The sequence below is a fragment of the Streptomyces sp. NPDC102514 genome (assembly GCF_055584525.1).
The window spans coordinates 282,034-338,257 of the sequence record NZ_JBVJLW010000013.1 but is presented as its reverse complement, the minus strand read 5'-3'; the positions used below and the strand labels follow the sequence as shown (position 1 = coordinate 338,257).

Sequence of the window (56,224 nt, the reverse complement as noted above, 5' to 3'; positions counted from 1 at the left end):
GGGGAGCGAGTACATTGAGCCCCACCACCCTTCCCATCGGCCTCGAACACGGGCACGTCACCTTCCTCGGTGCCGGACCCGGTGATCCGGGACTGCTGACTCTGCGCGCCGTCGAGGCGCTGGGGAACGCTGATGTCCTGGTCGCCGAACCCGAAGTGCTCGACGTCGTCCGCACGCACGCCAGACGAAACGTCACCGTGCTCGACACCGATACGGGCGCGAGCCCGGACACGCCTCAGCTGAAGGTAGTTGACGGCACGTCAGCCACCTCTGGCGTCCCCGCGTCGAAGGACGCGGCCAATATTGTCATGGAGGCCGCGAGGGGCGGCAGGCGGGTCGTCCGTGCGGTCTCGGGCGACCCCGGGCTCGACGCGTACGCGGCCGGCGAGATGCTCGCCTGCGCCGCCGCGGGTGTGCCCTTCGAGGTCGTTCCCGGTGTCGCCGCCGCTGTGGGTGTGCCCGCGTACGCGGGTGTGCCGTTGCGGGACGCCGAGGGTGCGGACGTGCGGTTCGTCGACGCCCGTACCGCGTCCGCGCGGTGCTGGGCCGAGGTCGGGGCGTCCGACGGGACCGTCGTTGTCTCTGCGGCCCTTGATTCCGTGGGTGCTGCTGCGGGGGAGCTTGTCGCTGCCGGGCGTAAGCCTGATACGCCCATGACTGTCACCGTCGCCGGTACCACCACGCGGCAGCGGACCTGGTGCGCCACGCTCGGCACCATCGCGCAGACGCTGAAGCAGGCCAAGGTGCTGCCCTCGCCCGAGGGCGGCCGGCCGGTGATAGCCGTGGTCGGTGAGCGTTCCTCCGCCGCTCAGCGTGAGCAGCTCTCGTGGTTCGAGTCCAAGCCGCTGTTCGGCTGGAAGGTGCTCGTGCCGCGGACGAAGGAGCAGGCGGCGTCGCTCTCCGACCAGCTGCGGTCGTACGGGGCCGTGCCGCACGAGGTGCCCACGATCGCCGTGGAGCCGCCGCGGACGCCTCAGCAGATGGAGCGGGCGGTCAAGGGGCTCGTCACCGGGCGGTACGAGTGGATCGCCTTCACGTCGGTGAACGCGGTCAAGGCCGTGCGGGAGAAGTTCGAGGAGTACGGGCTCGACGCGCGTGCCTTCGCCGGGATCAAGGTCGCCGCTGTGGGTGAGCAGACCGCGAAGGCGTTGATCGCTTTCGGGGTCAAGCCTGATCTGGTGCCCAGTGGGGAGCAGTCCGCTGCGGGGTTGCTGGAGGACTGGCCGCCTTACGATCCCGTTTTTGATCCGATCGATCGGGTGTTTCTGCCTCGGGCCGATATCGCGACCGAGACGTTGGTCGCCGGGTTGATCGAGCTCGGGTGGGAGGTCGATGACGTCACGGCTTATCGGACCGTGCGTGCTTCGCCGCCGCCGGCCGATACCCGTGAGGCGATCAAGGGGGGTGGGTTCGATGCCGTTCTCTTCACGTCGTCCAGCACCGTGCGGAATCTGGTCGGTATTGCCGGGAAGCCTCATAACGTGACCGTTATCGCGTGTATTGGGCCCGCTACGGCGAAAACCGCTGAAGAGCATGGGCTGCGTGTCGATGTCATGTCGCCCGAGCCGTCCGTGCATCGGCTGGCCGAGGCGCTGGCGGAGTTCGGGCTTCGGCGGCGGGCTTCCGCGCTTGAGGCCGGGGATCCTGTCACCCGGCCCAGTGAGCGGCGGCCCGGGTCTCGGCGTCGGCGTACCACCACGTAGTTCGTTCTTGGGCTACTTACCGCCGCGTGGTCCGTTCGTTGTGGGTCGGGGCCGTGCCGGTACGTCGAGTCCGTCGCCTTCCGGGTGTACTGCCGTACGCCTGGAAGTGTGGGGTTTTTTGCAGGAGCCCTATGCGACGGACTTCGACGTACCGGCACGGCCCGCTCCCGTTGTACGGCGGCCGACGGGCTCCGACTGGGCGTCGGCAAAGGCGGTGGGCGGGCGGGCGTAGCGTGGTCTCATGACGACGTACGGATCCTTTCCCGGCAGCCGGCCGCGGCGGCTGCGGACCAGTCCTGTGATGCGGCGCATGGTTGCCGAGACCCGGCTGCATCCCGCTGATTTCATCCTTCCCGCCTTTGTGCGTGAAGGTGTCTCCGAGCCCGTGCCCATCGCCGCGATGCCCGGCGTCGTGCAGCACACCCGGGACAGTCTGAAGAAGGCTGCCGCCGAGGCGGTGGCCGCGGGGATTTCCGGGATCATGCTGTTCGGTGTGCCGGAGGAGTCGAAGAAGGATGCCCTCGGGACGGCCGGGACCGATCCCGACGGGATTCTGCAGGTCGCCCTGCGGGACGTGCGCAGTGAGGTCGGGGACGAGTTGTTGGTGATGTCCGATCTCTGTCTCGACGAGACCACCGATCACGGGCATTGCGGGGTGCTGGATTCCGAAGGGCGTGTTGACAACGACGCCACCCTGGAGCGGTATGCCGAGATGGCCCAGGTGCAGGCCGATGCCGGGGCGCACGTCGTGGGGCCCAGCGGGATGATGGACGGTCAGGTCGGGGTCGTTCGTGACGCTCTCGATCAGATCGGGCGCGAGGACGTGGCGGTGCTCGCCTATACCGTCAAGTACTCGTCCGCCTTCTTCGGGCCTTTCCGGGAGGCCGTCGGGTCCTCGTTGAAGGGGGACCGGAAGACCTATCAGCAGGACCCCGCCAATGCGCGGGAGTCGCTGAAGGAACTGGCGCTCGATCTTGAAGAGGGCGCCGACATGGTGATGGTGAAGCCTGCCGGGCCCTATCTGGACATCCTCGCGCGTGTCGCGGACGCGGTGGATGTGCCCGTCGTCGCCTACCAGATCTCCGGGGAGTACTCGATGGTCGAGGCCGCCGCCGAAAAAGGGTGGATCGATCGGGATGCGGCGATCTTGGAGACCCTGACCGGGATCCGGCGGGCCGGGGCCCGGAACATCCTCACGTACTGGGCTACCGAGGTGGCGCAGAAGCTGCGTTGACGGGGTCAGGTGGCTGTTGTGTTCCGCCGACCATGACAGGCGTCATGGATGTGGTGTCGGCCGCCGATCCTTCGTCTCGTATGCCCTCTCCGTTGTTGCACGCGGTCAGGGGCAGGGCGGTGACCGCGAGCGCGGCGGCCAGTAGGCGTGTGCGGACGGTCCATGCGGACATCGGGTGAACTCCGAGGTGCGGTACGGGTGATGGCACGGGCCGCTCGGCCGGGGGCCGAGGGTGGCGTGCTTGGATGGCCCAAGCTTGTGCGCAGATCCGTCCCGGCCGTGGCATCCGCGAGAACTTTGGGACGCCGGAACGGCCGCAGCAGCTCTGACGTGGGGAAATGACCCGCGCCTGGAATGCGGATCCGGGACGTGGAGAGAGGTGCGGACGGTGGCGGGGGACGAGTTCACGGAGCTGTTGGGGCAGCTGAAGGAGCGGTCCGGGCTCAGTTACGGGGTGTTGGCGAAGCGGCTGCACACGAGTGCGTCCACCCTCCACCGGTACGTCAACGGGGATGCCGTGCCCACGGACTATGCGCCCGTGGAGCGGTTCGCGCGGGTGTGCCGGGCCAACCCCGAGGAACTGGTCGAGCTGCATCGGCGGTGGGTTCTCGCTGATGCGCGGCGGAAGCAGAAGTCGACTGCGATGCCGATGCCCACGCCCACGCCGACTGCGACTGCGACGCCGACTGCGGGGGCGGGGAGTGAGGTCCCGGACGAGGAGAAGGGTGCCGCAGGCGGAGTGGGGGCCGCGACTACCGTCGCTTCCGAGGGTGTGGCGGAGGGCTTGGCGGGTGCTGTCGGTTCCGGTGATCTTCTCGTCTCTTCGGAGGCTGCCCCTTCGGGTTCGCGGCGGCGTACCTTCCTGCTTGCCGGAGCCGCCGTGGTCGCCGCTGTCGTGTCCGTGGCGCTCGTCGTGCGGTTCGTGGCGGGCGGCGACGGTGGGGGGCGTGAGCGGGCCGTCGGGGCCGCCGCGTCCGCCGACGACCGGCCGGATGCTTCCGCTTCCGGTGGTGCGAAGGGCAAGTCCGCCTCGCCTTCCGCCTCCCCGTCCGCCTCTCGCTCGGAAAGTCCCTCCGCGTCCGTCGGCCCCTCCGTCTCGCGGAGTGGCGGGGCGGCGGGGGGTGCCGTTGCGCCCATCGTCGCCGTCGATCCGTACAAGTGGGACAGTCCGTGCAGCCAGCACTATCTCTTCGACCGTGAGCCCGAGAAGGTGCCCCCGCCGCCGAGCGAGCCCGACGCGCGCGGGTGGGTCAACGCGCTCGGCGGGGTCGCCGCCGGGCAGCAGATGCTCGCGCTGACCGTGCAGGGCGCCGGGAAGGCCACGGTCGTCCTGGACGATCTGCATGTGCGGGTGGTGGACAAGAGCGCGCCGCTCGCCTGGAACGACTTCGCGATGGGCGTCGGGTGCGGTGGCGGTGTGGAGACCACGTCGTTCGGTGTGAACCTCGACGCCGGGCGGCCCGACGCCTCGCCCCGGGCCGGGCAGCGCGACTTCCCGTACAAGGTGAGTGAGTCCGACCCCGAGGTGTTCTACATCTTCGCGGACGCGCGGACGTACAACGTGAGCTGGTACCTGGAACTGGAGTGGTCGAGCGGGGGGAAGAAGGGGACCGTACGCGTCGACGACGACGGCAGTCCCTTTCGGACGAGCGGGAACGTGGGGCGGCCCGCCTACGACTATCCGCTCGGTGCCTCCGCCTGGGGGCGCAGCCCGTACGAACCCGATGTGCCGGGCTGAGGCACCATCAAGTCACCGCGGGAGTTAGGTTGTTGCCCGTTGACTGACGCGACTCCCCAGGGAGAGGCCCTATGCCCGGTGATGCTCTCAGCCAGGACCCCGCCGAGCTGAGGAGGAGGATCGACACCACCAAGGCCCACCCGGCCCGTGTCTACGACGTCTTCCTCGGGGGCAAGGACAACTACCCGGTGGACCGGGCCGCGGCGGCCGCCGCGCTCGCCGCCAATCCGCGCGGCTATCTCGACGTCCGGCACAACCGCGACTTCCTGCGCCGGGCCGTGAACACGCTGACGGGCGAAGAGGGCATCCGGCAGTACCTGGACATCGGCACCGGGCTGCCGACCCAGGAGAACGTGCACCAGATCGCCCAGCGCATCGCCCCCGACTCCCGTGTCGTGTACGTCGACAACGACCCGGTCGTCCTCGCGCACGCGCGTGCCCTGCTCACCAGCGGGCCCGAGGGGCGTACCGACTACATCGACGCCGATCTGGAGAACCCGGCCCAGATCCTCGACGCCGCCGCCAAGACCCTGGACTTCGAGCAGCCGATCGCGCTGGCGCTCGTGGCGATCCTGCACTTCGTCGAGGACGAGCGGGCCTACCCGATCGTCCGCGAACTGATCGAGGCGCTGCCCCCGGGCAGCCGGCTCGTGCTCAGCCATCTCACCGAGGACCTCAACGCGGAGAACGTCCGCGCGGTCCAGCGGACGTACACCGAGCGCGGTTTCACCTTCGTGCTGCGTACGAAGGCGGAGGTCGAGCGGTTTCTCACCGACAACGGGCTGGAAGTCGACGAGCCCGGTGTCGTCCCCGCCCATCACTGGCGGCCCGACAACGCGGCGCCCCTGCCCGAGCAGCCCGAGCAGGCCTACCTCGACGGCCTCGACGACATCGAGAAGGTCCGCTACCGCGACATCAACGATGTGACGGACGCGGACATCAACGTGTACGCGGTCACCGGCCGCAAGCCCTGAGCGGGCGCCGGCGGGGACTGCCGGTCAGTCCCACCAGAAGGTCCAGGAGCGTGCGCCGAGCACCTCGCGCTCGGCGTACGCCCGCAGCGAGGCACGGCCGCTCTGCGTGATGTTGTCCGGGCAGAACGCGTAGTGCTCGGCGGCTATCGCCTCCGCCTCGGCCAGGGTCCTGGGCGGGGCCGCGACGGAGACGATCAGCTGGTCGAAGGTGAGGGCCACGACCCGGACGCCGAAGCGGTCCTCCCAGGAACGCAGGACCGCGCACAGCTCCGCCACGTCGTCGGTGTGGTTGACCGGACCGCACCAGCCGAGGGCGGCCGGGACGTCCGCGCTGCGGCGGGCCGGGACGAGCGCGAGGCGCGGCTCCGTCAGCCGGCTCGCGCCGCCGACGAGCGCGTCCGCCACCTCGGCCGCCCAGACGTCCGGATCGACGTCCGGTACGCCCGCCGGGGCGAGGCCCGGCCAGTCGGCGTCCTGCGCCTCGGCCGCGCACTCCTCCCAGAGATCCGCGAGGACCTCCTCGGCGTCGTGGTCGCCCGGATAGGACGCGAGGTCCGGGTCCAACTCCCACTTGTCCGGGTGCGGTTCGCTGTCCGGCCGGCCGCCGACCAGGACCGGGCACAGGCCCGCCGTGCGGCGCGCGGACGCCAGCCGCAGCCAGTCGCCCGGCGCCGCCGCGGCGTCGGCACGCCACAGCAGCGGTTCGTCCCAGGAGCCCTCGACCGTCGTGTCGAGCAGGGCACCGGGCGGGAGGTCGAGACCGAGCGAGCGGCCGGCCGGGTCGGCCGCGAGCGTCGGCAGCTGGTTCGGAAGAGTCGCCATGCCCGTGACTTTAGAGCCCGCCACTGACAACGGCCCCAGGGGGCGCAGCCGTCCCGGTCGCCATGACCCCGGGCGCCGTCAGTCGGCGCCGAACCAGGTCCGCGCGAGCGAGTCCAGCGTCGGCTCCGGCGATTTCGGCAGCATGCGCAGATACGAGGCCAGGTGGCTGTAGACGTGCAGCAGCGTGTACGCCATGACCGTGTTCGGGTCGAACGGCGGGCGCCCGTAGGCCTCGTAGAACCGCTTCAGGAGCCGGGGCTGTCCGCACGAGAGGAACAGGCCGACGCTCACGAAGTCGTAGGCGGGGTGGCCGGCCAGCACCGGCTCGAAGTCGAAGAGACCGGTCAGCCGCCAGCCGTCCGGGTCCACCGTCAGGTGCTCGCGCATGAACTCGGTGTGCAGCAGCACCCGTCGTGAAGGGGCGGGCAGCGGGACCGAGTTCAGGAACCACGGGATCTGTTCGAGCCAGACCTCCGGCAGTCCGGTCCCGCGCTGCTGCTCCACCGCGTTCGCGCGCTGCGCCTCGACGAACAGGCCCCAGTCGGACGGGCCGACGAGACCCGAGAGCGGCCCGGGGCTCAGCGCGTGCAGCGCCGCGAGCGTCTCACCGGCCTCCGAGACGATACGGTCCTGGTCCGCCGCGGGGATCCGCGGCCACGCCTCCGCGAGGCCCTGGCCGGGCAGCCGGGCCATCAGGACGAAGGACCAGCCGTTCTTGTACGCGCCGGCCGAGTGCAACTGCGGTGTCGGGACCGGCAGTTTGCCGTACACATGGCTGAGCATCCGCTCCTCGCGCCGGGCGTCGAGCTTCTCGAAGGCGGGGAACAGCTTCAGTACGTGCGCGGCGCCGATGGAGTACACCGGGAGCGAGCCCTCGATGTAGCGGACCATCTGCTTGGGGACCAGGCCGAGGCGCTCGCACAGGTCCGCCACGGCCGGCCGCAGCAGGGCCTCGTCGCGGACGACCGCGTCGAGCTCCTCGCCGGTCTCAACGAGTGGCAGCATGACTGGCGCACACCCTCCGGCCGGCCGGAGTGGTGGAGAAGGGCAGTGCAGTGCTCATTGCGCTCCCAGCGTGCGGTTCGACGAGGCTCACGTACCCCGGAGTCGGGGTCGGCGGCCCGCAGCATCGCATACTCCGGGGTGCGCCCGAACAGCTCAACCTTTGGCCCTTGCTTGCACGGACAGGCAGGGCCTGAGCAGGTCAGAGGCAGGTCAGAGGCAGGTCCGAGGAAGGTTCGAGGAACGCCGGGGGAGAGGCCGCGGCGGGGAGAGCAGCACGCGTGGGTGCGCCCTCCCCGGCCGCTCACCCGAATGGGTGAACGGCGTCAGAGGCGTTCGGGCGTCCTGATGCCGAGCAGCGCCATACCTTGGTGGAGCGTGCGGGCCGTCAGGTCGACGAGGAACAGCCTGTTCTCGACGACCTCCGGCGGGTTCGCGTCGCTCAGCACCTGGCACTGGTCGTAGAACGTCGTCAGGTGCGACGCCAGCTGGTACAGGTACGCGGCCAGCTTGTGCGGCTCGTACCCCGCGGCCACGTCCAGGAGCAGCTCGCCGAACTGGTCCAGGTGCAGCCCCAGCGCACGCTCCGCCGGAGCCAGCGCCAGCTCCGGGTGGGCCACCGGACGCGCGTCCCCGGCCTTGCGGAGGATCGACTGGATACGGGCGTACGCGTACTGGAGGTACACGCTCGTGTCGCCGTTCAGCGACACCATCTGGTCCAGGTCGAACTTGTAGTCCCGGACGGCGGACGTGGACAGGTCCGCGTACTTCACGGCGCCGACCCCGACGAACCGGCCGTTCTCGACGATCTCCTCCTCGGAGAGGCCCATCTTCGCGGCCTTCTCGCGGACCACCGTCGTGGCACGGTCGATCGCCTCGTCGAGCAGGTCCACCAGCCGGACCGTCTCGCCCTCACGCGTCTTGAACGGCTTGCCGTCCTTGCCGAGGACCGTGCCGAAGGCCAGCTGCTGCGCCTTGGTGTCCCCGTTCAGCCAGCCCGCCCTGCGGGCCGTCTCGAAGACCATCTTGAAGTGCAGGGACTGGCGCGCGTCGACCACGTACAGGAGCGTGTCCGCCTTCAGGTCGAAGACGCGGTTCCTGATCGCGGAGAGGTCGGTCGCCGCGTAGCCGTAGCCGCCGTCCGACTTCTTCACGATCAGCGGGACCGGGTTGCCGTCCGGGCCCTTCACGTCGTCGAAGAACACGCACAGGGCGCCCTCGGAGCGGACCGCCACGCCCGACTCCTCCAGGAGGCGGCACGTCTCGTCCAGCATGTCGTTGTAGCCCGACTCGCCGACGATGTCCGCGTCCCGGATCTCCATGTCCAGCTTCTCGAAGACCGAGAAGAAGTAGACCTTCGACTCGTCCACGAACCGCTGCCAGACGGCGAGGGTGTGCGGGTCGCCCGCCTGCAGGTCGACCACCCTGCGACGGGCCCGCGTCTTGAACTCCTCGTCGGAGTCGAAGTGCGTACGCGCCGCCTTGTAGAGGCGGTTCAGGTTCGACATCGCCTCCTCGCCCGTCTCGGCGGCGTCCGCGGTGTCCCCCGCGGTCTTGCGGTCCAGCTCGTGCGGGTGCTCGTCCAGGTACTGGATGAGCATGCCGAACTGGGTGCCCCAGTCGCCGATGTGGTGCCGCCTGACGACGCTCTCGCCGACGAACTCCAGGATCCGCACGACCGCGTCGCCGATCACCGCGGAGCGGAGGTGGCCTACGTGCATCTCCTTCGCCACGTTCGGCTGGGCGTAGTCGATGACCGTCGTGCCCGGGTGCGCGGCGAGCGGCACGCCGAGACGGTCCGCCGGGTCCGCGGCGCGGGCCGCGAGGGTCTCCGTGATCGCGCGGTCCGTGAGGGTGATGTTCAGGAAGCCGGGGCCCGAGACCTCGATGTCCTCGATCAGGTCACCTGTGACGACCTGGCCGACGACCTGGGTCGCGAGGTCCCTGGGATTGGCCTTCGCCTTCTTCGCCAGGGCGAGGATTCCGTTGGCCTGGAAGTCCGCCCTGTCGCTGCGTCGCAGCAGCGGGTCCGCGTCCGCGGTCTCCGGCAGGGTTGCCGTGAGGGCGGTTGCGAGGCGCTGGTGGACGTGGGCGGTGAGGGACGTGACCGGGGGCATGGGGTGGGTGCCGTTCTCCTCGTGGGCATGGATCAGGCCAGTATCCCACGGGGGGCAAAGGGGTTTTTCGCCCCCGCCGCCCCTACCCTTCCCGTCACTGCATGGGGGCTGCGCCCCCTCGCCCCCCTGATCGCGCTGCGCGCTCGTCCTCAAACGCCGGACGGGCTGAGGGGGGGGGCGGAGCCCCTGAGTACGTGGCGGTGAAAAGGCGTTTTCGTGGATGCGGGCCGAGCTGGGACAATGTCCCGGTCAGCCGTGCGAACCCGTAGGAAAGAAGGACGTGCCGATCGTGGCTCAGAGCACCGAGACCACCGACTGGGTCTCCCGTTTCGCGGATGAGGTCATCGAGGAGTCGGAGCGCCGAGCCCCGGGCAAACCCGTAGTCGTCGCGTCCGGACTGTCTCCGTCCGGCCCCATCCACCTGGGCAACCTGCGCGAGGTCATGACCCCGCACCTCGTCGCCGACGAGATCAGGCGGCGCGGACACGAGGTCAGGCATCTGATCTCGTGGGACGACTACGACCGGTACCGCAAGGTGCCGAACGGCGTCCCGGGCGTCGACGCGTCCTGGGCCGAGCACATCGGCAGGCCCCTGACCGCGGTCCCCGCCCCGGAAGGCTCCGCGCACCCGAACTGGGCCGAGCACTTCAAGGCCGCCATGGTCGCGGCGCTCGCCGAGATGGGCGTCGAGTTCGACGGGATCAGCCAGACCGCGCAGTACACGTCGGGCGTCTACCGCGAGCAGGTCCTGCACGCGATGAAGCACCGGGGTGACATCGACGCGATCCTCGACCAGTACCGCACCAAGAAGGCGCCCCCGAAGAAGCAGCAGTCGCAGAAGCCTCTCGACGAGGCCGAGCTGGAGGCCGCCGAGGGGTCCGGCGCCGCCGCCGAGGACGACGGCACCGGCTCCGCCGGGTACTTCCCGTACAAGCCGTACTGCGGCGGTTGCGGCAAGGACCTCACCACCGTCACGGCGTACGACGACGACACCACCGAGCTGACGTACAGCTGCAGCGAATGCGCCTACTCGGAGACCGTCCGGCTCAGCGAGTTCAACCGCGGCAAGCTCGTCTGGAAGGTCGACTGGCCGATGCGCTGGGCCTACGAGGGCGTCGTCTTCGAGCCGAGCGGTGTCGACCACTCGTCCCCCGGGTCGAGCTTCCAGGTCGGCGGGCAGATCGTCGGCAGCATCTTCGGCGGCAAGCAGCCCATCGGGCCCATGTACGCCTTCGTGGGGATCTCCGGGATGGCGAAGATGTCGTCCAGCAAGGGCGGCGTGCCCACGCCGGGCGACGCGCTGAAGATCATGGAGCCGCAGCTGCTGCGCTGGCTCTACGCCCGCCGCCGGCCCAACCAGTCGTTCAAGATCGCCTTCGACCAGGAGATCCAGCGGCTCTACGACGAGTGGGACAAGCTGGGCGGCAAGGTCGACGACGGGTCCGCCCTGCCGGGAGACGTCGCCGCCTACGCGCGCGCCGTCGGCACCGCGGCCGGGGAGCTCACGAGGACGCCCCGTCCGATGGCCTACCGCACGCTCGCCTCCGTCGCCGACATCACCGCCGGCGCCGAGGACCAGACCCTGCGCATCCTCGGCGAGCTCGACCCCGCGGACCCGATCACCTCGCTCGACGAGGTCCGGCCGCGGCTCGACAAGGCGGAGGCCTGGATCAACACCCAGGTCCCCGCCGACCAGCGGACCGTCGTGCGCAAGGACGCGGACGCCGAACTCCTCGCGTCCCTCGACGACCAGGGCCGCGCCTCACTGCGGCTGCTGCTCGACGGTCTCGGCACGCACTGGTCGCTGGACGGGCTCACCCACCTCGTCTACGGCGTTCCGAAGGTCCAGGCCGGCTTCTCCGCCGACGCCACGCCCAAGGAACTCCCGGCGGAGATCAAGGTCGCCCAGCGCACGTTCTTCGCGCTGCTCTACCACCTGCTGGTGGGCCGCGACACCGGCCCGCGCCTGCCCACCCTGCTGCTCGCGGTGGGCCAGGAGCGGGTGAGGAAGCTGCTCGGCGCGTAGCAGTCGTTCTTGTCCGTACGCGGAAGGGGGCGCCCGGTGAACTCCGGGCGCCCCCTCTCACGTACAGCAGTAAGTACTGGCACACATGCCCCGGCGCTAGGCGATGTGGTCCTCCTGGAGTTCCGCCGTGTGGCGGTTGGTGAAGCGGTTGACCATCCGGTCGGCCTCGCGCTGCGGGAGCGTGGTGCCGAACGTGTCCTCCACGTTGCCCCGGAACTGGCCAGAGGTCGGATAGCTGCCGTCTATCGACTTCTTGAAGACCAGGTAGTAGTCCTCCTCGGTCGGCTCCGTGCCGCCGCCCGCACCCAGCTCGCGGGTACGCCCGGGGCCGGCCGGGATCGGGAAGGTACCGGTGTCCTCCGGAGACGGCTCCTGCTCCGCGTACTGCTGCTGCGGGAAGGCCTCCTGCTGCTGGGCGAACGCCTCCTGCTGCTGCGGGACCGCCTCCTGCTCGAACCGGCGCCGGTCCTGGAACCGCCGCTCGTCCTGGAGCCGTTGCTGCTCCTCGAACTCCTCGGCCTGCTGCTGCTCCGCGTACCACTGGGTGTACGCGGCCTCCGGGTCGTACGTCGGGTCGTAGCCGCCCTGGTACGCGACGGACTGGGGGTCCCGGGCCTGGAGCCACGGGTTCTGCGGCTCGGCCCGGTCCGGCTGCTCAGGGGGCTCGGCGAACTCGTCGCCCTCGGGAGCGGGGCGCCGCGCCCGGTCGGGAGCCGTGTCGTCCCGTACGGGGGCCGCCGCCGCGGGCGTGCGGGCGCCCGCGGACGCCTCGGCCGGTTCCAGTGCGGGCTGCGGCGCCGGAGGCAGCAGCGCGGGCTCGATGCCCGCCGCCGCGAGGCCGGAGGGCGCGGTCTCGGCGAGGGGGACGCCGTAGCGGGCGAGCCGCAGCGGCATGAGGGACTCCACCGGGGCCTTGCGGCGCCAGGCACGGCCGAAGCGGGAGCGCAGCCGCGCCTGGTAGACGAGCCGTTCCTGCTCCAGCTTGATGACCTGCTCGTAGGAGCGCAGCTCCCACAGCTTCATCCTGCGCCACAGGAGGAACGTGGGCAGCGGGGAGAGCAGCCAGCGGGTGAGGCGTACACCCTCCATGTGCTTGTCGGCGGTGATGTCCGCGATCCGGCCGATCGCGTGCCGGGCCGCCTCCACGGAGACCACGAACAGGATCGGGATGACCGCGTGCATGCCCACGCCGAGCGGGTCCGGCCAGGCGGCGGCGCCGTTGAAGGCGATCGTCGCGGCCGTCAGCAGCCATGCCGTCTGCCGCAGCAGCGGGAACGGGATCCTGATCCAGGTGAGGAGCAGGTCGAGCGAGAGCAGGACGCATATGCCCGCGTCGATGCCGATCGGGAACACGTAGCTGAAGTTCCCGAAGCCCTTCTCCAGGGCGAGTTCGCGGACCGCCGCGTAGGAACCGGCGAAGCCGATCGCTGCGATGACGACCGCCCCGAAGACGACCACTCCGATGAGGATCTTGTGCGTCTTGGTGAGCTGCATAGGCGCGGCCACCCGTACTCCCCTCCCCTTACGACCTGTTGCGCGCAACAGAGTGGCACATGTGTACGGGGTGCGGATGCCCGGTACGGGTGGAGCCCGGCCTCCGTGGGGGCCGGGCTCCACCAAATGTCCTGGTAGGGCTGCGAGTGGGAGGGCGGTCGAACTGGACGACGCGCTTCCCGGCTCGGGCCCCGTGTCAGTCCTTCTTGGTGGCGGACCTGCTGGGGCTCGCGTTGTCGTCGGAGTCGCCGCCGAGGTCCGAACCCTTGCCGGAACTCTCGCTCGCGGACTTGCCGGCGGACTTGCCCGGGGACGCGCTCGCGTCGGCGCCGGACCCGGATGTGGCCCCGCTGTTGCCGCCGTTCGCGGTCACGACCGCCTGGACGGCCTCCTTCGCGGCCTTCTCCGCCGACTTCGTCAGATCGGCCGCCTTCGGGGAGTCGTTGCCCGCGAGACCCGCGCCGTTGTAGTCGACCGTCACGACGACGTTCTCCACGCGCGTGACGAGCGTCTGCTGCCGGAAGGTGCCTTCCTTCTTCTTCAGGTCGTACGTCACCAGCGTCGCCTCGTTGCCCGTGCCGGACACCGGCTGCGACTTGGTGTTCTTCGCGTCCTCCACCGCACGCGCGTCCTCGGCGTGCTTCGTGTAGTACTCCGAGGCCAGCTTCTCGCCCGTGCCCCGGCTCTGGTCCGACTCGAAGCGCAGCAGCGACACGTTCAGCCAGCGGAACTGCGAGCCGTCCACACCCTTGTTGTCCAGGCTGTCCCAGGAGCAGTTGCCGCGCGTGCCGATGTCCTCGGACTTGCCCTCCTTGCCGGACTTGGTGCCCTCCGGGACGAGCTCCTTCAGCGTCTTCGACGAGAACACCTTGCACGGCTCGGGAAGCTTCGCGTACGTCGCCTCCTTCACCACCGCGGCCGCCTCCGTGGGGGAGGACGACGCCGAGGAGCCGGACTCCTTCTTCGCGTCGTCGCCGGAGCCGTCGCCGGAGTCCGAGGAGCAGCCGGAGGCGACGAGCATCAGCGGGACGGCGGACGCCCCGACCAGGATGCGGGTGAGTCGCTGACGGGGTCGCTGTACGGATCGGTGCATGGTTCCTTCACTCAAGACGCTCGGGTGTACGTGCGGACGGCCGCGTTCTCCGCCTGACCGCACTCGGTCGGGTCCGAGGGGCCACGGTAGCCCGAACGGGACATGTGCGGCTCAGGTTCCGCCGAGGCCGAAACCCCCGCCGACCGTCCCTAATCGCTGAACGACTCGGCGAGCTGGCCCGCCAGTTTCCGCGCCCTGTCCTGCATGTCCTCGCTGCTCGGGACGTCCGTCGTGGTCGCCGGCTGCTCGTCGTACTGGATCGTCACGACCACGTTGGACGTGCGGAACACCACAGTCACCGTGCGCTGCTTGGAGTCGTTCAGCGCGTCGTCGAGGAACGCCGTGTTGCCCAGACCGTCGAGCGTGCGGGGCTGGAGGGCGCTCGGCGTGGAGCCCGGGACGCCACTGGCGGAGGGGTCAGCGGAGGGGTCCGTGGAGGAGTTCGCGTCAGCGGAGGAGCTGCTGTCGCCGTCACCGCCGGCGTCGTCCGACGCACCGGACTTTCCGGCGCCCGGGGTCGACCCGGATCCGGACTCGGGCGACTCGGACGCGTCGGGGGCCCCGGTCGTGGCGGAGGGCGACGCGGCCGGTGCCGGAAGGTCCGCCGCGACCTCCTTCTTCCCGTAGATCTCCTCCGCGCGGTCGTCGTCGCTCACCGCGTTGTCGTACGAGACCACCCGCTCGAAATCCACCAGCAGGTGGTCCGTCGCGGTCGCCGACTCCGCCTTCCAGCGGCAGCCGACCTTCCGGTCCGTGTCGTACGTGACCGTCGCCGTGCCCTCGTAGGCCTTCTCGCGCTGCTCCTCGTCCGTGAGCTGCTTGATGCCCGGCAGCAGCGAGTCCAGGGTGCTGTGCGACACCGCGCCGCAGGGCTCGGGGAGGGTGCGGTACTTGCCGGGCTGTGCCGCGGCGGCCGTCGACGTCGTGCCGCCCGGCTTCGGGTCGTCCTGGCCGCCGCCGTCCGGCGATCCGCCGGTGCAGCCGGCCAGCAACGCCGCGAGGAGCGCGGCGACGCCGGGTACGTACGCCTTCCGCTGCACGGTGGGGCTCCTCTCGACGGGTCGATCGACTGTGCTCACGACCAGGGTGTCCTGTGGTTATTCGGTTGCCGCACGGGGGTGGGCCCTGGAGACAATGTGTATCGCACGTACTGCCGTGGACGCCGGTCCGTTGTCCCAAACGTTGGCCTTGGCGCCGGTTTTGCGATTTAAGACTTCTGTTGGTTTTACGGGGGAATGAGGACGATATGTCGTACGTGGAGATGCCGGGGGCGAAGGTTCCGATCCGTATGTGGGCGGACCCGGCGTCGGTGGAGGACGTGGCGATGCAGCAGCTCCGCAACGTCTCCACGCTCCCCTGGATCAAGGGCCTGGCGGTGATGCCGGACGTGCACTACGGAAAGGGTGCGACGGTCGGATCGGTCATCGCGATGCAGGGTGCGGTGTGCCCCGCGGCGGTCGGCGTGGACATCGGCTGCGGCATGTCCGCGGTCAGGACGTCCCTGACGGCCAACGACCTGCCGGGCGACCTCTCCCACCTGCGGTCGAAGGTGGAGCAGGCGATTCCGGTCGGGCGTGGCATGCATGACAGCCCGGTCGATCCCGGCGGCTTCCACGGACTCGCCACCCGCGGCTGGGACGACTTCTGGGGGCGGTTCGACGGGGTCGCGGAGGCGGTGAAGTTCCGTCAGGGGCGGGCCACGAAGCAGATGGGCACCCTGGGTGGCGGAAACCACTTCTGGGAGTTCTGCCTCGACTCGGACGACACGGTCTGGATCATGCTGCATTCCGGTTCCCGGAACATCGGCAAGGAACTCGCCGAGCATCACATCGGTATCGCGCAGAAGCTCTCGCACAATCAGGGGCTGATCGACCGCGACCTCGCCGTATTCATCGCGGACACACCGCAGATGGCGGCGTACCGGCACGATCTCTTCTGGGCGCAGGAGTACGCGAAGCACAATCGCGCGATCATGATGGCGATCTCCAAGGACGTCGTCCGCCGGGAGTTCAAGAAGGCGAAGGTGACCTTCGAGCCGGAGATCTCGTGCCATCACAACTACGTGAGCGAGGAGCGGTACGAGGGCATGGACCTGCTGGTCACCCGCAAGGGCGCGATCCGTGCGGGCTCCGGCGAGTACGGCATCATCCCGGGCTCGATGGGCGCCGGTTCGTACATCGTGAAGGGTCTCGGCAACGAGAAGGCGTTCAACTCCGCCTCGCACGGCGCGGGCCGGCGCATGAGCCGTAACGCTGCCAAGCGCCGTTTCACGACCAAGGACCTGGAGGAGCAGACACGGGGCGTGGAGTGCCGTAAGGACTCCGGTGTCGTGGACGAGATCCCGGCCGCGTACAAGCCGATCGAGCAGGTCATCGACCAGCAGCGCGATCTGGTCGAGGTGGTGGCGAAGCTGAAGCAGGTCGTGTGCGTGAAGGGCTGACGAAGCCGTGCCGCGTGGATTCACGCGGCACGAAATCCCCGCCGGATCCATGCCGTATGAATTCATGCGGCATGGATTTCGCGCTGTCTCGCGGCCGGTCGTCGTATTTCGTCATCACTTCGCGTGCATGACCGCGTAGATCATGACGAACGCCACGATGTGGATGCCGAAGAGGAAGTACGCCAGGTACCACCAGACGTAGCGTTCGTCCTTCTTCTCCTGGGCCAGGCGGCGTTGCTCCCGGTCCCGGGCGGGCTCGGGGGCGGGATCGGCGTCCGGCACTACAGCTCCCTGTGGACCTTCGTGTTGGAGGCCTGGGCCCGGGGGCGTACGACCAGCAGGTCGATGTTGACGTGCGAGGGGCGCGTGACCGTCCAGGCGATCGTCTCGGCGACGTCCTCGGCGGTGAGGGGCTCGGCCACCCCGGCGTAGACCTTCGCCGCCTTCTCGGTGTCGCCGCCGAAACGGGTCAGGGCGAACTCGTCGGTCCGCACCATGCCCGGCGCGATCTCGACGACCCGGACCGGCGTCCCGACGATCTCCAGACGGAGGGTCTCGGCGAGGACGTGCTCGGCGTGCTTGGCGGCCACATAACCGCCGCCGCCCTCGTAGGTGCCGTGGCCCGCGGTCGAGGAGACGACGACCACCGTGCCGTCGCCGGACGCGGTCAGCGCCGGGAGGAGGGCCTGGGTGACGTTCAGTGTGCCGATGACGTTCGTCTCGTACATCTGGCGCCACTCCGCGGGGTCGCCGGACGCGACCGGGTCCGCGCCGAGCGCGCCGCCCGCGTTGTTGATCAGGACGCCGATCTTCTTGAAGGCCGTCGCGAACTCGTCGACCGCCGCACGGTCGGTGACGTCCAGCGCGTACGCCACCGCCTCGCCGCCCGCCGCGCCGATCTCCTCCGCGAGCGCCTCGATACGGTCCTTGCGGCGGGCCGTGAGGACCACCCGGTAGCCCGCGGACGCCAGCTGCCGGGCCGTCGCGGCACCGATTCCACTGCTCGCGCCGGTCACGACGGCGATACGGGACGCGGCGGCGGGCGCGGTGGGTGCGGCGGATGCGGCGGCGGTCATGGGTGCTCCTCGGCGGAGGGGTGCGGGCGGGGCGAACTGCCGCCGCCGCTCGCTCGTACGGTCGATTGCTCTCCCGGCCAGGATAGGCGGGCCCGGCGGGCGGACGGGCGTCTCACCTGATGGGCGGCGCCTGGGGGGCGGCCGGGGTGGCATACATGCGTTGACCCGGGTACGGGACCCGGCGGGCCGACGTGGAGGACATGGGACATGCGGAACTTTTCTGCGCGGGACCTTTCTGTGCGGGATCTTTGTGCGCGGGGGGTGGTGGTCGCCGTGGCGGCGGCTGCTGTCGTGGGGGCGGCGGGGGTTTCGGGGGCGGCGGGGGCCGTAGGGGGTGAGCGGCTCGGTGGTGTGCCCGAGGCCGATCTCGCCTTTCACGGGCGGCTGTGGATGGACGACGGGCGGGTCGAGCTGCGGATGACCCCGCAGAACCACGGGCCCTTCGGGGTCGACGACGCGACCGTACGGCTGCGGTGGTCGGCGCCGCTCGCGGACGAACAGCGGCTGCCCGCCGGCTGCGCGCGGTCCGGGGCGCGGGCCGTGCTGTGCCGGACGGGGGCGTTGCCGGCGGACGGGTGGGGGCGGACGGTCACCTTGGCGGTACGGCTTCGGGGGGAGCCTTCGGAAGTGACGTTGGGGATCGATGCGGTGTGGGGTGGTGGGGCGGTGGATCGGAACCATCGGAATGACCGGCAGGAGGTTCTGGTGCTGGACACGGGGGACAGCTACGTCTTCTAGGCCGCGTGGTCCTGCTTCACCTGCTCAAGGATTGCGCCGTTCCCCGCGCCCCTGAGGGGGTGGGGCGGGGGTTGAGTTCGACTGCGGGTCGGTGGGGGGCTTGTCGCGCCGTTCCCCGCGCCCCTGTGTTTCGGCTGCGGGGCGGTGGGGGCCGTTCGCGCAGTTCCTCGCGCCCCTGAGGGGGTGGGGTGGGGGGCGAGTTCGACTGCGGGACGGTGGGGGTTGGCCGCGCCGTTCCCCGCGCCCCTAGGTAGGTGGGGGTGGGGGTGTGAGTTTGGCTGCGGGGCTGTGGGGGGCTTGGCTCGGGGCCGGCCCCGGCCCCGTCAGGGGCGCGGGGAACTGCGCGGCCAACCCCCACCGAACCCGCACCCACCCGCCCGGGGGCCAGGCCCACCCCCTAGGGGCGCGGGGAACTGCGCGAACAGCCCCCACCGGGGCCGCAGCCGGCCATCCGGGGGCAGGACCCACCCCCTCAGGGCCGCGGGAATAGACCCGGTAGGGGCATCGTTTGGGGGTATAGTTGAATCGTCAACAACCTGGAGGATGAGGTAGCCATGCAGTTCGGGATCTTCACCGTCGGCGATGTCACGCCGGACCCCACCACGGGCCGGACCCCGTCCGAGCATGAGCGGATCAAGGCCATGGTCGCCATCGCGCAGAAGGCCGAGGAAGTAGGGCTCGACGTCTTCGCGACCGGTGAGCACCACAACCCGCCGTTCGTGCCGTCGTCGCCGACCACCATGCTCGGCTGGGTCGCCGCCCGCACCGAGAACCTCATCCTCTCCACCTCCACCACCCTCATCACCACCAACGACCCGGTGAAGATCGCCGAGGACTTCGCGATGCTCCAGCACCTCGCGGACGGGCGCGTGGACCTGATGATGGGCCGCGGCAACACCGGCCCGGTCTACCCCTGGTTCGGCAAGGACATCCGCCAGGGCATCAACCTCGCTGTCGAGAACTACGCCCTGCTGTACCGGCTGTGGCGCGAGGAGACGGTGACCTGGGAGGGCAAGTTCCGTACGCCGCTGCAGTCGTTCACCTCGACGCCGCGGCCGTTGGACGGCGTGCCGCCGTTCGTCTGGCACGGCTCGATCCGCTCGCCGGAGATCGCCGAACAGGCCGCGTACTACGGCGACGGGTTCTTCCACAACAACATCTTCTGGCCGGCCGACCACACCAAGCAGATGGTCGAGCTGTACCGGTCGAGGTACGCGCACTACGGGCACGGCACGCCCGAGCAGGCGATCGTCGGGCTCGGCGGACAGATCTTCATGCGGCGCAACTCGCAGGACGCGGTACGGGAGTTCCGGCCGTACTTCGACAACGCGCCGGTGTACGGGCACGGGCCGTCGCTGGAGGAGTTCACCGAGCAGACGCCGCTCACCGTCGGCTCGCCCGAACAGGTCATCGAAAAGACGCTGGCCTTCCGGGACTACGCCGGTGACTACCAGCGGCAGTTGTTCCTCGTGGACCACGCGGGGCTGCCGCTGAAGACCGTCCTGGAACAGATCGACATGCTGGGCGAGGAGGTCGTGCCGGTGCTGCGCGAGGAGTTCGCGAAGCGGCGGGCGGCCGGGGTGCCGGACGCGCCCACGCATGCGGCTCGCGTCGCTGCGGCCGCTGCGGCCGAGGCGGGCCAGGAGGTGACCGCGTCATGAAGCTGGTCGTCGTCTCGGCGGGACTGAGCGTCCCGTCGTCCACGCGGTTGCTGGGGGACCGGCTTGCCGCGGCGGCCTCCGCCGGGGGTGGGGTCGAGGTCCAGGTGGTCGAGCTGCGGGATCTCGCGGTCGAGATCGCGCACAACCTGACCACCGGGTTTCCGGGGCCGGCGCTCGACGCGGCGTTGTCCGCGGTGGCGGGTGCGGACGGGCTGATCGTGGTGACGCCGGTCTTCTCCGCGTCGTACAGCGGACTGTTCAAGTCGTTCTTCGACGTGCTGGACCGTGACGCGCTGGCCGGGAAGCCGGTGCTCGTCGCGGCGACCGGGGGGTCGGCTCGGCACTCGCTGGTGCTGGAGCACGCGATGCGGCCGCTGTTCGCGTATCTGCGGGCGGTGGTCGTCCCTACCGGGGTCTACGCGGCATCGGAGGACTGGGGGGCGGAAGGGCTGGCCGAGCGGATCGGGCGGGCTGCGGGGGAGTTGGTTGCGCTGATGGGTGGCGCGGCTGCTGGGGCTGGGCGGGGGGAGGGGGTTGCTGTGCGGGTCGGTGAGTTCGAGGTGGTTCCGTTCGCGGAGCAACTCGCTGCGTTGCGGTCCCCGTAAGGGGGCGGGTCCTCCGGTGGGGGCCGCCGCGCCCCTGTGTCTCGGCCGCGGGCCGGTGGGGCCGTTTGCGCAGTTCCCCGCGCCCCTAGGGGGTGGGCCTGGCCCCCGGGCGGGTGGGTGCGGGTTCGGTGGGGGCTTGTCGCGCCGTTCCTCGCGCCCCTGAGGGGGGTGGGGCCTGGCGCCGGAGGGTTGGGTGCGGGTTCGGTGGGGGTTGGCCGCGCAGTTCCCCGCGCCCCTGAGGGGGCGGGGCCTGAGGCGAGCCCACACGGACCCGCAGTCGAACTCACACCCGCACCCCCACCCCCCTAGGGGCGCGGGGAACTGCGCGACCGGCCCCCACCGCCCCGCAGCCGAAACTCAAACTCCCGCCCCCATCCCCCTCAGGGGCGCGGGGAACTGCGCGACCGGCCCCCACCGCCCCGCAGGCGGAACTCAAACCCTCGCCCCCATCCCGCAGCGGGCCCAGGCTCAGGGCCCCGTCGTTCGGGGGTCGGGGACCCGGGGGCCCGGTAGGGGGCGGCGGAGTTTGCGGGAGTGGCGGCGGGTCCAGGACGCCGCTCGGGAGCGGGCGCGGGTCCATGCCCGGCGGCCCCGCGTCGAGGAAAGGGACGCGAACAGATCCTCGTAGCGATCCACGATCGGCTCCGCGTCGTACCGGCGCGAACTCGCCAGCGCCGCCTCGCCCATCGCGAGCCGCAGCGGCTCGTCCCTGATCAGGTCGAGCATCGCCTCGGCCAGCGCGCGCGAGTCGCCCATGGGCACGAGCCGCCCGTCGACCCCCTCGGTGATGATCTCCGCCGGCCCCAGCGGGCAGTCCGTGCTGATCACCGGTACCCCGCAGCGCATCGCCTCGACCAGTGTCATCCCGAACGACTCCGCGTCCGAGGCCGAGACGACCATCGCCGCCTTCGCGAACTCCGCCTCGATGGGCGTGCGCGGACCCATGAGGCGTACGTGCCCCGCGAGTCCGAGGCCGTCGACGAGGTCCTGGAGATGGTCGCGCTGCGCGCCGCCGCCGTAGATCCGCAGCCGCCAGTCAGGCTCCTTGGAGGCGACCGCGGAGAACGCCTCTATCAGCAGGTCGAAGCGTTTGCCGGCGACCAGCCGGCCCGCCGCGGCCACCACCTTCGTCGTTCCGTCGCGGGTGATGCCCTCGGGCGCCGGCACGATGTTCGGCACGGCCGCGATTCGCACGCCCGGCAGGGTCATCCGCTGCCGGTACACCTCCGCGTCCGCCTCGGTGGTCGTGACCACCGCGTCCAGCCGGCGGTAGTGGCGCGCGAGCACGGCCCGCAGCCGCTTGGTGTGCTGGTCGTGCCGCAGGTGTTCCTGGGCGATGCGCAGGGCCCGGCGCGGCGCGAAGAGGGAGACGTAGACGTTGATACCGGGGCGGGTGCCGATGATCACGTCGGCGTCGCTGTCGGTCAGGTACGCGGCGGCCCGCCGGTCGGTGAGGCGCGTGTACTGGTCGTGCCGTTTGTCGGAGTTCGGGAAGTCCGTCGCCGGGAGCGCGTACTCGGGGTCGGTGAGGTCGGCGCTGTCGTCCCGTTCGTCGACCAGCGGTACGACCGTGATCCGCGGGTCGATGGTGAAGCGCGGCTCGGTCCGGTGCCGCCGCATCGACACGATCTCCACGTCATGGCGGTCGGCGAGTGCCGCCGCGAGGTTGAGCGTCGTCCGCACGGTCCCCCCGATGGCGTACGTGTTGTGCAGCAGGAACACGATCTTCCTGCGGCCCGTACGGCTGCGTCCCCTACGGTTCATTCGCTTCGCGGCCTCCTCGCCTGCCGTACGCTCCGTGCGTTCCGTACGCTCCGTGCGTCCAGTGCGCTTCATCGGTGCGTGGCCCTCCCCGTCGCGGCGCTCGCCCCCGGCACAGGGGACACAGTGGCTGGGCGAGGTAAGCCACCGGTCCCGGCGGGGTGAGAGCCGGGTAAGAGGCCCGGCCGTAACCCCCCTTCATCAGGTAGTACGTACAGAAGTGCTTGGCAGACTGGTCCCGTGCCCCACAATCTGCTGCTCGCCGAGGACGACCGCGCGATCCGCCACGCCCTGGAACGGGCCCTGAGCCTGGAGGGATACGAGGTCACCGCCGTCGCCGACGGTGTCCAGGCGCTCGCGCAGGCCCACCGCACCCCTCCTGACGTGCTCGTTCTCGATGTGATGATGCCCGGCATCGACGGCCTCCAGGTCTGTCGCGTCCTGCGCGCCGAAGGCAACCGCACCCCCATCCTGATGCTCACCGCGCTCGTCGAGACCGCGGACCGCATCGCGGGCCTGGATGCCGGCGCCGACGACTACGTGGTCAAGCCCTTCGACGTCGAGGAGGTCTTCGCCCGGCTCCGGGCCCTGCTCCGGCGCACGGGCGCCCCCGACGACGTACCCAGCGAACAGCAGCGCGCGCCCGACGGCCAGATCGCCGCCGCGGGGCTGCGCCTCGATCCGCAGGCCCGGAGGGTCTGGCGGGGCCCGCGCGAGATCGAGCTGACGCGCACCGAGTTCGACCTGCTGGAACTGCTCGTCCGCAACGCGGGCATCGTCCTGGACCACACCACCATCTACGACCGCATCTGGGGATACGACTTCGGGCCAGGTTCCAAGAACCTCGCCGTGTACGTCGGCTATCTGCGGCGCAAGCTCGACGGGCCGGGCGCGGCCGGCGCGCCCGGTTCGGCCGCCGTGCCGTCGGTGATCCACACCGTGCGGGGCGTGGGGTACGTGCTGAGGGAGGACTGAGTGCGGCCCACGGGCGTGCGGACCGGCCGGCCGGGCCGGTTCGGGCGGTGGGTGGCGCGGGCCCGGCTGTCGTCGCTGCGGACCACCTTCACGGTGTCGTTCGCGGCCGTCGCGGCGGCCGTCACCGTCCTCGTCGGGTTCCTGTCGTACGACGCCGCCGCCCGGCTCGTGCGCGTGGACCAGCAGACCGTGTTCGAGGGCGTCGTACAGGATCTGCTCGACGAGGTGCGCCGCAATCCGCTGGGGCCCGCGGACTTCGCCACCGCCGGCGCGGGCGGCGGCCCGCGCGGCGAACTCGTCCGGCCCAGCGGCACGGTCGTCCAGGTCCTGAGGCCGGACGGATCCGTCGTCTACCGGGGCCGCACACCGCTGCCCGTGGACGCCGCCGACCGTCCGATCGCCGCCGCGCAGGCCGCCGGGCGGCTGGTGGAGCACCGGGACGTCGACGTCGGCGACGACGTCTACCGCGTCGCGACCGTCTCGCTCGGCGGCGGGCGGGGCGCGGTGCAGGTGGCGCAGGAGTTCAGCGGTACGGAGGATCTGCTGCGCGACCTGCAGCAGCGGACCGTGCTGCTGGTGGGCGCCGTGGTGATCGCCGCGGGGCTCTTCGGCTGGTGGCTGGCCCGGCGCATCACCTCGCGGCTGGTGCGGCTCGCCGGGGCCGCCGAGGACGTGGCGCGTACCGGGCGGCTCGGCATCCAGGTGCCGGTCGCCGGGTACGACGAGGTGGCCCGGCTCGGCCGGTCCTTCGACCGCATGCTGGGCCGTCTCGCCCAGTCCGAGGACGACCAGCGGCGCCTCGTCCAGGACGCGGGACACGAGCTGCGTACGCCCCTGACCTCGCTGCGCACGAACATCTCGATCCTGCGCCGGATCGACGAACTGCCGCCCGCCGCCCGCGAGGAACTGGTCGACGACCTCGCGCAGGAGTCACGTGAGCTGACCGACCTGGTCAACGAGCTGGTCGCGCTGGCGGCCGGCCAGTCCGACACCGAGCCGCCGCGGCGGGTGGCCCTCGGCGACCTCGCGGACGACGTGGCGGTGGCGGCGCGCCGGCGCACGGCGCGGGCGGTGACCGTACGGGTCTCGGGGGACACGGTGGTCGACGGGCGGCCCGCGGCGCTGCAGCGGGCGATGTCCAACCTGGTGGACAACGCGGCGAAGTTCGACCGGGGCGGGAGCGGGCCGATCGAGCTCGCCGTGACGCGCGTCGACCGTGACACCGTCCGGGTCGAGGTCCTGGACCGGGGGCCCGGTATCGCCCAGGAGGATCTCGACCGGGTCTTCGACCGCTTCTACCGCGCGCCGGACGCGCGGAGCCTGCCCGGCTCCGGGCTCGGCCTCTCGATCGTCCGCGAGGTCGCGGCGGCGCACGGCGGAGAACCGTTCGCCGGCCGCCGGGAGGGCGGCGGCTCGGTGACGGGCTTCACCGTCGCGGGCCGGGCGGGGTAGAGGGGGCCGACCTGTTTCATGGCCGTCGGTCGGCAGGGCGGTGGACGCTGAGAGCGGTGGCCGCTGTACCGCCGAGGGCGGTGGACGCTGTCACCAGCCCTCCAGCAGGTCGTCGTCCTCGCCCTCCTCCAGGAGCGTCGCCGCCTCGCCCACGACCCTCGGGTCCGGCTCCCCGACCACCTCGTGGTCCTTGTCCGTGTAGTCGAAGCGGGCCAGCACACTGCGCATGGCCTCGACGCGGGCCCGCTTCTTGTCGTTGCTCTTCACCACGGTCCACGGGGCCTGCTCGGTGTCCGTCTCGCGGAACATGGAGACCTTCGCGGCGGTGTAGTCGTCCCACAGGTCCAGCGAGGCGAGATCCATCGGGCTGAGCTTCCACTGCCGTACGGGATCGACCTGGCGGATCGTGAAACGTGTGCGCTGCTCGCCCTGCGACACCGAGAACCAGAACTTCACCAGGTCCACGCCGTCGTCGACGAGCATCCGCTCGAACCCGGGCGCCTGCCGCATGAACCGGCGGTACTCGTCGTCCGAGCAGAACCCCATGACCCGCTCGACACCCGCGCGGTTGTACCAGGAGCGGTCGAAGAGCACGATCTCCCCGGCGGTCGGCAGATGCTCCACATAGCGCTGGAAGTACCACTGCCCGCGCTCGCGCTCGGTCGGCTTCTCCAGGGCCACCACCCGGGCGCCGCGCGGGTTGAGGTGCTCGGTGAAGCGTTTGATCGTGCCGCCCTTGCCGGCCGCGTCCCGCCCCTCGAAGACGACGACGAGCCGGCGCCCCGTCTCCTTGATCCAGCCCTGCAGCTTCAGCAGCTCGATCTGCTGCAGCCGCTTGTGCAGGTCGTACTCCGCGCGCTCCATGCGCTGCGCGTACGGGTAGTTCTCGCGCCAGGTGTCCACCGAGGTGCCGTCGGGGCGGATCAGCACCGGGTCGTCGTGGTCGCTGTAGTCGACGCTCATGCCACTCAGCAGTTCGGTCATGTCTCTCCTCAGGAGGGCCGGTAAGGAGTGGGCATGTGTGCGATGGAAGCAAGCGGAGGCGTACGGACGGCGAAGTCCAGGTAAACGACCCGCGAGATTGCGGCAAGGGTGGTGGGGGAGCGGCGGTCGGTGCGAGGAGGCGGGCGCACCGCGGGGGTGTCGCTGGGTACACCCCCCGATACGGGTTCTGCGCCCAATGTGCCCGCGCCCCCTTGTCCGTAGCGTCTTTCGCGGGGCACAGGAAGTGTCCGGCAGCGGGGGCACCGGCGGTGCCCGACACGGGGCGCGGACCGTGCCCGACGGAGGCTGATGACGATGTTTCGCCGAACCGGCACCGACCGACGCACGCACAGTACGGGCGACCACGGCACGGGCGCCGCCGACATGGCCCTGCGGCTGGTCAAGGTCAGCAAGACGTACGGGAGCGACGACAGCGCCGTGACCGCGCTGGACGAGGTGACGCTCAGCCTGGCGAGCGGCACCTTCACCGCCGTGATGGGCCCCTCGGGCTCCGGCAAGTCCACGCTGCTGCAGTGCGCGGCGGGGCTCGACCGGCCCGACAGCGGCATCGTGATGGTCGACGGCGCGGAGATGACCGGCGGCACCGAGGCCGAGCTGACGAAGTTCCGCCGCAACCGGATCGGCTTCGTCTTCCAGCAGTACAACCTGCTCGACACGCTCACCGTCGCGCAGAACACGATCCTGCCGCTGAAGCTCGCCCGGCGCAGGGTGAACCGGGACCGGGTGCGGGAGACTCTGACCGCCGTCGGCCTCGGCGACCGCCTGGGCCACCGGCCCGACCAGCTCTCCGGCGGCCAGCGCCAGCGCGTCGCCATCGCCCGCGCCCTGGTGACCGAACCGAGCGTGATCTTCGCGGACGAGCCGACCGGCGCCCTGGACACCCGCAGCGCGCGGGACGTCCTGCGGCTCCTCCAGGACGCGGTACGCCGCCACGGCCGTACGGTCGTCATGGTGACCCACGACCCGGTCGCGGCCTCGTACGCCGACTCGGTGCTGTTCCTCGCGGACGGCCGGCTCGCGGGCGAGATGCGCCGGCCGACCGTGGACGCGGTGGCCGAGCGCCTCGCGCACCTCGGCGACGACGTGATGGCGGGGGCGTGAGCGCGATGTTCACCATGTTCACCCTTGCCATGCGCTCCGTACGGCAGCGCCCCGGGCGCTTCGCCGCCACCCTGCTGTCCGCCTTCCTGGGCGCGGCGATCATCATGACCTTCAACTCGATGCACGACACGGCCGGGGCGTCGGGCGTCGACCCCGTCAGCGCGGACACCCTGTCCAGCGCGGCGGGTGTCGTCGGCGGCTACGGCACCCTCCTGGTGTTCTTCGCCGTCGCCTCCACCCTCACGGTGAACGTGCGCCAGCGCTCCGCCGAGATCGACCTGCTGCGCTGCTCGGGGGCCACGCCCGCGCAGCTCAAGCGGATGGTCGTCGGGGAGGCGGTGGCCGTCGCCCTGGTGGGCGCGCTGCTCGCCATCGGTCCCGCGATGCTCGGCGGACGGGTCCTGCTGGACGTCTTCAAGGACACCGGGCAGGTCGCCGAGTCCGTCGACTACACCTTCGGACCCATCGCCCAGTACTCGGGCCCCGGCATCACGGTGCTCGCGGCGGCGGGGGCGGCGTTCCTCGCGGTGCGCCGGGCGACCGGCGGCCGGCGCCGGTCCCGGGGCAGGGGGCGCGCGTTCCTCGTCGGCGGGTCCCTGATCCTCGGCGGCCTGTCGATCGGCAGCACCTTCGCCCTGTCGTCGACGGACGCCGCGCTGATGGCACCGCCCGCGTACGGCGCGATCCTGCTCTCGGTCGGCCTCGCGCTCCTGTCGCCGGGGCTGCTGCGGGCGCTGCTCCGCCGGCTGCCGCTGACGGGACCGAGCGGCTATCCCGCCGTACACGGCCTGCGGGCGCGCGCGGCGCAACTGTCCGGTGTCATGGTGCCGTTGATCGTCTTCATCGGCATGGCCACCGCGACCCTCTACATGCAGGCTGCCGAGAACGACGCGATCGACGCGGCGGGTGTACCCAAGTCGGTCGACGCGAAGAACCTCGAAACGCTCAACCTGACGGTCGTCGGCATCATCGTGGTCTTCTCCTGCATCATGCTGGTCAACTCCCTGTACGCGGCCACCACCTACCGGCGCAAGGAGTTCGGGCAGCAGCGGCTCGCGGGGGCGACTCCGGGGCAGGTCCTCGGCATGGTGGGCATCGAGTCCCTGGTCCTCACGGTGATGGGCGTCGTCCTCGGTACGGGGGGCGCGCTCGCCGGGATCGTCGCGTTCACCACGGTCCGCACGGACTCGGTCCTGCCGGACCAGGGGCTGGGGATCTGGTTCGGGGTCATGGCGGTGGCCGTGGCGGTGACGATGGGGACGAGCCTGGTCACGGCGTGGCGGGTGCTGCGGGTGCCGGCGATCGACGCGGTGGCGCTGGCCGCTTAGGGTGCGTTTCAAGAGTGCGGGTTCGTGGGGGCCGGTCGCGCCGTTCCCCGCGCCCCTTGAAGGATTGCGCCGTTCCCCGCGCCCCTGAATGGGCGCGGGGAACGGCGCAATCCTTTTGGTGTCAGGTGCGGCGGGCGTGCAGGACCGTGCCGTCCAGGAGCAGCGGGGTGCGGTCCAGGAGCGTGAGGCCCGCCTCGGTGAACAGCCGGGCGTAGTGGTCGGCCCGGCGCTCACGGCCGCCGACGTTGCACATCATGTGCAGATCCCACGCCGTGGCCAGCGAGGCCGAACCGTCGGCGGGCAGGACGCGTTCGACGACGAGCAGATCCGCGGCGGAGGACATCGCGCGGGCACAGTGGCGCAGGATCTCCCGGCTGCGGTCGTCGTCCCAGTCGTGCAGCACCCGGGACAGGACGTAGACGTCACAGCCCGCGGGCACGTCCGCGAAGTCGCCGGGCAGGAAGGTGCACCGCTCCGCGTGCCCGGCCCGGCCGAGGACGCGGCGGGCGGTCTCGACGGTCTGCGGGCGCTCCAGCAGGAGGCCGTGCAGCCGGGGGTGCGCGGACAGGATCCGGCCGAGCAGTTCCCCGTTGCCCCCGGCGATGTCGACCACGGTGGCGCCCACGGGCGCCGAGGCGAGGACCGGGTGCGCGGGCAGCGGGTCGAACATCCGGGCACCGGCGGCCATCGACAGGTCGAAGAGTTCGGCGAGTTCGGGGTCGCGGGCGAAGTGGTCGAAGTGGTTCTCGCCGAAGCGCTGCTCGAAGGCGACCTGTCCGGTGCGCACGGTGTGCCCGAGCCCGGCGAAGGACTCGTAGAACGGTCCCCCGTACATCAGCGCCAGCGGCCGCATCGACCCTTCGGCGTCCGCGCGCAGCAGCGCCCCGGTGTCCGTGAGGCGGAACCCGTCGCGGTCCTCGCTCACCACGCCGAGCATGGTGAGGTAGCGCAGCAGGGTGGCCAGGTTCGGCGCGAGGGCACCGACGTCCCGCGCCAGTTCGGCCAGGCCGACGGCGCGCTCCCGGTCCATCGCGTCGGCCACCTCCAGGCGGGCGAACGCGGTGAGCGCCTGGGTCGTCCACGCCCCGGTCAGCAGCCGCAGCAGGGTCTCGGCGTGCTGCTGCCCCCGGTGTACGTCGTCGAGGTGGGCGGCGAGGACGTCACGGTGGTCGCCGGGCACGTACAGCTCCACGCGCCGGTAGCCGGACTTGGCCTCGGCGGGCGCGGCGAAGTAGAACACCGTGCCGTCCTCGTGCGGGTTGTAGCCGCCGCCGTCGGGGGTGGCGCCGTACTGCCCGAAGGCCGCGCACAGGCCGCGCAGCACCAACGGGTCCGGTGCCTCGACCTCGAAGGCGACATGCGCCTCGCGCTGCCCCTCCCGCTCGTGCGCGGCGACCGTTTCGAGGTCCGAGCCCGGCGGCACGGTCAGCGCGAACACCTCGACCGTGCGCCGCGTCCCGTCCCGGCCGCGCACCGCGGGGCGCAGGATGCCGACGTCCAGCTCCGCCGCGGAACGCCGGTGGCGTACGGCCAGCCGCTCGCGTACGACGACGCTGGGCCGTGGCGGCGCGTCCGCGGCGAGCCCGCAGTCGGCGAGCGCGGCGTACAGCGCGGCCTCGTCGGGCGGGAAGACGAGCAGAGCCGCGTGCGAGAAGGCGCAGCGCTCCGCCAGGGCGCGCAGCTCCGGGCCGTCGAGCCCGGGGAGCAGCAGCGGGAGGAGGGTGGCGGTGTCCTGTTCCTTGACGAATTCGACCGTCTCGCGCAGACGGGACATGTCGCCCGACAATGCCGTGATCACTACGGGTGGATCCTCATTCCGGGGTTCGGCTGACTGCGTACGGATGACTGCGTGGGAAGGGCTGCGCAGGGACGGCTGCGTACGGGCGGGACGGGCTAGATGCCGACGTAGTGCTCGGCGAACCAGTCCTGCTGACTGCGGGACGTGCGCAGCGAGGTGAGGCGGGCGCGGCGCAGGGAGTTGTGGAACAGCGACTCGCCGTCCGCGCCGGACGGGCCGTGCAGCAGCCCGATCATCCAGTGCGAGAACTCCTGCGCACGCCAGATGTGGGTCAGACAGCGCGCGGAGTAGGCGTCGAGGCCCGCGGGGTCGCCGCGCGTGAGGGCGTCGGCCAGGGCGTCGGCCAGGGCCGCGGCTTCGAGGACCGCGAGGTTGGCGCCCTTCGCGGCGGACGGGCTGATCAGCCCGGCGGCGTCACCGGCGAGGAACAGGGCGCCGTGACGCAGCGGTTCGAGCACGTCGGACTCCAGGTCGACGACGGCCCGCTGTACGACGCGCCCGCGGCGCAGCGGGCCGTACTCCCGTGCCCGCATCCGCAGTTCCAGCTCGTCCCAGATCCGCTCCTCGGACCAGGACGCGGCCGGGGTGCCGCGCTCGCACTGCAGGTAGTAACGGGTGATGTCGCTGGTGCGGGCCATGTGTCCGGCGAAGCCGCGCTCGTGGACGGCGTAGCCGACGGCGTCCAGGCTGGGCGGCGCCTCGGCGAGCAGACCGAGCCAGGTCACGCCGTGGTCGCGGTGGTGGCGGACCGTGCCGGCCGGCAGGGAACGGCGGGCCGCGCCGTGCCGGCCGTCGCAGCCGGCCACGTACCGGGCCCGCCACCGCAGGGGCCGTCCGTCGGCCTCGCGCGCGACCACCTCGGGCCGCTCGCTGTCGGCGTCGTGCACGGCCACGGCCTCGGTGCCGAACCGGATCTGTCCGCCGCGCTCCAGGAACCGGCTCAACAGGTCCGATACCAGGTCCTGTTGGGGATAGACGGTGTGCCGTTCCCGCTGCCCGAGCCCGCCGTAGTCCAGCCGGAACCGGCCGTCCCCGGTACGGAACTCGCAGACGCCGTGCGGTTGTCCGCGTCGATGCAGCCCGTCGGCGAGACCGTGCCGGTCCAGGGTCCGTACGGTGCCGGGCGCGAGGAATCCGGCACGTGCGCGGGTCCGTACGTGCGCGGGCTCGGCCCGTTCCAGGACCACGCAGTCGATGCCCCGGTCCACAAGGATGTTGCCGAGCACGAGCCCGGCCGGCCCGGCCCCGAGGACGGCCACGTCGGTGGTGTGGCCGGCTGGTTCTGGTCGGCGCTTCCCGTCTGTCACGAAACCAGATAGTAAACACCCCAAAACCGGTCAGTGAACCTGATTCACCCGAATGCGCCGTTCGAACGACAAAGCGGGCGGGGGGTGTTGTTTTTGGAGTGGGGGTGGGGGTGGCTTCGGTGCGCTCAGGGGTGCGGGCCCGGTGGGGGCTGGCCGCGCCCACGCGGCGAAGCCGCATATCGACACAGCCCCGCGCCCCTGAAGGCAAAAGACTGCGCCGTTCCCCGCGCCCCTGAAAGCAGGGGCGGCGCCCCCTGAAAGCGAACGGATTGCGCCGTTCCCCGCGCCCCTTGGGGGCTGCGCCCGTGGGTCGGATTGGGGGGCTCGGGGGTGGCCTGGGTGGGGGGCTGTGCGGCTTCGGTGGGGGGTTGGGGGCGCTTCGGGGGTGGTGGGCGGCCGTGGGGTCGACTTGCTTTCGGCAGGGCCTCACCGGCCCGTCCGCGGCCTCGATGAAACCGCTCTGACCTGGTGTTTTGCCGGGATTGGCCTAGGCTGAAGAGGTCTGCCGGACGTCGAGGGAGGGGCTCCATGACTGGAGACGGCACGGGGTACGACGCTGCCCGGATCGAGGTGCTGGACGGGCGGGAAGCCATTCGTAAGAGGCCCGGGATGTACGTCGGTTCGATCGGCGAACGCGGCCTGCACCACCTGGTGTTCGACGTCGTCGGCCGGGCGGTGGATCAGTTCCTGGCCGGCCGGTGCGGCTCCGTCGATGTGACGCTCACGGCCGACGGCGGCGTGCGGGTGGCCGACGACGGGCCGCAGGACCCCTTCGAGGTCGACGAGGACACCGGAGGTCCGGGCCTCGAAGCGCTGCTGACCGGCTTCCTCACCGACTACTGGCCCAGCGGTCGGCGCAGCGTGACGGTGAGCCACTTCAATGTCGGGCTCTTCGTCGTCAACGCGCTGTCGAGCCGGCTGACGGCGGAGGTGCGGTGCGAGGGCGTCCACCGGCTGCGGGAGTACGCGTGCGGCGCCGAGGTCGGCCCGACCGTCGCCGCCGTGGAGCCGACGGCGGGACGCGGGACGACCATCGCGTTCTGGCCCGACACCGGGATCTTCGAGACGATGCAGTGTTCGTTCGCCGTGCTGGCGGAGCGGTTCCGGCAGTTGGCCTTCCTCAACCGCGGCCTGCGCATCTCGCTGACCGACGAACGCCCGGCGGGCGGGACCCGGGCGGTCTCGTTCCGATACCCGGACGGAGTACGGGACTTCGTGGCCGCCCTCGACGCGGAGACCGGAATGTCCTTGGGCTGGGACGTCATCGGATTCGAGCGGGAGGACCCACGGATGGCGGGGACGATGGAGGTGGCCCTCCTGTGGAGCGGCTCGGGCGAGGAGCGCACGCTCGGCTTCGCCAACAGCGGCGCCACTGCCGAGGGCGGCGCGCACCTGGACGGCTTCCGTGACGGAGTGACGGTCGCGGTCACCGCGTACGCGCGTGGGCGGGGGCTGCCGGCGGCGACGGACGCCGGTCCCTGCGCGCACCGGATCGGCGCGGGACTCAAGGCGGTCGTGTCGGTGAAGCTCGACCGCCCCGAGTTCCTCGGATCCACCCGTGGGCTGCTGGGCAACCCCGACGTACGGATGTGCGTCGGGGAGGCCGTCCGGGAGTACCTGACCAACTGGTTCGAGGAGCGGCCGGAGCAGGCCACGGAGATCGTCGGTCACCTCGTCCGGGACGCCCGCGGGCTCTGACTGCCGGTGGACGCCCCGGTCAGGGCCAGACCAGGCAGTACGGCTGGTGGCCTGCCTCGTGGAGGCGGTGGCTGAAGTCCTGCCATTCGTGGAGGAGTTGGTAGACGTTGTACGCGTCGCGGGGGCCGCCGCGGTCCGGGACCGTCGACCAGATGAAGGCTGCCGCGCCCACGGCCTCCTCGCCTATGCCGCGGAGCGGGTCGACGACCGTCATGGGGAGCCTGACGACGGCGTAGTCCGGGTGGAGGACGACCAGTTCGAGCGGGGGCACCTTGTGCAGGGGTATGCCCTCGATGCCGGTCAGCACCATCGCGGCCATCGTCTCCGGCTTGATCTTCGTGAACATGCCGTTCATACCGAGCTCGTCGCCGCCGAGCTCCTCCGGGCGCATGGAGATGGGGACCCGGGCGGCGGTCGCGCCGTCCGGAGCCCCGAAGTATTTGTAGGTCACCCCCACCCGGCCACCATTCCCGCTGCTTCCTGGCCTGAGCTGGTCTGCCCCGCGGTCCGTGTAGTCCATACCGTCCATACGCGCGGACGGGTCGATCCGCTCAGGTTCGCTCTGCGAGCCTTGAGTCTGCCGTGCCTCGGCCGCTTCCGCCTCGCGCCGGTGCTTCCCCCGCCGGGCACGCCGAGGACCGAGGTCATCGGTCCCCTCGCCCAGTCCGCCACCGCGATGCATATCTCCACCCGACTGCTTTTCCAGGGCGCGCGACCCCCGCCACGCAACCCGATCATCGTGACAGTGACCTCCCCCACGGCCGCACGCCGAAACGTGCGTTGAAACACCTGTCCGCAGGATCTTCGCAGCCTCTGACACCATGGTCCGTGTGAGCTATCCGTACGAAGCCCCAGTTTCGCAGACTCTTTTCGACCGTGCGGCGGCCGTGACGCCCGGCGGCGTGAACTCTCCCGTCCGCGCGTTCCGCGCCGTGGGCGGTACGCCCCGGTTCATGGTGTCCGGTAACGGTCCATACCTGACCGATGCCGACGGGAGGGAGTATGTCGACCTCGTTTGTTCCTGGGGGCCGATGATCCTCGGCCACTCCCACCCCGAGGTGATCGCGGCCGTCCAGGCCGCCGTCTCCCGCGGCACCTCCTTCGGTACGCCGGGCGAGGGCGAGGTCGCGCTCGCCGAGGAGATCGTCGCCCGCGTCGAGCCCGTCGAGCAGGTCCGGCTGGTGTCCAGCGGCACCGAGGCGACCATGTCCGCCATCCGTCTCGCGCGCGGGTTCACCGGACGCGCCAAGGTCGTGAAGTTCGCCGGCTGCTACCACGGGCACGTCGACGCCCTGCTGGCCGCGGCGGGCAGTGGCCTGGCCACGTTCGCGCTCCCCGACACCCCGGGCGTCACCGGCGCCCAGGCCGGCGACACCATCGTCCTGCCGTACAACGACCTCGACGCCGTACGGGAGGCCTTCCGCGCGCACCCCGGCGAGATCGCCTGTGTGATCACCGAGGCCTCGCCCGGCAACATGGGTGTCGTGCCGCCGCTGCCCGGCTTCAACCAGGGACTCAAGGACGCCTGCGCGGCGGACGGCGCCCTGTACATCTCCGACGAGGTCATGACCGGCTTCCGTACGAGCCGGGCCGGCTGGTACGGGGTCGACGGCGTCGCGCCCGACCTCATGACCTTCGGCAAGGTCATGGGCGGCGGCTTCCCCGCCGCGGCCTTCGGCGGGCGGGCGGACGTGATGGGGCACCTCGCGCCCGTCGGCCCCGTCTACCAGGCCGGCACGCTGTCCGGGAACCCGGTCGCGACGGCCGCGGGCCTCGCGCAGCTGCGGTTGCTCGACGACGCCGCGTACACCCGGCTCGACGCGGTCTCCGGGCAGATCCGTACGCTCGTCACGGACGCCCTCACCAAGGAAGGTGTGGTGCACACACTGCAGAACGCGTCCAACATGTTCTCCGTCTTCTTCACGGGGGAGGACGTACGTCATTACGAGGACGCGAAGACGCAGGAGTCGTACCGCTTCAACGCCTTCTTCCACTCGATGCTGGCGCAGGGCGTCTACCTGCCGCCGTCCTCGTTCGAGTCCTGGTTCGTGTCGACGGCGCACGACGACCGGGCGGTACAGCGGATCGCCGACGCCCTTCCGGCGGCGGCACGGGCAGCAGCGGAGGCCACGGCAGTATGAGTGACATCACCGTCGTACACGTGATGCGGCACGGCGAGGTCGAGAACCCGGACGGGCTGCTCTACGGGCGGCTGCCCGGGTATCACCTGTCCGAGCTGGGACAGCGGATGGCCGAGCGGGTCGCCGAGCACCTCGCTCCGCGGGACATCACGCATGTCGTCTCCTCCCCGCTGGAGCGGGCCCGGGAGACGGCCACGCCGGTCGCCGAGACGCACGGTCTCGATCTCGCGACCGACGCGCGGCTGATCGAGGCGGAGAACGTCTTCCAGGGGAAGACCTTCGGGGTCGGGGACGGGGCGCTGCGCAATCCCGAGAACTGGAAGCACCTGGTCAACCCGTTCAAGCCGTCCTGGGGCGAACCGTATCTGGAGCAGGTCGTCCGGATGATGGGGGCGCTGGACGCTGCGCGGGACGCGGCTCGCGGGCATGAGGCGGTGTGTGTCAGCCACCAGCTGCCGATCTGGATCGTGCGGTCCTTCGTGGAGCGGCGGCGGTTGTGGCACGACCCGCGCAAGCGGCAGTGCACGTTGGCGTCTTTGACCACGTTCACGTATCAGGGCGACAAGATCGTGTCCGTGGGCTACACGGAGCCTGCGCGTGATCTTGTGCCCGCGCATCTGTTGGCCGGGGCGAAGCCGGCGAAGGGCAAGTCGAAGGCGTTCGGAGCGTAGCTTTTCGCGCCTCTGAAGGCCCGGGCTGCGCCCGGCGTGCTTGTTCTCACAGTGCGGGACCGGTGGGGGCCGGCCGCGCAGTTCCCCGCGCCCCTGAAAGGCGGGCCTGCGCCCCAGCCCCCACCGACCCGCAGCCGAATCTCAGGGGCGCGATGAACCACACGCCCAGCCCCCACCGACCCACCCTCAAGGGGCGCGGGGAACTGCGCGCTCAGCCCCCACGGGCCCGCAGCCGAATATCCGCCCCCGCCACCTCCCCCCAGGGGCGCGGGGAACGGCGCGGTCAACCCCCACCGGCCCGCAGGTGAACAACGCGTCCCGTCGCGGAGCGAGCCGCCCGGTTCCCCCGTCGTCGTCACAACTTCGCCATCGGACAGTCACCGAAATATCTAAGTGTGCGGGGGAACCCCCCTCTTCGTCGTGCCCTCTCACTACGTGTCCAGATTGCTTGGGCGCCGAGCACGACGAATGGGGACGGAAATGCGCGACATCAGCCGAAGGGGAATGCTGGGCCTCGGAGCCGGGGCCACAGCCGCGGCGGCCATGGGGATCGCGGGCTGCGGCACCGCTCTCGGCGGCGGCTCCCACCACGTCGGCGGTTCCGGAAAGCCTGGTGACAGCGGCAGCGCCCGCCCCGCCCGCCCCCTCGGCGACGGCTCCACCTCCTTCACCGGCAAGCAGCCCAAGCAGCCCGAGAAGCCCGTGCCCCTCCAACCCGGTGAAACCCCGCCGCAGTTCGTCGTCTTTTCCTGGGACGGCGCGGGAGATGTCGGCAACGGTCTCTTCGAGCGCTTTTTGAAGCTCTCCGAAGAGCACGACGCGCGAATGACGTTCTTTCTCTCCGGGCTCTATCTCCTGCCCGAGTCGAAAAAGCGCAAGTACCTTCCGCCGAACAACGCGCCGGGCGCTTCCGACATCGGTTATCTGACGGACGACCACATCAAGTCGACGCTGAAGAACGTCCGGCGGGCCTGGCTCGACGGCCATGAGATCGGCACCCACTTCAACGGCCACTTCTGCGGCGGCTCCGGCACGGTGGAGAACTGGACGCCGGCGCAGTGGCGCAGCGAGATCGACCAGGCGAAGGCGTTCGTCAAGGAGTGGCGTACGAACACGGGCTGGAGCGAGAAGGACGTGCCCTCGCTGCCCTTCGACTACGAGAAGGAACTCGTCGGCGGCCGCACCCCCTGCCTGAAGGGCCAGGACAACCTGCTGCCCACCGCCCGCGAGCTGGGCTGGCGCTACGACGCCTCCTCGCCCGGTGGCACCCAGGTCTGGCCCGGCAAGAAGGAGGGCGTCTGGGACCTGCCGCTCCAGGCGATGCCCTTCCCCGGGCACACCTTCGAGGTCCTCTCCATGGACTACAACATCCTCGCGAACCAGTCCGTGAACTCGACCCAGGCCCCGCCCGCCAACTACCCGGCCTGGCGCAAGCAGGCGACCGAATCGTACATAGCGGGCTTCACGCGTACATACGAGACGAATCGCGCACCCTTCTTCATAGGCAACCACTTCGAGGAATGGAACGGCGGCATCTACATGGACGCCGTCGAGAACACGCTGAAGCACATCGCGGGCAAGAAGGACGTACGCCTGGTGTCGTTCCGCCAGTTCGTGGACTGGCTCGACGCGCAGGACGCGGCCGTCCTGGAGAAGCTGCGGACCCTGGGCGTGGGGGAGGAACCGACCGGTGGCTGGAAGGCCTTCCTCGGTCAGGACCAGGCCGCCTGAACCCCGCGAGGGGGGTGCGCAAGATCCTCGGAACGGACATGCGAAACTTTTCACATGAGTGCCGCCAGCCGTGCCGTCCAGCGCACCGACCGGACCCGTAGCCGCGCCGCCGTAGCCACCGGAGCGGCCGTCGCCGCGGCGCTGCTCCTGTCCGCGTGCGGATCCGGAGGCAAGTCCGGCGGGTCGGGTGACACCGGTTTCGTCACCGGCTCCGACGGCATCGCCACGGTCGGCAAGGGCAGCCGCGCACAGGCCCCCGAGCTGTCCGGCAAGACCATCGACGGCAAGCAGCTCGACGTCGCCGACTACAAGGGCAAGATCGTCGTCCTGAACGTCTGGGGCTCCTGGTGCGGCCCCTGCCGCCTGGAGGCCAAGAACTTCGTCAAGGTCTCCGAGGATCTCAAGGACCAGGGCGTGCAGTTCGTCGGCATCAACACCCGGGACACCAGCACCACCCCGGCCCTCGCCTTCGAGAAGGCGCACGGCGTCGAGTACCCGAGTCTGTACGACCCGACGGGCAAGCTGATGCTCCGCTTCAAGAAGGGCACGCTCAACCCGCAGACGATCCCCTCCACGCTCGTCCTCGACCGGGACGGCAAGGTCGCCTCCCGGTCGCTGTCCGCGCTCAGCGAGGACAACCTGCGCAAGATGCTCAAGCCGATCCTCGCGGAGAAGTGACCGCTCGTGTCTCTTCTCGTGGCCGCGGGTACCGACCTCAACCGGACCGTCCTCGACGGGGCGCTGGTGCTCGCCATTCCGATCGCCCTGCTCGGCGGACTCGTCTCCTTCTTCTCCCCGTGCGTACTGCCGCTCGTACCCGGCTACCTCTCGTACGTCACCGGCGTCAGCGGCACCGACCTGGCCGACGCGCGACGCGGCCGGATGGTCGCCGGGGCCTCGCTGTTCGTCCTCGGCTTCACCCTCGTGTTCGTCTCCGGCGGGGCGCTCTTCGGCTACTTCGGCTCGACCCTGCAGGAGCACAAGGACACGATGTCCCAGGTGCTCGGCGTCCTCATGGTCCTCATGGGTGTGTTCTTCCTGGGGATGATGCCCTGGCTGACCCAACGCGAGTTCCGCTTCCACAAGCGGCCGGTCGCCGGTCTGGTCGGGGCACCGCTGCTCGGCGCGCTCTTCGGGATCGGCTGGACACCCTGCATCGGACCGACGCTCGCCTCCGTGCTGGCGCTCTCCTCCGACCAGGCGAGCGCCGGTCGCGGGGCCATACTGACGGTCGCGTACTGCGTCGGTCTGGGCGTGCCCTTCGTCGTCGCCGCCGTCGCCTTCCGCAAGGCGCTCGGCGCCTTCGGCTGGGTCAAGCGCCACTACGTGTGGGTCATGCGGATCGGCGGCGGAATGATGATCGCGACCGGTCTGCTCCTGCTGACCGGCGCCTGGGACGGCATCGTGCAGCAGATGCAGGTCTGGTCCAACGGCTTCACGGTAGGGATCTGAACGCATGAGCGCGACACGGGACACCGACGCGAGGACTGACGCGACGAGCGACGGCCGGACCGACGAGAACGGTACGAGCGGTACGGCTGACACCGCGACGCGCGACGCGGGCGATCTCGGTGCCGCCGGGGCCCAGTTGTCCACCGCGCCCAGGGAGACGGTCATGCCCGGCTCCTTCGGCGGCGCGCGCACGCCGGGCGCCCTGGGGTGGCTCGCCTGGACCGGCCGCGAGGTCATCGGCTGGGCCCGCTGGATCTGGCGGCAGCTGACCTCGATGCGGGTCGCGCTGATCCTGCTCTTCCTGTTGTCGCTCGGCGCGATCCCCGGCTCGCTGATCCCGCAGTCCGGGACCGACGAGACGAAGGTCGCCGACTTCCTGGCCCGGCACACCACGATCGGGCCGGTCTACGAGAAGCTCGGGCTGTTCCACGTCTACAGCTCCGCCTGGTTCTCGGCGATCTACATCCTGCTCTTCATCTCGCTCATCGGCTGCATCGTGCCCCGCACCTGGCAGTTCGTCGGCCAGCTGCGCGGCCGGCCGCCGCGCGCCCCGCGCCTGCTGACCCGGCTGCCCGCGTACACGACCTGGCGGACCGCGGCCACGCCCGAGGAGGTCAGGGACGAGGCGCTGAAGCTCCTGAAGAAGCGGCGCTTCCGCGCGCACCTCGAGGGGAACGCGGTCGCCGCCGAGAAGGGCTACCTCCGCGAGGTCGGCAACCTCGCCTTCCACATCGCGCTCATCGTGATGCTGGTCGCCTTCGCCTGGGGCCAGCTCTTCAAGTCCGAGGGCAACAAACTGATCGTCGAGGGCGACGGTTTCGCCAACACCCTCACGCAGTACGACGACTTCAAGTCCGGCAGCCTCTTCGACACGAACGACCTGGAGCCCTTCAGCTTCGTACTGGAGGACTTCGAGGGCACGTACGAGGAGACGGGACCCAACAAGGGCACGCCGCGCACGTACCAGGCGAAGGTCGACTACAGCGTCGGCGCGGACGGCAAGGAGCAGAAGAAGACCGTCAAGGTCAACGAGCCGCTCGACATCGACGACTCGAAGGTCTACCTCACCGCCCACGGCTACGCGCCCGTCGTCACCGTCCGGGACGGCAAGGGCGAGATCGTCTACCAGCAGGCCGTACCGCTGCTGCCGCTCGACTCGAACGTCACCTCGACCGGCGCGATCAAGGTCATGGACGGCTACAAGGACGCCAAGGGCAAGCAGGAGCAGCTCGGCTTCCAGGCGTTCTTCCTCCCGGCGTACGGGGGCGACGGCACCGCGGTGGTCTCGCAGTTCCCGGCGCTGCTGAACCCGGTGCTCAACCTCGCGGCGTACCACGGCGACCTCGGCGTCGACGCGGGCCTGCCGCAGAGCGTGTACCAGCTCGAAAAGAAGAACATGAAGGAGTTCAAGGACTCCAAGGGCAAGCAGCTGCGGGAGAACCTGAAGCCGGGCGAGACCATGCAGCTCCCGAACGGCGCCGGCTCGATCACCTTCGAGAAGGGGGTCAAGGAGTGGGCGAACTTCCAGGTCACCCGGCAGCCCGGGGCCGGCTGGGCCCTCGCCGGTGCCTTCGGCGCCATCTTCGGCCTCGCCGCCTCCCTCTTCATCCAGCGCCGCCGGGTGTGGGTGCGGGCTGTGACCGGCCCCGACGGGGTCACGGTCGTCGAGATGGCGGGCCTCGGCCGCAGCGAGTCCGCCAAGGTCCCCGAGGAACTGGGCGCCCTGGCGGGCCATCTGTACGACCTGGCGCCGGGCACACCCGACACCCCGGACCCCGACCCGGACCCCGGCCCCGAGACCAACCCCGAGACCGGCCCGGACACCGCAGCCTCCGCTCCCGCCTCCGCCTCCGCCTCCGAGAACGAGACCCCCACCCCCGAACCTCCCGCCGTACCTGCCGAAGGGGCTGAGACTAAGTGACTCTCGCCGCCGCAACCGACCTCGCCGCAACCGACTTCGCCGCCGCGACCGACCTGGCCGCCGCGACCAACGAGCACCTCGCGAACGTCAGCAACACGCTGATCTACTCCGCGATGGCCGTCTACACGCTGGCCTTCTTCGCGTACATCGCCGAATGGCTGCTCGGCAGCCGCAGCAAGGTCGGCCGGACGGCCGCCGCGCTGACCGCCGACCGGACCGGCAAGAAGGCGGCCGCCCCGGCGGTCACCGTGCAGAACGCGGGCGGCACCGCCGTACTGGAGCGGCCCCAGGTCGTCACGCGGGCCGCGGCCGGTGCGCGGGACGTGCCGGACGGGCCCGGCGCGCACGGCGGTGACGAGCAGGGCGACCTGTACGGCCGGATCGCCATCTCCCTCACCGTGCTCGCCTTCCTCATCGCGTTCGGCGGTGTGCTCGCCCGCGCCCTGTCGGTGCAGCGGGCGCCGTGGGGCAACATGTACGAGTTCAACATCACCTTCTCCACCGTCGCCGTCGGCGTGTATCTCGCGCTGCTCGCGATGAAGAAGAACGTCCGCTGGATGGGCCTCTTCCTGGTGACCACGGTCCTCCTGGACCTCGGTCTCGCCGTCACCGTCCTGTACACGGCGAGCGACCAGCTGGTGCCCGCGCTCCACTCGTACTGGCTGTACATCCACGTCTCCACGGCGATCTTCTGCGGCGCGGTCTTCTACGTGGGCGCGGTCGGCACGATCCTGTACCTCTTCAAGGACTCGTACGAGAACAAGCTCGCGACCGGCGGCAGGCCCGGCCGGTTCGCGACCTCGGTGCTGGAGCGGCTGCCCGCCTCGGCGTCGCTCGACAAGTTCTCGTACCGCGTGAACGCCGCCGTCTTCCCGCTGTGGACGTTCACGATCATCGCCGGCGCGATCTGGGCGGGCGACGCGTGGGGCCGCTACTGGGGCTGGGACCCCAAGGAGACCTGGTCGTTCATCACCTGGGTCGCCTACGCCTGCTATCTGCACGCCCGTGCCACCGCCGGCTGGAAGGGCCGCAAGGCCGCGTACATCGCGCTCGCCGCCTTCGCCTGCTGGCTGTTCAACTACTACGGAGTGAACATCTTCGTCACCGGCAAGCACTCCTACGCCGGGGTCTAAGGTCTGACGACAGGTCCTAGGTCCTGTCGTCAGGTCCGGCCGAGGCGCAGGGCGCGGCCGGACAGGGCGTCCTCGGGCCAGTGCACGGAGGCCCGCAGCAGCGGCTCCACGTCCGTCGGCCGGAGCCTCGACAGATGCTCCAGCTCGGACCGCAGCCGCTCGGCGACGACCGGGTCCGGCAGCGCCAGCGGGTCGGTCACCTGCCAGACCCCGTACAGGAGTCGGCGTATCCGCAGGTGCAGGGCGGTGTCCGCGCCCTGTGGCGGGGGCGGGCCGGTGCCGACGCGGCCGAGCGCGACCCGGGTGCGGGCGTCGGACGCGGCGCCGCCGAAGCCGTCCGGGACGGGCACGGGGTGGTACGGCGCCGACGCGAGGAAGACCAGCGCCCGCAGCCACGCCTTCGTGTCGAGACGGGGGAAGGCGTCGCGCAGATACGTGACGGCCGGTTCGGCGGCGCCCAGGGCGAGTTCGTGGTGGAGCCGGTAGAGGACCCGCTGCTCCTTCGACCCCGGGCCGTGCCCTGAACCGTCCTTCGGACCGTCCACCGGGCCGTCCGGCGCGGCCGGGATGTCCGTGTAGTGGGCGACGAGCGTGCGGTGGGCGGCCTCCCAGGTGCCGTGGTCCGGATCCCTGCGGTGCAGGCCGAGCAGCAGCAGCGCCCGCAGGAACGGATCGCCGACGAACTGGCCGGGGACCGTGGGCAGACCCTCCTCGGCGAGCCGCGCCTCCAGCGCCAGCACCCCCACCGCGCCGAAGTCGCCGGGCAGCCGGGCCGCGGCCAGAGCGCACGCCGACTCCCGGTCGTGGGCCACGGCCAGCAGCGCCAGCTCGTCCCGGTGGCCGTCCGGCGTGAGCCGGTCGAGGAGTTCGCGGTAGGCGGGCCGTCCGTCCCGCGCCCCACGCTTCTCGTGAGCCCCGTACACCCCGTGTGCCCCGTAAGCCTCGTGCGCCTCCTGCGGTACGAGGTCCGCGGTGAGCAGTTCGCCGGGTGTCCCGGCGCCCCGGGGGAGGTTCTGCCGGGCGGACTCGGCGAACAGCGTCGTACCGAGCGGGCTGCCGCGCGTCAGCCGGTGGGCGGCGCCCGGCAGCCGGGACGGTACGGCGAGGCCCCGGCAGGCCGCCTCGACGACGCGCGGGGTGTCGTCGGGTGACAGCGGTGACAGCGGGACGAGCAGCGCCCGCGACGAGGCCGTGCCGCCGGGCTCCCAGCCGCTCGCACGAACCAGCTCGGACAGGGTGCTGCGGGTCGCGTTGCGCAGGGCCGGATGACCGTGGCCGCGCAGACCGGCGAAGAACACCACCCGGTCGGCGATGCCGTCGGCCCGGTCCCGCAGCACCGCTGCGATCAGCCCGATGCCCGGCGCGCTCTGCGCGTTGTCGATGAGGACCACCGGACGTCCGGGCCGGTTCCCGCGCGGCAGCGCACCGCCGTACGCGTCGTCGAGATCGGCCAGCAGGGCCCGTACGAGATGGCCCTCGGCGTGGGTGCGCGGGTCGCCGCCCGCCCTGAAGCGGCCGGACAGCAGAAGCAGTCCGAGCTTGGGGTTGCCGTCGGCGTTCGGGTGGTCGCGGTACCAGGCGGCGGCCTTCCGCAGTCGGCGGTGCGTGGGCGAGACCCCCTCGGAGAACGTCTCCAGAGCGGCCTCGACGACCGGCTCGACCACCGGACCCGTACCCGGCAGGGGGCCGGTGAGCGGGTCGGTGAGGCGGGCCGAGACCCGGCCGACCCAGCGGCTCGTGGGTGCGCCGACCCAGGACCCCGTGTCGTTCAGCAGCAGGATCCGTTCGGCCTCCCGGCGGATGCGGGGCACGTCCCGGTCGTTCCAGCCGCCCGCCGCCACGGCCAGCAGGCCCGCCGCGAGCCGCGGGAACGGGATCCGCCCCGCGTCGGCCACCGGCTCCGCGAGCTGCTCGGCGATCGTCACCAGCGCCTGTGCCACGGGCGACCAGACCTCGTGCGGCCGTCCCGCGGGAGGCCTCGCGAACCGGTCGGTCTCGCAGTCGATCAGCGCGAGGGGCGTGTGGCCCTCGTACGCGGCCCGCAGCTCCGCCAGCACCGCGCTCTTGCCGAGCCCGCGGGCCCCGGCGAACACCACGAAGGGGATGTCCTTCGGATGTTCGCAGGGACTGGGCCCGTGCTGGAACGGCCGCAGGCCGACGAGCCGTGGAGCGAGGCCGGGCGGCTCCGTGTCGAACAACGCCCCTCGGCCGTGCAGCCCTCTGCGCACCGCATCTCCCCCTGGGACCCCTCGGGTCCGGTTCTCGTAGAGGTGAGGTGTATCAACCGTGCGGCGGCCAGGGGGCGTTGCTTCGGAGTGGATCGATTGATGTCCGCGGGCTTACGCAAATGTCGGCGCCGTCGGCGGAGTCCGACCGGGCACGGTTCAGTTCACGGTGATCGAGTCGAGTTTCGACCGCAGGTACACATGGGAGTCGACGGGTTCGTACGCCACCCGGCCGACCGGGGCCGGAACCGACTCGACGCGGGTCCCCGGGGTGCACTCACCGAAGTAGACGAGGGACATCAGCTCCTCCGTGGGCTCGTCGGCGGGCGGCGGCAGTACACGATGGCGGCCGGAGCGCCAGCGGTCGCCGGTCCAACGGGCCATCAGATCACCGATGTTGATGGTGAACGCCGCTGGGTCGAAGGGCGCGTCCTCCCAGCCGCCGTCGTCCGTCCAGACCTGCAGCCCGCCCTTGCCGGCCTGCCGGTCGAGGATGGTGACCGTGCCGAAGTCGGTGTGCGGGCCGATACGGAACTGGCCCTCCTCGGGCTCGCCGACGACCTCCCTGCCCGGATACCAGTTGATGTTGAAGCCGTAGGTCGGGTGGTCCATGTGCCGGGTGAAGAAGTCGGGCTCCAGGCCCAGCGCCTCACCGAGCAGGGCGAGGAGATGGTTCTCCAGTTCGGCCATCCGTGCCAGGTACTCCTCGCACACGGCCCGGAGCCCGGGAGCCTCGGCCGGCCAGACGTTCGGCGCGCACCACTCCGCGTCGGTCTCCGGGTCGTCGAAGGGCTCGTGCGTCGCGAAGCTCAGCGACTCCTTCAGGTCGGGCGGGGTCGGGGTGCCCTCCGCGTAACCGTTGGCCTCGGCGCCCGGACCGAGCCAGCCCCGGCCGCCGACCTTCACCGCGTACGGCTCCTTGGCCTCGGCGGGCAGCACGAAGAAGGCGCGGGCCGCCTCGCGGACGCGTACCCGCAGGCCGGGGTCGACGCCGTGACCGGTCACCAGCAGGAATCCGGCGCTCCGGAGCGCGCTGTCGACGGTCCGGGCGATCCGGGTACGGGCCTCGGGGTCGCCGGAGAGCCACGGCCCGAGATCGACGGTCGGCACCCGGGGCCTGCCGCGGGCGGCGGTGTCACTCACCGATGTCCTCGTTCCACAGTGCGGGGTTCTTCGCGACGAAGTCGCGCATCAGGGTGACGCACTCGGCGTCGTCGAGGAGCACGATCTCCACGCCGTGCTCCGCCAGCCAGTCGTGTCCGCCGTGGAAGGTCCCGGCCTCCCCGACGACCACCCGGGAGATCCCGAACTGCCGGACAAGACCACTGCAGTACCAGCACGGCGAGAGGGTGGTCACCATCGTCGTACCGCGGTAGGAGCGCTGCCGTCCCGCGTCGCGGAAGGCGGCCGTCTCGGCGTGCGTGGACGGGTCGCCGTCCTGGACGCGACGGTTGTGGCCCCTGCCGAGCAGGGTGCCGTCCGCCGCGTACAGCGCGGCGCCGATCGGGATGCCGCCCTCGGCGAGACCGGCCCTGGCCTCCTCGACGGCAGCCACGAGCCAGGCGCGGGCCCGCGTCCTGTCGAGGCGCTCCACATGTTCCAAGCCGTCGCTCATGACATCCACTCTCCCCGATCGGCCCCCGGGTCACTCCTCACGCCGGCCCCCGTTCGCCCGCGGCCCGGTGGGGGCGGGCCGCGCAGTTCCCCGCGCCCCTCAAGGACGAAAAGACTGCGCAGTTCCCCGCGCCCCCAAAAAACCAAAGGCAAACGACTGCGCCGTTCCCCGCGCCCCTGAAGACAAAGGCAAAAGACTGCGCCGTTCCCCGCGCCTCTGGGTGGGACGGGGCGCAGCCCCTCCCCGAGGGGCGCGGGGAACTGCGCGCTCAGCCCCCACTCAGCCGCAGGTCGATCCAGAGGTCGTTCCCGCCCGGCAGGGTGTAGCGGTCGAACTCGACGTACCCGTGCGTCAGCGCGAACCGCAGGCCCGCGGCGTTGGCGGCCAGCACGACGGTCTCGACGGTCGTGGCACCCAGTTCGAGGGCCAGCGCCAAGGCCCGTTCGTGGAGCCGCCCGCCGACCCCCCGACGGCGGTGGCCGGGGAGCACGCGGGCGATCACGGTGGCCGTCGCCCCCTCACCCTCCGGCGGCCGGACCGTCGTGCAGCCCACCAGCACGTCGTCGAGGTACGCCACCTCCAGCCGGTACCGCCCGGCCCGGTCGCGGACCTCGGCCGGGGACAGCGCGGCCGGCGGGACGATCACGTTGTGGACGTGCCGCCAGTCCTCCAGCGAAACCTCGGAGACGGCGTCGACGCGCTCGATACGGAGATCGCTCATCACAGCAGGCAAGCGCGCGGGCAGACGACCCGTCAACCGGGTAAATACCGTTGTCCCTCCTCCGGGGGCCCGACGAGGATGAGGCCATGGCTGACTTCCAGGCTTACGACGGCACCCGGCTCGCCTACCGCGAGGAGGGCGTGGCGGGCGAGCGCGAGCCGTTGCTCTGTCTGCCGGGCGGGGCGATGCGGGCGTCGGCGTATCTCGGGGACCTGGGCGGGCTGTCGGCGCACCGACGGCTGGTGCTGCTCGATCTGCGGGGCACCGGCGACTCCCAGGTGCCGGCAGACCCGGCGACGTACCGCTGCGACCGGCAGGTCGACGACGTGGAGGCCCTGCGCGAACACCTCGGCCTCGACCGGATCGACCTGCTTGCGCACTCGGCGGGCGGCGACCTCGCGATCCTGTACGCGGCCCGGTGTCCCCGGCGCGTCCGCACGCTCACGCTCGTCGCCGCGCGGGCCCGAGCGCTCGGGGTGGACTTCACCGCGGAGCAGCGGCGGGAGGCGGCGGCCCTGCGCGGGGGCGAGCCGTGGTTCGAGGACGCCCACGCGGCGTATCTGAGGATCTGGGACGGGTCCGCCACCGACGCCGACTTCGACGCCGGAACCCCCTTCTTCTACGGGAGTTGGACCACCACCGCCCGGGCGCACGCGGCGGCCGAGGCGGCGCAGATCAACGACGCGGCGGCGGACGTGTACGCGTCCGAGGGAGCGTTCGCCGATCCCGCCGGGGTACGGGCCGCCGTCGCGGGGCTCGACGCGCGCGTCCTCGTCCTCGCGGGGGAACTGGACGGCGGCCCGCTGCCACGCGTCGCCGCCGGGGTCGCCGGCCTGTTCCCCCGCGGTGAGGCGGCGGTCCAGCCGGGCGCCGGACACTTCCCGTGGGTGGACGATCCGGCCCTCTTCGCGGGGACCGTGACCAAGTTCCTGTCCGGAGTTCCTGTCCGGACGGGCGAGTCTTCTGCCGATGCCGTCGGCTCAGGCGGTGGTTGTGGGTAGGTGTAGGCGTACTCCGTAGCCGCCGTTGGGTGTGGGGCCGGATTCGAAGGTGCCCGCGAGGTTTTCCGCTCGTTCGGCGAGGCCTATCAAGCCGACCCGGGAGCCGGGCAGTTCGAGTACGGGGCGGGTCGGTGGGGTGTTGACGACTGTGACGCCCAGTCCGTCGCCGCCGTGCCACAGGCATACCGTCGTGGTGGCGCCGGGTGCGTGTTTGCGTACGTTCGTCAGGGCCTCCTGCACGGTGCGGTAGACCGCGCGTTCGGCCGGTGCCCCGATGCCGGACGGCAGTTCGCCCGTCAGCGTCACCTCGATCCCGCTGGTGTCGAGCAGGTGCCGCAGATCGGCCAGGGTCGGCTGCGGCGCCGCCTCGGCCGTACGGCCGCCCGAGGCGCGTAACAGCGCGACCATGTGCCGCAGTTCGTCGAGGGTGGTCACGCTGAGCCCGCGGATCGCGCGGGCGGCCTCGCGCGTCTCGGCGTCCTTCGCGCCGACCTGGAGGGCCCCGGCCCGTACGGCGATGAGGCTCACCTGGTGGGAGACGACGTCGTGCATCTCCCGTGCCAGCTGGGCCCGTTCGCGGGCCACGACGCTCTGGGCGTGCAGCCGGCGCTCGTGCTCGCGTGCCTCCTCGACCTCGGCCAGCCGGTCGGCGGCATCACGGCTGGCCTGCACCAACTGGCCCAGGAAGACCGGCGCGGCGGCCGTGGCCAGCAGATAGACGAAGTCCACGAACGTCCAGAAGCGGTCGTCCTCGGCGTACTCCGACAGCGGCCACGGCAGCGCGGAGGCCAGCGCCGACGCGATGGCGCAGGCGACGAGCAGCCGCCGGTCCCGGCTGCGTTCGGCCAGGGTGTAGAGGGCGGCCAGGGGCACCACGACGACCGAAGAGAAGAGCGCGGCGGGCAGCGACAGCAGGAACACCGCCAGCGGGAAGCGCCGCCGCACGACGAGCGCCGCGCAGGCGGCGGCCGAGAGGGCGAGTTCCAGCGGCGTGTAGTGGTCGAGCTGGAGCCCGACGTCCACGGCCGCGAGGGCGGCGAGCAGCGCGTCGGCCGGTATGGCTCGCACGGATGCGGCTCTGGCGGACAGGGCCTTCACGGGGTGCCGGACCGGTGCCTCGTCGTCCCCTGCTGCCTGAACCCGGATCACGCGCGTTCCGCTCCTCCCCGCCCGGCCGCCCGGCCGCCCTGCCGCCCTGTCCCCGGGGCGCCCCCGGCCAGACCTGCCGAATGCCGGTCAAGCCTAGGGCGAGGCGGTACGCGGTGGGGCCGGTGTTTGCCGGTGCCGTACCCGTTCGAGGACTTTGCCTTCTCTTTGCAACCCGGTCCGCCGCTGCCTCGTCTCTCCGCTCGCCATCCGCAACGCAGCCGTCCGCCGTACCACCGTGCGGACGGACCGATGAGAGAGAGCACACATGCGCCGAACTGTCCTCAGCGCCCTGGCACTCGCGTGCACCGCCGTGCTGGCGAGCACGGTGCCCGCGTTCGCCGACGCGACGGCCCCGACCCCCGTCCCCGCCTCGGAGAAGCCGAGCACCGAACCGACCAAGGCCCCGGCCCCGGCCGAGAGCAAGCCCCCGACCACCGCGCCGAGCGCCGAACCGAGCGCCGCGCCGACCCAGGCGCCGTCCAAGGTGCCCTCGGACGCCGAGGTCTCCGTCGTACCGAGCGGAGCTCCCGACACCGGTGAGGTGTCGACCGGTTCGCAGTCCGGCGGCGAGCGCGGTCTGATCGGCGGGGGCGCCGCCGCGGCGGTCGCGCTGGGCGGCGCGGGGATCTACGTCGTACGCCGCCGACGGGCGACCGGGGCGTGACCCTGCCGTCCAGGCGCGCCTTCGTCACCGCGGCGATGGCCACCCTGCTCGTGGGCTGCGGCGGGGGAGGGGGCGGCGTGCGCGACGGGGCCGTCACCGACCTCGGCCGCGAGAGTTCGTCACCGCCCCCGAAGTCCGCCGGGAAGAACGTGCGCGCCCTCGCGCGCTCGGTGCCCGTCGCGCTGCGCATCCCGGCCATCGAGGTCGACACGCCGGTCATGAAGCTGGGGCTGGCCCCTGACGGCAGCGTGGAGGTCCCTCCGATCGAGGCCGGCGACCGTGCGGGCTGGTACCGCCACTCGCCGACGCCCGGCGAGAAGGGCCCGTCGGTGATCCTCGGCCATGTCACGGTCGGCAAGTACGGGGACGGCGTCTTCCTCGGTCTCAAGCGGCTGCGGCGGGGCGACCTGATCGAGGCGCGGCTGGAGAACGGCACGGCGGCGGAGTTCACCGTCAGCGCCGTACGGACGGTCGCGCAGGCGGAGTTCCCGACGGAGGACGTGTACGGGGACGTGGGCCGGCCGGAGCTGCGGCTCATCACGTGCGGCGGGCCGCGCAGCGGTGACGGCTACCGCGACAGCGTGATCGTCTTCGCGGAGCTGAGTTCGAGCGGCCCCGGGAGCTCCTGACCCGGCGCGCCGCACGCCGTGGATCCCGGGCCGTCGGAACCGTACGCCGACGGTCCGGGATCCTTCCGGGGGAGCCCCACGAGCCCCCACCATGAGCGTCACGACCTGGAGAGCGTTGAAACGGTCCCGCGAGGAGGCAGCGTCCGAGCTGTTCGCCGCCCTCTACCCGCGTCTGGCCGGCTGGTGCCGCCGGCTGGTCGACGACGACGAGACGGCCCACGAGATCGCCTCGGAAGCGTTCACCCGGCTGTGGGCCCGCTGGACCTCCGTCGCCGAACCCCGCGGCTTCCTCTACGTGACCGCGGCGAACATCGTCCGGGACCACTGGCGCAAACTGGAGCGCGAACGCCGGGCGGTGCGCCGTGCGACGGCCGAGGCCGCCGTCCGCCCGGAGACCGAACAGGCCGATCCGTCGGTGCGCCTGCTCGTGCAGTCCCTGCCGGAACGGCTGCGCGTCCCGATCCTGCTGCACTACTACGCTGACATGCCGATCCGGGAGGTGTCCGTGCTGACCGGGCGCAAGGAAGGAACCGTCAAGGCCGATCTCCACGCGGCCCGCGAACTGCTCCGCGCCCATCTGAGGAGAAGCGTTGATCACACACTCTGACGACGGCCCGGACTTCGAACCCGACGACCCCCTCGCCGTCATCCTGCGGCCCGCGTCCGACTACCTCGGCCCGCCCCCCGGCCGGTACGAGGCGATCCGCCGCGGCGCGGCCCGCCGCCGGCTGCTCCGCGCGGCGGCCGGGGCCGGACTGCTGTGCGCGGTGACGGCTCTCGTCGCGCTGCCGGTCCGGCTGGCGGCGCCCGACCGGCCCGTGTCCCCGACGGTCCCCCTCGCTCCGCCGTCCACGAGCGGCCTTCCGGCCTCGCCCACCCCGTCGCCGTCGACCGGGCCCACCGAGTCCGACGCGGGCCGGCCCACCCAGGCGCCCGAGGTCTCCAAGAAGCCCCCGGCCGCGAGCCCCGACGCGTCGACAGGGCCCTCCGCGGCGGCCCCCAGCAAGCCGCCTGCGGACTCGGTGGCACCCAGCGCGGCGCCGACCGAGAAGCCGTCGACGATCCCGACTCCGTCCGCGAAGTCACCCTTCAACTCCCCGTCGGAGGAACCGTGATGACGAGGTGTCAGGCGGTGGGCCGTATGCCTGGGGTGGGGCTGCCCCCACCCCGGGTCTGGTAGGTCGCTTCATGGCGGCGGCGGGCGGACGGCGGCAAAGTTGAAGTCGGAAAGTCCAAGGGGAGGTCCGGTCCGAACTCGAACCAAGAACCTTCGCCGAGGACTTCAGCCGAGGACTTCAACCGAAGACTTCAGCCGAGAACGTCGACCGAGGACATCAACCAGCAGCCGCTCCGCCGCCCGGAAGGAACCGCCATGAACATCTCCACGACCTCCGGCCCGATCACCGACCGGACCGCGGGCGGGACCGCCGTCCTCGCGACCCCCGAGAGCGAGCTCGCCCCGCTGCTCGCCGCCTGGGACGAAGCGCACTCCGGTGCCTGCGACGATCACGATCCGGAATGGCGGCACCTGCTGGACGAGATGGCCCACCCACGTACCACGCAGGCGTTCTACCGGCTGGCCGCGTCCGCCGGGAGCTGATCCCGGCGCCGCCCGGCGCCGGCCACCGGTCAGGACTTCGCTCAGAACTTCGGTCAGGACTTCGGCGGAGCGGCGTCCTCGGGCCCCTCGCCGCCGGTGTCGTCCTTGCCGCCGCCCGTTCCGCCGGGCTCGCCCTTGTCCTTACCGCCGTCCCTGCCGCTGTCCTTGCCGTCGTCCTTGTTCTCGTCCCTGAGGGACTTGAGGAAGTCGGGGTTGTCGTCGGGCGCGACCCAGCCGCCCCGGCGGGACGAGGCGGCGTCGCGCGGGGTGCGGACCCGGCCGACGATCAGCCACGAGATCGAGCCGACGAGCGGGAACAGCAGCACGAGAATCGCCCAGAGGGGCTTCGGGATGTAGCGGACGTCCTTCTCATCGGTCGTGATGCAGTCGATGAAGGCGTAGATGCTGAGTGCCAGCGGCACCAGGATCATCAGCACCCGAAGCATGCGGTGGTTCCCCCTGCTGTGGAGACGCGTACGGAGACGGGTCAAGAAGAACCCATGACCGTCGGGGCCGGTCGAGCGGCCCCCCTTACGGAGCCAGCGTAGCGAGTAGCCGATACTGGGACGCATGGCTTACGACGATCTTCGCTCGCTGCTCCGGGCGCTGGAGCGCGAGGGCGACCTCCAGCGCATCAAGGCCGAGGTGGACCCGTACCTGGAGGTCGGGGAGATCGTCGACCGCGTCCAGAAGGCGGGTGGCCCCGCGCTGCTCTTCGAGAACGTGCGCGGATCGGCGATGCCGCTCGCGATGAACGTCTTCGGGACGGACCGCCGCCTGCTCAAGGCGCTCGGCCTGAAGTCGTACGCCGAGATCAGCGAGAAGATCGGCGGGCTGCTGAAACCCGAGCTGCCGCAGGGCTTCATGGGGGTGCGCGAGGCCTTCGGGAAGCTCGGCGCCATGACGCACGTACCGCCGAAGAAGGTGAAGTCGGACAACGCCCCCGTTCAGGAGGTCGTGCTCACCGGCGACGACGTCGACCTGGACGCCCTGCCCGCGCTCTTCACCTGGCCGCAGGACGGCGGGTCCTTCTTCAACCTCGGGCTCACCCACACCAAGGACCCCGAGTCCGGCATCCGCAACCTCGGCCTCTACCGCCTCCAGCGCCACGACAAGCGCACCATCGGCATGCACTGGCAGATCCACAAGGACAGCCGCAACCACTACGCGGTGGCCGCGCGCCGCGGCGAGCGGCTGCCGGTCGCGATCGCCTTCGGCTGCCCGCCCGCCGTGACGTACGCCTCCACCGCGCCGCTGCCCGGCGACATCGACGAGTACCTCTTCGCCGGGTTCCTCCAGGGCAAGCGGATCGAGATGGTCGACTGCAAGACGGTGCCGCTCCAGGTGCCCGCGCAGGCCGAGGTCGTCATCGAGGGCTGGCTGGAGCCGGGCGAGATGCTCCCCGAGGGCCCCTTCGGCGACCACACCGGCTTCTACACGCCGCAGGAACCCTTCCCGGCGCTGACCATCGACTGCGTCACCATGCGCAAGCGCCCGCTGATCCAGTCGATCGTGGTGGGCCGGCCGCCGACGGAGGACGGCCCGCTGGGCCGCGCGACGGAGAGGTTCTTCCTCCCCCTCCTCAAGATCATCGTGCCGGACATCGTGGACTACCACCTGCCCGAGGCGGGCGGCTTCCACAACTGCGCGATCGTCGCGATCGACAAGAAGTACCCGAAGCACGCCCAGAAGGTGATGCACGCCGTCTGGGGCGCCCACATGATGTCCCTGACCAAGCTGATCGTGATCGTCGACTCCGACTGCGACGTCCACGACCTGCACGAGGTGGCGTGGCGGGCGCTGGGCAACACGGACTACTCCCGTGACCTCACCGTGGTCGAGGGCCCGGTCGACCACCTCGACCACGCCTCGTACCAGCAGTTCTGGGGCGGCAAGGCGGGCATCGACGCCACGCGGAAGTGGCCCGAGGAGGGCTACACGCGCGACGGCGGCTGGCCCGAGATGGTCCTCTCGGACCCGGATACGGCGGCGAAGGTCGACCGCCGCTGGAAGGAGTACGGACTCTCGTGAGCAGCGCATCAGCGGCGATCCCGCAGCCCGGACGCACCAAGGCGTTCCTGCGGCTCGTCATGATCGAGCACTCCGTCTTCGCGCTGCCGTTCGCGTACATCGCGGCGCTGACGGCGATGTTCCTGACGGACGGCAACATCCAGTGGGGCCGGCTGCTCCTCGTCACCGTCGCGATGGTCGGGCTGCGGACCTTCGCGATGGCCGTGAACCGGATCATCGACCGGGAGATCGACGCCCGCAATCCCCGTACGGCCCACCGTGAGCTGGTCACCGGCGCGATGTCGGTGAAGCACGCCTGGACGGGTGCGCTGGTGGCCCTGGTGTTCTTCCTGGGCGCGGCGGCCCTCCTGAACCCCCTCTGCCTGGCGCTGGCGCCCATCGCGGTGATCCCGATGGTGGTCTACCCGTACGGCAAGCGGTTCACGAACTTCCCGCAGGCCATCCTCGGCCTCGCCCAGGCGATGGGCCCGATCGGCGGCTGGCTGGCGATCACCGGCGAGTGGTCGTGGGACGCCGTGATCCTGGGCCTGGCGGTCGGCATCTGGATCGGCGGCTTCGACCTGATCTACGCCTGCCAGGACGTACGGACGGACCGCGAGGTCGGCGTGAAGTCGGTACCGGCGCGCTTCGGCGTCCCGGCCGCGATCTGGGGCGCGCGCGGCTGCCACGCGGTGACGACCGGCCTCCTGGTCTGGTACGCGCTGGCCACCGACGCGGAGGCCTTCTTCTGGCTGGGCCTGCTGATCGTGGCGGGCGCGTTCCTTTACGAGCACACCCTCGTCCGCCCGACGGACCTGTCCCGCCTGAACCGGGCGTTCTTCCAGGTCAACGGTTTCATCGGCATCGCGCTGTTCGCCTGCGCACTGCTGGACCTGCTGGTGCGGGGACTCACGGTCTGACGGACGGCACGCTTCGACCCGGCCCGCGTCGGCCCGGCCGGCGCGGGCTTTCCCGACGGGGGCGGGGGCGTCGGCGCACCGCCCGGCCGCCCGTTGACCCGAAGGCGTGCCACCGGTCCTGAGTCAGTGGCGTCGCGCCGGTAGGCTCAAGGTGTGAACGCAGGAGAAACAGAGCGTCGGCCTTGGATCGTGGGGGTCTCCGGCGCGTCCGGAACGCCGTATGCCGCTGCCGTGCTGCGTGCTCTCCTCGCGGCCGGTGAGAGCGTCGACCTCGTCGTCTCACGGGCCTCGCGGCTCACCCTGCTCGACGAGACCGGGATCAGCTTCCGGGACGCCCACTGGCAGGACGACCTGCGGGAGTGGCTCGGCCGGGGGGCCGACGGCAAGCCCGGCACGTTCGCGGTGGACGTCGACCCCGTACGGCACTGGAGCGCGGGGGACCTGGCGGCGGGGCCGTCCTCCGGCTCGTACCCCTCCAAGGGCATGCTCATCGTGCCCGCCTCCACCGCCTGTGTCGCCGGAGTCGCGCTCGGCCTCTCGAAGGATCTGCTCCAGCGCGCCGCGAGCGTCGTCCTCAAGGAGAGGCGGAAGCTGGTCGTCGCCGTCAGGGAGACCCCGCTGAACGGGCAGACCCTGCGGCACCTGGTGACCCTCGACGACGCGGGCGCGACCGTACTGCCGGCCTCCCCGGCGTTCTACGCGGGGGCCACGCACATCCAGGACCTGGTGGACTTCGTCGCCGGGCGCGTGCTGGACGCGGCGGGCGTCGGGCACACGCTCTACCGCCGCTGGGAGGGCGAACTCGGCGGCGGCTCCCGCACCACCTGAGCACGGCACCACCCGAGCACAGAGCAACGCGGCAGTACTCACCCATCACTTCAGGAACTTTCAGCGGAAGGCTATCGATCGCATGGACGCGGTGGACAGGCAGCTCATCCAGGCTCTCAGGGAGAACGGCCGGGCCTCCTACGCGGAGCTGGGACGCCTCGTCGGACTGTCGGGGCCCAGCGTCACCGACCGCATCAACCGCCTGGAGGCGGCCGGTGTCATCACCGGCTACCGCGCGACGGTCGACTCGGCCTCGCTCGGACTCGGCGTCATCGCCCTCATCGGCATCTCCCTCTCCGACGCCGCCGACCACGAGGACGTGGCACGCCGGATGAAGGACCTCGGCGAGATCGAGGACTGCTGGTTCATCGCCGGCGACGACTCCTACATGCTCAAGGTGCGGGCGTCGGACGTGGACGGCCTGGAGCGGACCATCCGCCGGCTGTCCGGGACCAAGGGCGTCTCCAGGACCCGTACCACCATCGTGCTCTCCACCAAGTGGGAGAACAGGGTGGGCGAGCTGCCCGAGGAGGAGCAGTAGGGGCGCGGGAGTACGGTTGAGCGGTTGACACGAATAGGCGCAGGTCACAGGGAGAGGTACACGCATGGACGTCGGGCTCAAGCGCGAGCTGGAGGACAAGGTCCGGGCCGGTGAGCGGCTGACC

52 protein-coding genes (2 of these 52 running past the window's edge) are annotated in these 56,224 nt (G+C 71.2%); 33 read left to right on the top strand and 19 right to left on the bottom strand.

Going from position 1 to position 56,224, the window contains the following annotated elements; translation table 11 throughout:
* The 5 genes from hemC to ACZ60E_RS30645 all read left to right on the top strand — a co-directional run.
* Positions 1–18, top strand: partial view of a hydroxymethylbilane synthase gene (gene hemC / locus ACZ60E_RS30665; RefSeq protein ID WP_384806219.1) — the 3' portion only. 942 nt of this gene lie to the left of the window's left edge; 18 of the gene's 960 nt are visible here — the last part of the coding sequence; its start codon lies beyond the left edge, outside the window; the stop codon is at positions 16–18.
* Positions 15–1,703 (top strand): bifunctional uroporphyrinogen-III C-methyltransferase/uroporphyrinogen-III synthase, encoded by a 1,689-nt coding sequence (locus ACZ60E_RS30660; protein ID WP_107020828.1) that lies wholly within the window; start codon positions 15–17, stop codon positions 1,701–1,703. Before hemC ends, ACZ60E_RS30660 begins: the two co-directional genes overlap by 4 nt.
* A gap of 241 nt (positions 1,704–1,944) precedes the next feature.
* A complete protein-coding gene (gene hemB, locus ACZ60E_RS30655) occupies positions 1,945–2,937 on the top strand; it encodes a porphobilinogen synthase (RefSeq protein ID WP_469444619.1) in 993 nt (330 codons plus the stop codon).
* 388 nt (positions 2,938–3,325) lie between these two features.
* Positions 3,326–4,675 carry a helix-turn-helix domain-containing protein gene (locus tag ACZ60E_RS30650; protein WP_469444618.1) on the top strand — a complete coding sequence of 450 codons (1,350 nt, stop codon included), beginning with the start codon at positions 3,326–3,328 and terminating at the stop codon, positions 4,673–4,675.
* Between the two features lie 71 nt (positions 4,676–4,746).
* A complete protein-coding gene (locus ACZ60E_RS30645) occupies positions 4,747–5,649 on the top strand; it encodes an SAM-dependent methyltransferase (RefSeq protein WP_384806213.1) in 903 nt (300 codons plus the stop codon).
* 24 nt (positions 5,650–5,673) lie between these two features.
* Here the strand turns inward: ACZ60E_RS30645 and ACZ60E_RS30640 are convergent, their stop codons facing one another.
* The 3 genes from ACZ60E_RS30640 to argS form a co-directional block, all read right to left on the bottom strand.
* Positions 5,674–6,471 carry a DUF4253 domain-containing protein gene (locus tag ACZ60E_RS30640; protein ID WP_469444616.1) on the bottom strand — a complete coding sequence of 266 codons (798 nt, stop codon included), beginning with the start codon at positions 6,469–6,471 and terminating at the stop codon, positions 5,674–5,676.
* A 78-nt stretch (positions 6,472–6,549) separates the two neighbouring features.
* On the bottom strand, positions 6,550–7,476 hold the full coding sequence (locus tag ACZ60E_RS30635; protein ID WP_469444614.1) for a phosphotransferase family protein: 927 nt from the start codon (positions 7,474–7,476) through the stop codon (positions 6,550–6,552).
* A 323-nt stretch (positions 7,477–7,799) separates the two neighbouring features.
* Positions 7,800–9,590 (bottom strand): arginine--tRNA ligase, encoded by a 1,791-nt coding sequence (gene argS, locus ACZ60E_RS30630; protein ID WP_384806207.1) that lies wholly within the window; start codon positions 9,588–9,590, stop codon positions 7,800–7,802.
* A gap of 280 nt (positions 9,591–9,870) precedes the next feature.
* Between argS and lysS the strand changes: the two genes are divergently transcribed.
* Positions 9,871–11,616 (top strand): lysine--tRNA ligase, encoded by a 1,746-nt coding sequence (gene lysS / locus ACZ60E_RS30625; protein ID WP_469444612.1) that lies wholly within the window; start codon positions 9,871–9,873, stop codon positions 11,614–11,616.
* 96 nt (positions 11,617–11,712) lie between these two features.
* Here the strand turns inward: lysS and ACZ60E_RS30620 are convergent, their stop codons facing one another.
* From ACZ60E_RS30620 to ACZ60E_RS30610, 3 genes are all read right to left on the bottom strand, one after another.
* A complete protein-coding gene (locus ACZ60E_RS30620; protein ID WP_469444610.1) occupies positions 11,713–13,122 on the bottom strand; it encodes a DUF2637 domain-containing protein in 1,410 nt (469 codons plus the stop codon).
* Positions 13,123–13,306: 184 nt separating this feature from the next.
* On the bottom strand, positions 13,307–14,203 hold the full coding sequence (locus ACZ60E_RS30615; RefSeq protein WP_469444609.1) for a DUF3558 family protein: 897 nt from the start codon (positions 14,201–14,203) through the stop codon (positions 13,307–13,309).
* Between the two features lie 149 nt (positions 14,204–14,352).
* Positions 14,353–15,243: a DUF3558 domain-containing protein gene (locus tag ACZ60E_RS30610; protein ID WP_469444661.1), complete on the bottom strand. Its 891-nt coding sequence runs from the start codon at positions 15,241–15,243 to the stop codon at positions 14,353–14,355.
* 206 nt (positions 15,244–15,449) lie between these two features.
* Between ACZ60E_RS30610 and ACZ60E_RS30605 the strand changes: the two genes are divergently transcribed.
* Positions 15,450–16,643, top strand: coding sequence for an RtcB family protein (locus ACZ60E_RS30605; RefSeq protein ID WP_469444607.1), 1,194 nt, complete (start codon positions 15,450–15,452; stop codon positions 16,641–16,643).
* Positions 16,644–16,757: 114 nt separating this feature from the next.
* Here the strand turns inward: ACZ60E_RS30605 and ACZ60E_RS30600 are convergent, their stop codons facing one another.
* Together ACZ60E_RS30600 and ACZ60E_RS30595 are read right to left on the bottom strand one after the other, a co-directional pair.
* A complete protein-coding gene (locus tag ACZ60E_RS30600; protein WP_385838591.1) occupies positions 16,758–16,925 on the bottom strand; it encodes a hypothetical protein in 168 nt (55 codons plus the stop codon).
* Entirely contained in the window at positions 16,925–17,719 is a 795-nt protein-coding gene (locus tag ACZ60E_RS30595) for an SDR family NAD(P)-dependent oxidoreductase (RefSeq protein ID WP_385838592.1), read from the bottom strand. Before ACZ60E_RS30595 ends, ACZ60E_RS30600 begins: the two co-directional genes overlap by 1 nt.
* Before the next feature lie 207 nt (positions 17,720–17,926).
* On the opposite strand from ACZ60E_RS30595, the gene ACZ60E_RS30590 reads away from it, so the two are divergent.
* The 3 genes from ACZ60E_RS30590 to ACZ60E_RS30580 all read left to right on the top strand — a co-directional run bounded on the left by ACZ60E_RS30590 (position 17,927) and on the right by ACZ60E_RS30580 (position 20,723).
* The gene (locus ACZ60E_RS30590; RefSeq protein WP_469444605.1) at positions 17,927–18,457 is read left to right on the top strand and encodes a hypothetical protein; all 531 of its coding nucleotides are present in this window, start codon (positions 17,927–17,929) and stop codon (positions 18,455–18,457) included.
* 554 nt (positions 18,458–19,011) lie between these two features.
* Positions 19,012–20,118 (top strand): LLM class flavin-dependent oxidoreductase, encoded by a 1,107-nt coding sequence (locus ACZ60E_RS30585; protein WP_453795337.1) that lies wholly within the window; start codon positions 19,012–19,014, stop codon positions 20,116–20,118.
* Positions 20,115–20,723, top strand: a complete 609-nt coding sequence (locus ACZ60E_RS30580) for an FMN reductase (protein ID WP_384806191.1) — start codon at positions 20,115–20,117, stop codon at positions 20,721–20,723. Before ACZ60E_RS30585 ends, ACZ60E_RS30580 begins: the two co-directional genes overlap by 4 nt.
* A 468-nt stretch (positions 20,724–21,191) precedes the next feature.
* Here the strand turns inward: ACZ60E_RS30580 and ACZ60E_RS30575 are convergent, their stop codons facing one another.
* The gene (locus ACZ60E_RS30575; RefSeq protein ID WP_469444602.1) at positions 21,192–22,487 is read right to left on the bottom strand and encodes a glycosyltransferase family 4 protein; all 1,296 of its coding nucleotides are present in this window, start codon (positions 22,485–22,487) and stop codon (positions 21,192–21,194) included.
* Between the two features lie 237 nt (positions 22,488–22,724).
* Here ACZ60E_RS30575 and ACZ60E_RS30570 point away from each other — a divergent pair, with 237 nt between their 5' ends.
* Both ACZ60E_RS30570 and ACZ60E_RS30565 read left to right on the top strand, forming a co-directional pair.
* Positions 22,725–23,459 (top strand): response regulator transcription factor, encoded by a 735-nt coding sequence (locus ACZ60E_RS30570; protein ID WP_385838597.1) that lies wholly within the window; start codon positions 22,725–22,727, stop codon positions 23,457–23,459.
* Complete coding sequence (locus ACZ60E_RS30565; protein ID WP_469444600.1) at positions 23,460–24,911, top strand: sensor histidine kinase; 1,452 nt, start codon at positions 23,460–23,462, stop codon at positions 24,909–24,911. It begins immediately after the preceding gene.
* 90 nt (positions 24,912–25,001) lie between these two features.
* Here ACZ60E_RS30565 and ppk2 read toward each other — a convergent pair whose 3' ends face one another.
* The gene (gene ppk2, locus ACZ60E_RS30560) at positions 25,002–25,895 is read right to left on the bottom strand and encodes a polyphosphate kinase 2 (RefSeq protein WP_384806183.1); all 894 of its coding nucleotides are present in this window, start codon (positions 25,893–25,895) and stop codon (positions 25,002–25,004) included.
* Between the two features lie 309 nt (positions 25,896–26,204).
* On the opposite strand from ppk2, the gene ACZ60E_RS30555 reads away from it, so the two are divergent.
* Together ACZ60E_RS30555 and ACZ60E_RS30550 are read left to right on the top strand one after the other, a co-directional pair.
* On the top strand, positions 26,205–27,017 hold the full coding sequence (locus ACZ60E_RS30555) for an ABC transporter ATP-binding protein (RefSeq protein WP_384806181.1): 813 nt from the start codon (positions 26,205–26,207) through the stop codon (positions 27,015–27,017).
* Positions 27,018–27,031: 14 nt separating this feature from the next.
* Positions 27,032–28,345 carry an FtsX-like permease family protein gene (locus tag ACZ60E_RS30550; protein WP_469444659.1) on the top strand — a complete coding sequence of 438 codons (1,314 nt, stop codon included), beginning with the start codon at positions 27,032–27,034 and terminating at the stop codon, positions 28,343–28,345.
* A 121-nt stretch (positions 28,346–28,466) separates the two neighbouring features.
* Here ACZ60E_RS30550 and ACZ60E_RS30545 read toward each other — a convergent pair whose 3' ends face one another.
* Both ACZ60E_RS30545 and ACZ60E_RS30540 read right to left on the bottom strand, forming a co-directional pair.
* Entirely contained in the window at positions 28,467–30,143 is a 1,677-nt protein-coding gene (locus ACZ60E_RS30545; protein ID WP_469444599.1) for a methyltransferase, read from the bottom strand.
* A gap of 95 nt (positions 30,144–30,238) precedes the next feature.
* Complete coding sequence (locus ACZ60E_RS30540; RefSeq protein ID WP_469444657.1) at positions 30,239–31,402, bottom strand: 4-hydroxybenzoate 3-monooxygenase; 1,164 nt, start codon at positions 31,400–31,402, stop codon at positions 30,239–30,241.
* Between the two features lie 576 nt (positions 31,403–31,978).
* Here ACZ60E_RS30540 and ACZ60E_RS30535 point away from each other — a divergent pair.
* Positions 31,979–33,148 carry a DNA topoisomerase subunit B gene (locus tag ACZ60E_RS30535; protein WP_469444597.1) on the top strand — a complete coding sequence of 390 codons (1,170 nt, stop codon included), beginning with the start codon at positions 31,979–31,981 and terminating at the stop codon, positions 33,146–33,148.
* Between the two features lie 19 nt (positions 33,149–33,167).
* Here the strand turns inward: ACZ60E_RS30535 and ACZ60E_RS30530 are convergent, their stop codons facing one another.
* Positions 33,168–33,830: a hypothetical protein gene (locus ACZ60E_RS30530; RefSeq protein WP_384806177.1), complete on the bottom strand. Its 663-nt coding sequence runs from the start codon at positions 33,828–33,830 to the stop codon at positions 33,168–33,170.
* 139 nt (positions 33,831–33,969) lie between these two features.
* Here ACZ60E_RS30530 and hemL point away from each other — a divergent pair, with 139 nt between their 5' ends.
* From hemL to ccsB, 7 genes are all read left to right on the top strand, one after another.
* A complete protein-coding gene (gene hemL / locus ACZ60E_RS30525; RefSeq protein WP_384806175.1) occupies positions 33,970–35,289 on the top strand; it encodes a glutamate-1-semialdehyde 2,1-aminomutase in 1,320 nt (439 codons plus the stop codon).
* Positions 35,286–35,960: a histidine phosphatase family protein gene (locus ACZ60E_RS30520; RefSeq protein ID WP_384806173.1), complete on the top strand. Its 675-nt coding sequence runs from the start codon at positions 35,286–35,288 to the stop codon at positions 35,958–35,960. The genes hemL and ACZ60E_RS30520 overlap by 4 nt, the downstream gene beginning before the upstream one ends.
* 480 nt (positions 35,961–36,440) lie before the next feature.
* Complete coding sequence (locus tag ACZ60E_RS30515; protein WP_469444594.1) at positions 36,441–37,691, top strand: polysaccharide deacetylase family protein; 1,251 nt, start codon at positions 36,441–36,443, stop codon at positions 37,689–37,691.
* Between the two features lie 54 nt (positions 37,692–37,745).
* On the top strand, positions 37,746–38,369 hold the full coding sequence (locus ACZ60E_RS30510; RefSeq protein WP_384806169.1) for a TlpA family protein disulfide reductase: 624 nt from the start codon (positions 37,746–37,748) through the stop codon (positions 38,367–38,369).
* 6 nt (positions 38,370–38,375) lie between these two features.
* Positions 38,376–39,143 carry a cytochrome c biogenesis CcdA family protein gene (locus ACZ60E_RS30505; RefSeq protein WP_469444592.1) on the top strand — a complete coding sequence of 256 codons (768 nt, stop codon included), beginning with the start codon at positions 38,376–38,378 and terminating at the stop codon, positions 39,141–39,143.
* A gap of 4 nt (positions 39,144–39,147) precedes the next feature.
* The gene (gene resB / locus ACZ60E_RS30500) at positions 39,148–41,064 is read left to right on the top strand and encodes a cytochrome c biogenesis protein ResB (RefSeq protein WP_469444590.1); all 1,917 of its coding nucleotides are present in this window, start codon (positions 39,148–39,150) and stop codon (positions 41,062–41,064) included.
* The gene (gene ccsB / locus ACZ60E_RS30495) at positions 41,061–42,197 is read left to right on the top strand and encodes a c-type cytochrome biogenesis protein CcsB (RefSeq protein ID WP_384806165.1); all 1,137 of its coding nucleotides are present in this window, start codon (positions 41,061–41,063) and stop codon (positions 42,195–42,197) included. The genes resB and ccsB overlap by 4 nt, the downstream gene beginning before the upstream one ends.
* 29 nt (positions 42,198–42,226) lie before the next feature.
* On the opposite strand, the gene ACZ60E_RS30490 is transcribed toward ccsB, so the two are convergent.
* From ACZ60E_RS30490 to ACZ60E_RS30475, 4 genes are all read right to left on the bottom strand, one after another.
* Positions 42,227–44,425, bottom strand: a complete 2,199-nt coding sequence (locus ACZ60E_RS30490; RefSeq protein ID WP_469444588.1) for a hypothetical protein — start codon at positions 44,423–44,425, stop codon at positions 42,227–42,229.
* 156 nt (positions 44,426–44,581) lie between these two features.
* On the bottom strand, positions 44,582–45,565 hold the full coding sequence (locus tag ACZ60E_RS30485; RefSeq protein WP_453791437.1) for an isopenicillin N synthase family dioxygenase: 984 nt from the start codon (positions 45,563–45,565) through the stop codon (positions 44,582–44,584).
* Positions 45,558–46,037, bottom strand: a complete 480-nt coding sequence (locus ACZ60E_RS30480) for a nucleoside deaminase (RefSeq protein WP_469444587.1) — start codon at positions 46,035–46,037, stop codon at positions 45,558–45,560. The genes ACZ60E_RS30485 and ACZ60E_RS30480 overlap by 8 nt, the downstream gene beginning before the upstream one ends.
* Before the next feature lie 268 nt (positions 46,038–46,305).
* Complete coding sequence (locus ACZ60E_RS30475; protein WP_469444585.1) at positions 46,306–46,758, bottom strand: GNAT family N-acetyltransferase; 453 nt, start codon at positions 46,756–46,758, stop codon at positions 46,306–46,308.
* An 86-nt stretch (positions 46,759–46,844) separates the two neighbouring features.
* On the opposite strand from ACZ60E_RS30475, the gene ACZ60E_RS30470 reads away from it, so the two are divergent.
* Positions 46,845–47,759 (top strand): alpha/beta fold hydrolase, encoded by a 915-nt coding sequence (locus ACZ60E_RS30470; protein WP_469444579.1) that lies wholly within the window; start codon positions 46,845–46,847, stop codon positions 47,757–47,759.
* Here ACZ60E_RS30470 and ACZ60E_RS30465 read toward each other — a convergent pair.
* Positions 47,739–48,848 carry a sensor histidine kinase gene (locus tag ACZ60E_RS30465; RefSeq protein WP_469444655.1) on the bottom strand — a complete coding sequence of 370 codons (1,110 nt, stop codon included), beginning with the start codon at positions 48,846–48,848 and terminating at the stop codon, positions 47,739–47,741. The genes ACZ60E_RS30470 and ACZ60E_RS30465 overlap by 21 nt on opposite strands.
* Positions 48,849–49,173: 325 nt before the next feature.
* Here ACZ60E_RS30465 and ACZ60E_RS30460 point away from each other — a divergent pair, with 325 nt between their 5' ends.
* The 5 genes from ACZ60E_RS30460 to ACZ60E_RS30440 all read left to right on the top strand — a co-directional run bounded on the left by ACZ60E_RS30460 (position 49,174) and on the right by ACZ60E_RS30440 (position 51,801).
* Entirely contained in the window at positions 49,174–49,572 is a 399-nt protein-coding gene (locus ACZ60E_RS30460) for a sortase-dependent protein (RefSeq protein ID WP_469444575.1), read from the top strand.
* Positions 49,569–50,201, top strand: a complete 633-nt coding sequence (locus ACZ60E_RS30455) for a class F sortase (RefSeq protein WP_469444574.1) — start codon at positions 49,569–49,571, stop codon at positions 50,199–50,201. The genes ACZ60E_RS30460 and ACZ60E_RS30455 overlap by 4 nt, the downstream gene beginning before the upstream one ends.
* A 115-nt stretch (positions 50,202–50,316) precedes the next feature.
* A complete protein-coding gene (locus tag ACZ60E_RS30450; protein WP_189778691.1) occupies positions 50,317–50,808 on the top strand; it encodes an RNA polymerase sigma factor in 492 nt (163 codons plus the stop codon).
* On the top strand, positions 50,792–51,316 hold the full coding sequence (locus ACZ60E_RS30445; protein WP_469444573.1) for a hypothetical protein: 525 nt from the start codon (positions 50,792–50,794) through the stop codon (positions 51,314–51,316). The genes ACZ60E_RS30450 and ACZ60E_RS30445 overlap by 17 nt, the downstream gene beginning before the upstream one ends.
* 257 nt (positions 51,317–51,573) lie before the next feature.
* Complete coding sequence (locus ACZ60E_RS30440; protein ID WP_384806147.1) at positions 51,574–51,801, top strand: hypothetical protein; 228 nt, start codon at positions 51,574–51,576, stop codon at positions 51,799–51,801.
* 53 nt (positions 51,802–51,854) lie between these two features.
* Here the strand turns inward: ACZ60E_RS30440 and ACZ60E_RS30435 are convergent, their stop codons facing one another.
* A complete protein-coding gene (locus tag ACZ60E_RS30435) occupies positions 51,855–52,247 on the bottom strand; it encodes a PLD nuclease N-terminal domain-containing protein (RefSeq protein WP_469444572.1) in 393 nt (130 codons plus the stop codon).
* Positions 52,248–52,371: 124 nt separating this feature from the next.
* Between ACZ60E_RS30435 and ACZ60E_RS30430 the strand changes: the two genes are divergently transcribed.
* The 5 genes from ACZ60E_RS30430 to mqnE all read left to right on the top strand — a co-directional run.
* Positions 52,372–53,832: a menaquinone biosynthesis decarboxylase gene (locus ACZ60E_RS30430; protein ID WP_107020863.1), complete on the top strand. Its 1,461-nt coding sequence runs from the start codon at positions 52,372–52,374 to the stop codon at positions 53,830–53,832.
* Positions 53,829–54,731 carry a menaquinone biosynthesis prenyltransferase MqnP gene (gene mqnP / locus ACZ60E_RS30425; protein WP_469444570.1) on the top strand — a complete coding sequence of 301 codons (903 nt, stop codon included), beginning with the start codon at positions 53,829–53,831 and terminating at the stop codon, positions 54,729–54,731. The genes ACZ60E_RS30430 and mqnP overlap by 4 nt, the downstream gene beginning before the upstream one ends.
* 153 nt (positions 54,732–54,884) lie before the next feature.
* Positions 54,885–55,559, top strand: coding sequence for a UbiX family flavin prenyltransferase (locus tag ACZ60E_RS30420; RefSeq protein WP_469444568.1), 675 nt, complete (start codon positions 54,885–54,887; stop codon positions 55,557–55,559).
* An 82-nt stretch (positions 55,560–55,641) separates the two neighbouring features.
* Positions 55,642–56,100: an Lrp/AsnC family transcriptional regulator gene (locus ACZ60E_RS30415; RefSeq protein WP_210881899.1), complete on the top strand. Its 459-nt coding sequence runs from the start codon at positions 55,642–55,644 to the stop codon at positions 56,098–56,100.
* Between the two features lie 64 nt (positions 56,101–56,164).
* Positions 56,165–56,224 carry the beginning of an aminofutalosine synthase MqnE gene (gene mqnE / locus ACZ60E_RS30410; protein WP_210881900.1) on the top strand. 1,104 nt of this gene lie beyond the right edge of the window, so the window shows 60 of its 1,164 coding nt (coding positions 1–60); it begins with the start codon at positions 56,165–56,167; its stop codon lies beyond the right edge, outside the window.

Excerpts from the sequence above, each read along its gene's own strand:
- ACZ60E_RS30475 (WP_469444585.1), bottom strand. The coding sequence starts at position 46,758 with ATGAGCGATCTCCGTATCGAGCGCGTCGACGCCGTCTCCGAGGTTTCG.
- ACZ60E_RS30645 (WP_384806213.1), top strand. The coding sequence starts at position 4,747 with ATGCCCGGTGATGCTCTCAGCCAGGACCCCGCCGAGCTGAGGAGGAGG.
- ACZ60E_RS30550 (WP_469444659.1), top strand. The coding sequence starts at position 27,032 with ATGTTCACCCTTGCCATGCGCTCCGTACGGCAGCGCCCCGGGCGCTTC.
- ACZ60E_RS30575 (WP_469444602.1), bottom strand. The coding sequence starts at position 22,487 with ATGAACCGTAGGGGACGCAGCCGTACGGGCCGCAGGAAGATCGTGTTC.
- resB (WP_469444590.1), top strand. The coding sequence starts at position 39,148 with ATGAGCGCGACACGGGACACCGACGCGAGGACTGACGCGACGAGCGAC.
- ACZ60E_RS30460 (WP_469444575.1), top strand. The coding sequence starts at position 49,174 with ATGCGCCGAACTGTCCTCAGCGCCCTGGCACTCGCGTGCACCGCCGTG.
- hemB (WP_469444619.1), top strand. The coding sequence starts at position 1,945 with ATGACGACGTACGGATCCTTTCCCGGCAGCCGGCCGCGGCGGCTGCGG.
- ACZ60E_RS30480 (WP_469444587.1), bottom strand. The coding sequence starts at position 46,037 with ATGAGCGACGGCTTGGAACATGTGGAGCGCCTCGACAGGACGCGGGCC.
- ACZ60E_RS30435 (WP_469444572.1), bottom strand. The coding sequence starts at position 52,247 with ATGCTTCGGGTGCTGATGATCCTGGTGCCGCTGGCACTCAGCATCTAC.
- ACZ60E_RS30605 (WP_469444607.1), top strand. The coding sequence starts at position 15,450 with ATGTCGTACGTGGAGATGCCGGGGGCGAAGGTTCCGATCCGTATGTGG.
- ACZ60E_RS30590 (WP_469444605.1), top strand. The coding sequence starts at position 17,927 with ATGCGGAACTTTTCTGCGCGGGACCTTTCTGTGCGGGATCTTTGTGCG.
- ACZ60E_RS30515 (WP_469444594.1), top strand. The coding sequence starts at position 36,441 with ATGCGCGACATCAGCCGAAGGGGAATGCTGGGCCTCGGAGCCGGGGCC.
- ACZ60E_RS30440 (WP_384806147.1), top strand. The coding sequence starts at position 51,574 with ATGAACATCTCCACGACCTCCGGCCCGATCACCGACCGGACCGCGGGC.
- ACZ60E_RS30635 (WP_469444614.1), bottom strand. The coding sequence starts at position 7,476 with ATGCTGCCACTCGTTGAGACCGGCGAGGAGCTCGACGCGGTCGTCCGC.
- ACZ60E_RS30615 (WP_469444609.1), bottom strand. The coding sequence starts at position 14,203 with ATGCACCGATCCGTACAGCGACCCCGTCAGCGACTCACCCGCATCCTG.
- ACZ60E_RS30585 (WP_453795337.1), top strand. The coding sequence starts at position 19,012 with ATGCAGTTCGGGATCTTCACCGTCGGCGATGTCACGCCGGACCCCACC.
- argS (WP_384806207.1), bottom strand. The coding sequence starts at position 9,590 with ATGCCCCCGGTCACGTCCCTCACCGCCCACGTCCACCAGCGCCTCGCA.
- ACZ60E_RS30430 (WP_107020863.1), top strand. The coding sequence starts at position 52,372 with ATGGCTTACGACGATCTTCGCTCGCTGCTCCGGGCGCTGGAGCGCGAG.
- ACZ60E_RS30595 (WP_385838592.1), bottom strand. The coding sequence starts at position 17,719 with ATGACCGCCGCCGCATCCGCCGCACCCACCGCGCCCGCCGCCGCGTCC.
- ACZ60E_RS30580 (WP_384806191.1), top strand. The coding sequence starts at position 20,115 with ATGAAGCTGGTCGTCGTCTCGGCGGGACTGAGCGTCCCGTCGTCCACG.
- ACZ60E_RS30510 (WP_384806169.1), top strand. The coding sequence starts at position 37,746 with ATGAGTGCCGCCAGCCGTGCCGTCCAGCGCACCGACCGGACCCGTAGC.
- ACZ60E_RS30530 (WP_384806177.1), bottom strand. The coding sequence starts at position 33,830 with ATGCATCGCGGTGGCGGACTGGGCGAGGGGACCGATGACCTCGGTCCT.
- ACZ60E_RS30555 (WP_384806181.1), top strand. The coding sequence starts at position 26,205 with ATGACGATGTTTCGCCGAACCGGCACCGACCGACGCACGCACAGTACG.
- hemL (WP_384806175.1), top strand. The coding sequence starts at position 33,970 with ATGGTCCGTGTGAGCTATCCGTACGAAGCCCCAGTTTCGCAGACTCTT.
- ACZ60E_RS30415 (WP_210881899.1), top strand. The coding sequence starts at position 55,642 with ATGGACGCGGTGGACAGGCAGCTCATCCAGGCTCTCAGGGAGAACGGC.
- ppk2 (WP_384806183.1), bottom strand. The coding sequence starts at position 25,895 with ATGACCGAACTGCTGAGTGGCATGAGCGTCGACTACAGCGACCACGAC.
- ACZ60E_RS30535 (WP_469444597.1), top strand. The coding sequence starts at position 31,979 with ATGACTGGAGACGGCACGGGGTACGACGCTGCCCGGATCGAGGTGCTG.
- ACZ60E_RS30470 (WP_469444579.1), top strand. The coding sequence starts at position 46,845 with ATGGCTGACTTCCAGGCTTACGACGGCACCCGGCTCGCCTACCGCGAG.
- ACZ60E_RS30520 (WP_384806173.1), top strand. The coding sequence starts at position 35,286 with ATGAGTGACATCACCGTCGTACACGTGATGCGGCACGGCGAGGTCGAG.
- ACZ60E_RS30640 (WP_469444616.1), bottom strand. The coding sequence starts at position 6,471 with ATGGCGACTCTTCCGAACCAGCTGCCGACGCTCGCGGCCGACCCGGCC.